Here is a 54,127-nt window from a genome sequence, read left to right on the forward strand (position 1 = left end):
CGGCGTCGTCGAACAGACCCGCCGCCACGCCGCCGTCGCCGCCCTCCTGCGCGTCCCCCACGTCGTCCTCGCCGTCAACAAGATGGACCTCGTCGACTGGTCGGAGAAGGGATTCCTGCGGATCACCGAGGACTTCGGCCGGTACGCCGCCGAACTCGACCACTCCCCGGGCGGGTTCACCGCCATCCCGGTATCCGCGCTGACCGGCGACAACGTCGTGGACCGCTCCGCGCACATGGACTGGTACACCGGCCCCACGCTCCTCGACCACCTGGAGACCGTCCGTACCGACGACGGGGAGGCGGACCTCCCGGCCCGGCTCCCCGTGCAGTACGTCATCCGGCACGGCGACGACCGCCACTACGCGGGCCAGTTGGCCACCGGCGAGCTGCGCACCGGTGACGCGGTGGTGGTGCTCCCCTCCGGCGTCACCTCCACCGTCGCCGGCGTCGACCGGCTCGGCGAGCCCGTCGACGCCGCGTACGCCCTGGACTCGGTCTCCGTGCGCCTCGCCGACGACCTCGACATCGGCCGGGGCGACCTCATCGCCCCGGTGGCCGGGGCGCCCGCGCTCACCCGGAGCGTCGACGCCGACGTCTGCCATCTGCACGACCGCACCCTGCGCGTCGGCGACCGGGTGCTGCTCCGGCACACCACCCGTACGGTCAAGGCGATCGTCCAGGACCTGCCCGGCCGGCCCGACGGCAGCCTCACCACCAACGAGCTGGGGCGGATACGGCTCCGTACGGCCGAGCCGCTCGCCGCCGACGCCTACGCCGCCTCCCGCCGCACCGGCTCCTTCCTCCTCATCGACCCCGCTGACGGCGCCACGCTGACCGCGGGCATGGTCCGGTGATCGCGTGCCGACCCCGGGCCGCGCCCCTGCCCTCGCCCTGAAACAGGTCACGCACACCTACCGGCCCGGCGAACCACCGGTGCTCGACCGGCTCGATCTCACCGTCGAGCAGGGCGAGTTCCTCTGCGTGCTGGGCGCGTCCGGCTCCGGGAAATCCACCCTGCTGAGCCTCTTCGGCGGGCTGGAGCACCCCACTTCGGGCACGGTGTCGCTGTCCTCGCCGCGCCCCGCGCTGATGTTCCAGGAGCATGCGCTCTTCCCCTGGCTCACCGCCGGCGGGAACGTCGAACTCGCTCTGCGCTTCGGCGGATCGCCGAAGAACGACCGCGAGGCCGAGGCCCGGCGCCTGCTCGCCCTGGTGCGGCTCCCGGACGCGTACGACCGGCCGGTGCACGAGCTCTCCGGCGGCATGCGGCAACGCGTCGCCCTGGCCCGCGCGCTCGCGCAGGGCAGCCGGGTCCTCCTGATGGACGAGCCCTTCGCCGCGCTCGACGCGATCACCCGCGAGGTGCTCCACGAGGTCCTGCTCGACGTCCGGGAGGCGCGCGGGCTCACCGTCGTGTTCGTCACCCACCAGGTGTCCGAGGCCGTCCGGCTCGCCACCCGCATCGTGCTGCTCTCCTCGCGCCCCGGCCGCATCGCCCACAGGTGGCGGGCCGGTGAGCCCGGGGCCGACAGCGCGACCATCACCGCCCGGCTGCGGGAGGAGGTCCGCCGCCATGCCGCCACCCACTGACCACAGAGAGCGGACGGACCGGAGAGAGCAGGCGGACCGGAAGGAGCGGACGACCGGAACCGCCGCGCTCGCCGAGGGCCTGGACCGGCTGGAGACCGCCGCCCCGGCGGACCCCCCGGCGCCCGGTGGCCCCGTCCGGCGGTACGCCGCCCGCCTCCGCACCACGGTGACCGCCCCGGCCCTCTCCGTCCTCGTACTGCTGCTGCTCTGGCAGGCCGCGTACGCACTCGGCCTCTCCGCCACCCTCCCCTCACCCGCCGCCGTCGCCTCGTCCCTGGACGACGCGCGGCGGGACGGCACGCTGTGGCCGGCGCTCGGCCACAGCCTGCTCCGTACGGTGGCGGGGTTCGTGGTCTCCGTGGTGCTCGGCACCCTCCTCGGGCTGTTGATCCACCGGGTGCGCGCGGCACGCGGCGCGCTCGCCCCGGTCCTCTCGGCGCTCCAGTCGCTCCCGGCCGCCGGTCTCGTCCCGCTCGGGGTCATCGTCTTCGGCGAGTCCGAGGCGGCGGTGTACGCGGTGGTACTGCTCGGGGCCGTACCGTCCGTGGCGGTCGGTGTGGCCGGGGCGCTCGGCCAGATCCCGCCGCCGCTGCTGCGGGCCGGGCGGTCGCTGGGCGCCACCGGGCCCTCCCTCGTCCGGCACATCCTGCTGCCGGCCGCACTGCCGGGCCTGGTGGCCGCGCTGCGGCAGGGCTGGACCTTCGGCTGGCGGGCGCTGATGACGGCGGAGCTGATCACCGCGACCCCGCTGCCCGGCGTCGGCCGACTCCTCAACTCCGGCAAGGAGAACGACGACACCGCGCTCGTGCTCGCCGCCGTTCTCCTCGTCCTCACCGTCGGCATCGTCATGGAGTCCGCCCTCTTCACCCCGGTGGAACGGCGGGTGCTGCGCGCCCGCGGCCTGCTCCCCGCCCGGCCCTGAACCCGAACTTCCCCTCCGCGTACCTCCGCACGCCCCGAAAGGCACTCCCATGAGCACGGCCTCCTCCCCACCGCCGAAGGTCAGCGTCGTCGTCCCCGTGTACAACCCGGGCCCGCACATGGACGAGCTGATCGACTCGCTGCTGCACCAGACGATGTCCCCGCGCGAGTTCGAGGTGATCTTCGTGGACGACGGTTCGACCGACGGCACCGGAGCGCGGCTCGACCGGCTCGCGGCGGAGCACCCGCACTTCGAGGTGGTGCACATACCCAACTCCGGCTGGCCCTCGCGCCCCCGCAACCTGGGGATCGAACGCGCCCGGGGGACGTACGTCCAATTCGCCGACAACGACGACTGGTTCGGCACCGAGGCGCTGCAACGGCTGTACGCCTACGCCGAGGAGAACGGTTCCGACGTCGTGGTGGGCCGGATGGCCGGCCGGGGGCGAGGCGTCCCCCGGGAGCTGTTCCGCAAGAACCTCCCCGACGCCCGCCCCGAGAAGAGCGCGCTCGTCGACAGCCTCACCCCGCACAAGATGTTCCGCCGGTCCTTCCTGCTGGACCACGGGCTGCGCTTCCCCGAGGGCAGACGCCGGCTGGAGGACCACGTCTTCGTGATGGCCGCCTACTTCGCGGCCCGGCGGATCTCGGTCCTCTCCGACTACGTCTGCTACTACCACGTGGCCCGCCCCGACCACTCCAACGCCGGGTTCCGCGCCTTCGACCCCACCGGGTACTTCGGCAACCTCCGCGAGGCGCTCGACATCGTCGACGCGAACACCGGACCCGGCGCCGTACGCGACCGGCTCCACCGGCGGTGGCTCCGGGTCGAGACGGTGGAGCGGCTCAGCGGAAAGCGGTTCCTGGACGCCCCCGAGGAGTGGCGCGCGGACTTCTTCCGCGAGGCCCGCGCCCTCGTCGCCGAGCGGTTCGGTCCCGGGGTCGCCGCCGGGCTGCCCGCCCGCCAGCGCGCGGCGGCCGAGCTCCTCGTCCAGGACCGGATCGACGCCGTACGCGAACTCGCCGCCTGGGAGCGGGCGGTCCGCGCCGGGGCCACCGTCTCCGCCCCGTCCGCCGAGGAGATCACCGCCACCGGCGAGCTGCTCTGCGGCGGCTCCCCGCTCACCTTCACTCACCGCGCGGACGGGACCGACGCACTGACCGTGCCCGTCCCCGGCATCCCGGCCGAGGCGCTGGACGTCACCAAGGCACTGCGGAACGCCAGGATGGACGTGCTGGCCCGGCGCAGGGGCGGCGCCGAGGAGTTCTTCGTCCCCTCGGAGACCAGCCTCACCCGGGTCCCGGCCCCGGGCACCCCCGGCGGCTTCCGGACCGTCCACACCACCGTCGCCCGCCTCGCTCCCGACACCCTCAACTCGGGCCGCAACGCCGGCACCTGGGACCTCAAGGTGCGCATCAGCAGCTGCGGCTGGCAGCGCGACGCCCCGCTGCCGCTCAGCCTCCTCATCGCCACGGACGGTGCCCCGCCCGTGCTCACCACCCCTCCCGCACGCCCCGTCACCGTGCTCCGCCTGAAGCGGGCGGCCCGGCGCCGGGCCGCCGCCCTGCTGGCCCGGCTGCGCGCGCTGGTCTGAGAGAAGCCCGGGAGAACGCGAGAACGGCCCCAGGAGATGTCCTCCTGGGGCCGTTCGTCGTACGTACCGACCCGGGCGCGTGGTACCGGGCCGGTGGTCAGCGGTGCTTACGCGCGGCGGCGGGCCACCTCGTACAGCACGATGCCGGCCGCGACACCGGCGTTCAGCGACTCGGCGCCACCCGGCATCGAGATGCGGACACGGTAGTCACAGGTCTCGCCCACGAGGCGGCCGAGGCCCTTGCCCTCGCTGCCGATCACGATGACGACCGGACCGGACAGCTGCTCCAGGTCCTCCACCGTGTGCTCACCGTCGGCGGCCAGACCGACGACCGTGAGGCCCGCCTTCTGGTAGCCCTCCAGCGCGCGGGTCAGGTTGGTGACCCGGGAGACCGGGGTGCGCGCGGCCGTACCGGCCGAGGACTTCCAGGCACCCGCCGTCATACCGGCCGCACGCCGCTCGGGGACGACCACGCCGTGGCCGCCGAACGCCGACACGGACCGGACGATTGCACCCAGGTTGCGCGGGTCGGTGACCCCGTCGAGCGCCACGATCAGCGGGTCCTCGCCGTTGTCGTACGCGGCGGCGGTCAGGTCCTCCGGGTGCGCGTACTCGTACGGCGGGACCTGGAGGACGAGGCCCTGGTGGTTCAGGCCGTTCGTCATCCGGTCCAGCTCGGGGCGCGGGGCCTCCATGAGGTTGATGTTGCCCCGGTCGGCGGCGAGCTTGAGCGCGTCACGGACCCGCTCGTCGTTGTCGATGAACTGCTGGACGTAGAGCGTCACCGCGGGGACGCCGTCGCGCAGCGCCTCGAAGACCGGGTTACGGCCGACGACCATCTCCGAGGTGCCCTTGACGCCGCCGCGCCGCGGGGCGGGGCGACGGGCCGCGGCCTGCTTGGCCGCGGCGTTCGCGATGCGGTTCTTCTTGTGTCCCTTGCGGGCGGAGGCGGGCGGCGTCGGGCCCTTGCCTTCGAGGCCACGGCGTCGCTGCCCACCGCTGCCGACCTGCGCGCCCTTCTTGTTGGACGTGCGGCGGTTCCTGCGCTGGCTGTTCCCGGCCATGACCTACCTGTTTCGTTGCTTCAGAAATGCTTCTACAAGTGAAAGTGTGCCGCCCGGACGGCCGGGCGGCACATTCGCGCCTCTGGACGCGGTGCGAGGAGCGGTGCTCAGCGCGGTCCCAGCGACCACCGGGGACCGCTCGCGCTGTCCTCGATGACCAGCCCGGACTGGTTCAGCTGGTCGCGGATCGCGTCCGCCGCCGCCCAGTCCTTGCGCTCGCGGGCGCCCTGCCGCTGGTCCAGCACGAGCCGTACGAGCGTGTCGACGACGCCGTGCAGGTCCTCGCCCCGGTCGCTCTCGCCCGCCCAGTGCGGGTCGAGCGGGTCCAGGCCGAGGACGCCGAGCATGGCCCGGACCTCGGCGAGGCGGGCGATCGCGGCTTCCTTGTCGTCGGCGGCGAGCGCGGAGTTGCCCTGCCGGACGGTGGTGTGGACGATCGCGAGCGCCTGCGGGACGCCCAGGTCGTCGTCCATCGCCTCGGCGAAGGCCGGCGGCACCTCGGGGGCGGGCTCGACCGTCTTGCCCGTCTTCTCGGTGACCCGCTGCGCGAAGCCCTCGATCCGCGCGAACGCGGACTCCGCCTCGCGCAGGGACGCCTCGCTGTACTCGATCATCGAGCGGTAGTGCGCGCTGCCGAGGTAGTAGCGGAGCACGATCGGGCGCCACGCCTTGACCATCTCGCTGACCAGCACGGAGTTGCCCAGCGACTTCGACATCTTCTCGCCGGCCATGGTGACCCAGCCGTTGTGCACCCAGTACTTGGCGAAGGTGTCGCCGTACGCCTTGGACTGGGCGATCTCGTTCTCGTGGTGCGGGAAGATCAGATCGATGCCCCCGCCGTGGATGTCGAACTCGGTGCCGAGGTACTTGTGCGCCATCGCGGAGCACTCCAGGTGCCAGCCCGGCCGGCCGCGGCCCCAGGGGGTCTCCCAGCTCGGCTCGCCCGGCTTCGCGGACTTCCACATGGCGAAGTCGCGCTGGTCGCGCTTGCCGGTCTCGCCCTCGCCGGACGGCTGGCGCAGATCGTCCAGGTTCTGGTTGGAGAGTTCCAGGTAGCCGGGGAACGAGCGCACGTCGAAGTAGACGTTGCCGTCCGACGCGTACGCGTGGCCCCGCTCGATGAGGCCGCGCATCATCTCGATCATCTCGGTGATGTGGCCGGTGGCGCGGGGCTCGTAGGTGGGCGGCAGGCAGCCGAGCGCGTCGTAACCGTCGTTGAACGCGCGCTCGTTCTCGTACCCGATCGACCACCAGGGGCGGCCCTGCTCCTCGGACTTCCGGATGATCTTGTCGTCGATGTCCGTGACGTTCCGGACGAACGTCACGTCGTAGCCGCGGTACGCGAACCAGCGGCGCATGATGTCGAAGTTCAGGCCGGAACGGATGTGCCCGATGTGCGGTGCGGCCTGGACGGTAGCGCCACAGAGGTAGATCGAGACACAGCCCGCGGTGAGCGGGACGAAGTCACGGATCTGCCGGGCGCTGGTGTCGTACAGGCGAATAGTCACGCCTCAAGGGTAGTAGGCCGACACCAGTGCCCCGCGACCTCTGCGCAGTCGCGGGGTAACTTTTCTGCTATACGGCCCCCGGGAGGGCACTTTCACGGCCCCGTTACGGGGCACAGGGTGCAGGTGGGGCGTGTGGGACGGGTGTGGCGGGTGGTACTGAGCCGCCCGCCCGCGCGGAAAAAGACCTTCCGGCACGGGCGGAGGCGACACCCCCGGACCGCCCTCGCGGCCCGCCCCCTCAGATGCGGCCGACCACCTTGCGCGGGGTGATCCGCACGACCACCCGCTCGGCGTCGTTCACCGAGTCAGGGTTGAAGTCGGCGTACCCCTTGCCGGTGTACTTCCGCGACAGCTGGTCGATCAGCTCCTGGCCTCCCTCGGTGGACAGGGTCGCCTCGCCGCGGATCTCGGCGTACGAGTACGGCGCGTCGAACGGCTGGAGCAGAACGGTCACCCGGGGGTCGCGGCGCAGGTTCTTCTCCTTGCGGCGGCCGACCGTGGTGGAGATCAGCACGTCGTCCCCGTCCCGCGCCACCCATACGGGCGACACCTGCGGGCTGCCGTCCGGCTGGATGGTCGCGACGTTGACGAAGACGGGCTTGTCCAGCAGGTTCTTGAGCTCATCGGAAAGTGCGGCGGTCATGACCTACATCCTCCTGCGCGTGGCGGTTACGGGCTGTGACGGTGAGTGACCCGCGTCTCCTACCCCCCAACCACGCGGCCGACCCGTTCCTTCCCGTACGGCCCCGCCGAACGGATGAAAGCGCGCGCAGCCGTCGCGCGGACCGCCCGGGCCCGCGGCCGTACGGCGGCGGGCCCGGGCGCGGCCTCAGGGGGCGCGGTACACCAGCGCGGTCGCGATCCCCGCGATGCCCTCGCCCCGGCCGGTGAAGCCGAGGCCGTCCGAGGTGGCGGCGGAGAGCGAGACGGGGGCGCCGACCACGTCCGAGAGGACCTGCTGGGCCTCCTCGCGCCGCTTGCCGATCTTGGGCCGTATCCCGACGACCTGGACGGCGACGTTGCCGATCCCGAATCCGGCCGCCCGCACGATCCGGGCCGCCTCGGCCAGCAGCGTCACGCCGGAGGCGCCGGACCACTCGGGGCGGCCGGTGCCGAAGTGCTGCCCCAGGTCACCGAGGCCGGCGGCGGAGAAGAGGGCGTTGCAGGCGGCGTGCGCGACGACGTCCGCGTCGGAGTGCCCGGCCAGGCCGGGGCCCTCGCCCTCCCACTTGAGGCCCGCGCACCAGAGCTCGCGACCCTCCTCGAAGGCGTGGATGTCGGTCCCGATCCCGACGAGCGGGATCACGGGGCGGGTTTCAGAAGCCATCGTTCGCCCTCCGGCGTGCCAGTACCGCTTCGGCCAGCACGAGATCGAGCGGCCGGGTCACCTTGAACGCCTCTTCGTGGCCGGGCACCACGACGACGGGCTCGCCGAGACGTTCCACCATGCCCGCGTCGTCGGTGGCGCCCTCGCCGCCGAACACCGCGGTCGCGTGCGCCCGCACCAGGGTGTCCCGGTCGAAGCCCTGCGGGGTCTGCACCGCGCGCAGCCTGGCCCGTACGGGGGTCGAGAGCACCGGCTCCGGTCCGCCCGGGACCGCCGAGGGCTCGACCTCCTTGACGGTGTCGGCGAGCGGTACGGCGGGCACCACGGCCGGGGCTCCGCCGCGTACCGCCTCGATGACCGCGTCCACGGTGTCGACCGGCACCAGCGGGCGGGCCGCGTCGTGCACCAGGACCGTGGCCACGTCCTCGGGCAGCGCCTGAAGGCCGAGGCGGACGGACTCCTGGCGGGTCTCGCCGCCGGGCACCACCACGTAGTCGGTGCGCTCGGGCAGGGCGTGCGTGTCGAGGAGGTTCTTCACCTCGGGCGCGCCGTCCGGCGGGGCGACCACCACGACGAGCGAGACGGCCCGCGAGGCGGCCATCGCCCGCACGGCGTGGACCAGCATGGGCGTGCCGCTCAGGGTGCGCAGCGCCTTGGGCGCGCCGGGGCCGAGCCGGACCCCCCGGCCGGCCGCCGGGATGACGGCGGCGGTGCGGGGCGTCCTGGCGGAACCGCCGGTCGCGGGGGGTACGGCGGGCGCCTGCGCGCCCGACGGACCCGGCAGCCCGTCGGGCGGCGACATGTCGGGCGGTGACATGGGTGACATCGGTTGCACTCCGAAGCTTCGGCAGGTTTGTTGCCACGGCCGACGTGGGTAGGGCCCCAAGCGAGCCGCCGTACAACGGCCCGCCTCGGTCCGGACCCCTTCCGTGACCCGGTCGAGCGAGTCGTGGCGGCGGCGCGGGGCGGCCGGTGCGTTGACCGGCCGAGGGGGACGCTAGCCGCACAAGGGCCGGCGCGACCACCACCTGGTATCCGGCCGAATTCAGCCGCATCCGGGTGGCCGAAAAAGAATCTTGAAAAAGCGCCGGGTGCCCAGGTGTCCGGCTCCCCGCATGCGGTGAATCCGGTGCGGTGGGTTCCGCCGCATCGGAAACCCGCCGCACCGGGACCGGTGAGGCGGCGGGGCCGAGGCACGAAGGGCCGACCGTGCTCACGGACGTGTCCTGAACACGGACATGCCCAGAACGCGAACGTGCCGCGGTGCCCGGAGACGTACCGTTGGAAAACGGCAGGTCAGCGGGGACCACGGCATATTCGTACGACCGGTGTGATCCGGTTCAGGACGCGAGAACCTCGTCGAGCAGGGCTTCGGCCTTGTCCTCGTTCGTGTTTTCCGCGAGAGCGAGCTCACTCACCAGGATCTGGCGGGCCTTGGCGAGCATGCGCTTTTCTCCGGCGGAGAGTCCGCGCTCGCGCTCACGACGCCACAGGTCGCGCACCACTTCGGCGACCTTGATGACATCGCCAGAGGCGAGCTTCTCCAGATTTGCCTTGTAGCGACGGGACCAGTTCGTCGGCTCTTCGGCATACGGTGCGCGCAGCACCTCGAAGACCCGGTCCAGCCCGTCCTGCCCGACCACGTCGCGCACGCCCACGAACTCCGCATTGTCCGCCGGCACACGAACCGTCAAGTCGCCCTGAGCGACCTTGAGCACCAAGTAGGTCTTGTCCACGCCTTTGATCTGGCGAGTTTCGATAGCCTCGATCAGCGCGGCCCCGTGATGGGGATAGACCACGGTGTCGCCAACCTTGAACGTCATGTGACAGGTACCCCTTCCGTGGCTATCCAGGGTAACACGAGAACGGCTACTCCTGAATGGCGTTTTCGCAGGTCAGGGCATATCTCGGGGCTTGACAACAGCATCCGGAACGTGCTGCGCGGGGCTTCGCGGAGAGGGTATTCGCAGGTCGGAGCCGTTGTGCGACCGGCCGGAAACGCGTCGCCCCCGCGCCCGGGAACCCTGTCCGAACGGGTTAAAGATCCCGTTTTGCCGGATTCGCGAAGCGGCAGTTTCTTCCATGCGTTCGGAGATCGATCACATGATCGACGTAAGTTTCGTAGCCCATTGAAATTGATCAAGCGCCCCCTGACAACCGCTCCCCGCGCTTTTCCGCCGACGAATGCGCCACCGGCGGGAAAATTGATCATTCGCGTTTTGTGAACGGGGGATGTCGGGCGGTGACCGGAGCGCAGGTGCCGCCCCCCGGGCGGGACGATCCGGGCGCGGTGCCGGGCCGGGAGCCGGGCGGGCCGCCCCGGTCCCGGCGAAGAGCCGTGGGGCAAAGGGGCGGGTCGGGTGCGAGGCGTGAGCGGCGGCTCGGTAGCCTAAGGCCGCTGACACACCCTTAGGGCGGCTTTACGTCACTCGGTCTCGCCGCCCTGCGCGGTCGTGCAGTGCACCTGCGCACCACGTCCGTAGTCCGCAGTCCGAACGTTCAAGGAGTTGCCGCCGCCGTGAGCCGCAGCCTTCGACACGGCGCTCTCGCCGCCACTGCCCTCGTGATCTCCATCGCCTCGCTGTCCGCGTGCGCCGCGGGCAACGACGCAGCAACGCTCCAGGTCAGGCCGGACAACGCGGCCACCTCGGTCGGCGACATCAAGATCCAGAACGTGAACGTCGTCACGCAGCCCGAACACGACGCCGAGGGCCCCGCCGTGGTCACCGGCGCCCTCTTCAACCAGGGCACCGAGGACGAGACGCTGGAGGCCATCACACTGCCCCGGTCCGGCAGCGAGGTGAAGCTGCACGCCGCCAAGGGCGACGGGCCGCTCGTGGTCCCCGCCGGCGGCAAGGTCGTCCTCGGTGGCGAGGGCAATGCCTCCGCCGTCATCGAGAACGGCCGCCAGGCCACCCGGAACGGCAACGTCGAGCAGGTCGTCTTCCGCCTCAGCGACAGCGGCGACATCGCGCTGGGCGCCACCGTCGTGCCCTCCGTCTCCTTCTTCAAGGGCTTCGGGCCGAGCGCGCTGCCGACCTCCGCCGCGAGCCCCGACGCCTCGGCCTCCCCGGACGCCTCCGCCTCGCCGGACGCCTCCGCGGGCGCCGACGCCTCCGCGACCCCGACGGACAGCGAGTCCCCGGCCGCCGGGTGAGCCCGGTCCGGCCTCGTACCCGGGGGCCGGCCGCGTACACGAGTGAAGGGCGCCTTCCCCTCGGGGGAGGCGCCCTTCACTCATCCGCGTGCCCGGTGGCCGGCCACCGGTTTACGGCTCGAACTTGTAGCCCAGGCCGCGGACCGTCACCAGGTAGCGCGGCGCGCCCGGGTCGGGCTCGATCTTGGCGCGCAGCCTCTTCACGTGCACGTCGAGGGTCTTGGTGTCGCCCACGTAGTCGGCGCCCCACACCCGGTCGATGAGCTGCATGCGGGTCAGTACGCGGCCCGCGTTGCGCAGCAGCATCTCCAGCAGGTCGAACTCCTTCAGCGGGAGGTCCACCTTGCCGCCGGAGACGGTGACCACGTGGCGGTCGACGTCCATCCGGACCGGACCGGCCTCCAGGGCCGCCGGCGTGATCTCCTCCGGCTCGCCGCGGCGGCGCAGCACCGCGCGGATGCGCGCCACCAGCTCGCGCGAGGAGAACGGCTTGGTGACGTAGTCGTCGGCTCCTATCTCCAGACCGACCACCTTGTCGATCTCGCTGTCCTTGGCGGTCACCATGATCACCGGGACGTTGGAGCGGTTGCGCAGCTGACGGCAGACCTCGGTGCCGGGCAGGCCCGGCAGCATGAGGTCGAGCAGGACGAGGTCGGCGCCGTTGCGGTCGAACTCGTCGAGGCCGTCGGGACCCGTCGCCGCCACGGCGACCTCGAAACCCTCCTTGCGCAGCATGTAGGACAGGACGTCGCTGAAGGATTCCTCATCCTCGACGACAAGCACTCGGGTCACGGAAGGGCCTCCGGGGCAGGAAAGGGTTCAAAAGCAGCGGTGTCGAACGGTCCCTCGTCGTCACCGTTGACGAAGAGCGGTCCGCCGGTGGTGCGTTCCCGTACGGTGCCCGTCTCGGGCAGCCGCAGGGTGAAGGTGGAGCCCTGTCCCTCGGAGCTCCAGACGGTGACCTCCCCGCCGTGCGAGGCGGCCACGTGCTTGACGATGGCGAGCCCGAGGCCGGTGCCACCGGTGGCTCGTGAGCGGGCGGGGTCGACGCGGTAGAACCGCTCGAAGACCCGGTCCCGGTCCTTCTCGGAGATGCCGATGCCCTGGTCGGTCACGGAGAGCTCGATCAGGGGCCGGCCCTGTCCGGGCACCCGCCGGACGGCGATGCCGACACGGGTACGGGCGGGGCTGTAGTTGACGGCGTTCTCGACCAGATTGCCGAGGGCTGCCGCGAGCTGTCCGCGGTTGCCCCAGACGGAGAGGTCGCTGGTCCCGCCGGAGGCCATGGTGATCTCCTTCGACATGGCCGGCTGGCGGCAGCGGTCGATGGCCTCGGCGACGAGTTCGTCCACCCGGACGGCCTCGGCGTCCTCCAGCGGGTCGTCGTTCTGGACCCGGGAGAGGTCGATCAGCTCCTGGACGAGGTTGGTCAGCCGGGTGGCCTCGATCTGCATGCGGCCGGCGAAGCGCTCGACGGCCTCCCGGTCGTCGGACGCCTCCAGGACCGCCTCCGACAGCAGGGAGAGGGCGCCGGTCGGCGTCTTCAGCTCGTGGCTGACGTTGGCGACGAAGTCGCGCCGTACCGCCTCGATCCGCCGCGACTCGGTCAGGTCCTCGACCAGCAGCAGCACCAGCCGGGAGCCCAGCGGGGCGACCCGGGCGGAGACGGCGAGCGCGTCGCCCCGGCCCGTACCGCGGCGGGGCAGCTCCAGCTCGACCTGCCGTATCTCGCCGTCCCGGCGGGTGTCCCGGGTCATCTGGAGCATCTGGTCGACGGCCAGCCGGCCGCCGCGGACCAGGCCCAGCGCGTACGCGGCGGAGCTGGCCTTCACCACTCCGTCGCTCTCGTCGAGCACGACGGCGGACGAACTGAGGACGGAGAGGACGGTGTCCACCCCGGGAGGCAGCGTGGCGGCGGTCTCCGGCCGCACGGAAGCGCGCGTCGGTTTCTTGAGATCGCGCTCGCTCCAGCGAAACGCCAGCATCGCGATCACACCGGTGCACAACCCGGCGGTCCCGGCTGCTGCGGCGACCGCCGCGTTCACGTCCATGTCGTCCAGGTTATGCGTCGATGCGCACGGCCTCACAGCCATACGAGTGCCATCTCGAACACTCGTCGCCCAGAGTTCACCGAGGGTATGGTCCCGGTTCACTTCTGCGGTCGGATTCCGACGCGTTCCGGGCGCACCGTGGGAGCGTGGGGTTCGACCCAGAGACCCCGGCCCACAGGACTGGAGAGGGACTTCCATGCGCGACGCCTACCACGAGGAACTCGACTCGATCGGCGAGGACCTGGTCGAGATGGCCCGGCTCGTCGGGTCGGCGATCGGGCGGGCCACCACGGCCATGCTCGACGCCGACCTCACTCTCGCGGAGACCGTCATCGCCGCGGACCAGAGGGTCGACGACCTCCAGCACGAACTGGAGGCACGTGCCATCGCCCTCCTCGCCCGGCAGCAGCCGGTCGCGACCGATCTGCGGATCGTGGTCACCTCGCTCCGTATGAGCGCCGACCTGGAGCGCTCGGGCGACCTCGCCCAGCACGTCGCCAAGCTGGCCCGGCTCCGCTTCCCGGACAAGGCCGTCCCGCACGACCTGCACGCCACGATCCTGGAGATGGGGCAGCTGGCCCAGCGGCTGATGGCGAAGGCCGCCGAGGTGATCATCACCAAGGACGTCGACCTCGCCCTCCAGCTGGAGCAGGACGACGACGAGATGGACCTGCTGCACCGCGCGCTCTTCCAGCACCTGATGGACGACCGCTGGAAGCACGGCATCGAGACGGCGGTCGACGTGACCCTGCTCGGCCGCTACTACGAGCGCTTCGCCGACCACGCGGTCTCGGTCGCCAAGCGGGTCGTCTACCTGGTGACGGGCGAGCACGCCGACGAGCTCCAGTCCCCGACCTCGGTCGAGGGCGCGTAACCTGCGCGGGCCGGGGCGGGCGGGGGCCGGGCACACGCTCCCGTACCGCCGCGCAGCGCGATCCGGCGCGCGACGGTGCCGGCGGGCCGTGGGGAGGGGCACGGAATCTCTGCGCGTGTGCGCCGTTGATGCGCCCGCCCGGCTGGGCATGCAATGGACGGGGGCCGGGACCGATCCCGTACGCCCCTGTCGTGCGCACCGGGCGTACGACACCGGCGCGGCGGCTCGCCCGCCCCGGCCGGTGGTACGCGTTGAGGAGGACCTCATGGCACATGCGGCCGATTCCCCCCTGCCCGACCCCGAGCAGGAGACCCCGACCGAAGTGGTGCGCCTGACCGTGCTCGGCGCCTGTGGCTGCGGCTCCGGCTGCGGCTGCGGCTGCCAGTCCGGTTCGCCCTGTCAGTGCGGCGGCTGACCGGCCCCGTTCCGGGGACGGACACCGGCTGCGCGACGGCCGTCGGTACGACGGCGCGACGGCTGTGTGACGGCGCGACGGCGTCCGTGCGGGGAGCCGCCGGGCTCCGGCGCGCGGACGCCGTCGCGCGGTCGGGCAGTGGAGTCGGGGGCGGGGTCGAGCGGCGCGGTCGAGCGGTGGCCGGTACGGCGACGCCGCTCAGGCGGTGCCCGGCCCGCCCACTGTCGGGAGCACGTCCCGGTGCGTTCCGGTGCGCGTGTCCCGGTAGGTCACCCGCCAGGCCGGGCCCAGCTCCGAGGCCACCTGCCGGGCCAGCTCCTCACCGGTCCGGCAGAACGCCGCTTCCGCCTCGGGCGAGGGGAAGGCCGACGACGCCGGATCATCCAGGCGCAGAATCGCCTCGAACTCCTCGGCCCAGGCGTCCAGCCCTCGCGCCAGACCGGCCGTCAGACCGAGGGCCGGATCGTGCGGTGAGGGGTTGCCGGACACGTCCGGTATCCAGAGCGGGTGGCAGAAGTAGTCGGCCATCACCCGGAGCTGCCGGGGCGAAGGAGGCCGCGGTTCCGCGGGGACCTCCGGCCCGCTGCCCGTCACGCCTGTGCCTGAAGAGGCTTCTCCGCGATGTCGAGGCGCACGGCCGGCTCGACAGCGGTCACCGGCACGGCAGGCTCGACGACGGGGGCCGGTACGGCCGGCTCGGCGGTCTCCAGGACGCGGCCTTCCGTCTCCCGGCCTTCCGCCTCCCGGCCTTCCGGTTCCTCGTCGATCGACAGGTTCCGCATCAGCAGCCAGTAGCCGAGGGCGGTCACCGTACCGAGCAGGGCGCAGGTCATCCAGAGCCAGGGCGCGCCCCAGTTGTCTATCACCACGCCGGACATCAGCGGAGCGACCAGCGCCGCCACCGACCAGGACATCGTGTACATCCCCTGATAGCGGCCCCGGCCCTGGGCGGGCGACAGCTTCACGACCAGGCTGGACTGGGTCGGGGCGTTGACGATCTCACCCAGGGTCCAGACGCACACCGTCAGCGCGTACGCGGCGACCGAGCCGGCGAAGGCCGTCAGCCCGAACCCGTATCCGGCGAAGAGCGTCGAGAAGACGAGGAGCTGACGCGGGTCCCGGTTGTCGATGAACCGTGAGAGGGGCATCTGGAGTACGACGATCAGCAGGCCGTTGACGGCGATCGCGCTACCGAAGTCGGAGCTGGTGAGCCCGTCCGCACCCATGGCCACCGGCAGTCCCACGTACCCCTGCTGGGTGATCAGCGCGACCAGGAACGACAGGCCGACCACCCCCATGAACCGCCCGTCCCGCAGCACGTCCGTGAGCCGGACCGCGCCGGGCTCGGCGGTCCGCCCGCCGGACGCGGAGGTCACCGGGGCAAGGTCCGGCCGGGATTCGGGCACCTTCAGGAACACGACGACGGCACAGCACAGGGTCAGCAGCGCCTCGACGAAGAAGCCGATCCGGTAGCTGTACTCGGCGATGAACCCGGCGCCGGTCGAGGAGACGGCGAAGCCGAGGTTGATGGCCCAGTAGTTCAGGGAGAAGGCCCGTACCCGGTCCTTCGGCGGCACGATGTCCGCCATCATCGCCTGGACGGCGGGGCGCGAGGCGTTGCTCGCCATGCCGACGACGAACGCGACGCCCGCGATGGCGACCGGGTTCTCCATGAACCCGAGCACCGCCACCGACACGGCCGTCGAGACCTGTGCGATCAGCATGGTCGGCCGCCGCCCGAGCCGGTCGGTCATCACCCCGGCGCCGAGCGAGGAGATGACCCCGCCGAGGCCGTGCAGCGAGGCGACCAGACCCGCGTACGAGGCGGAGTAGCCCCGGTCCAGCGTCAGGTAGAGCGCCATGAAAGTGGCGACGAACGCCCCGAGCCGGTTGACCAGTGTGCTGGTCCACAGCCACCAGAACTCCCGGGGCATCCCGGACACCGAGCCGCGCACGGCTCTCCGTAGACCGTCGACAGACATGCGGGTACCCCCAGGTGGCGCGAACGGGAACAGGTGCGGGACGAGTGCCGCACGGACACGCCCGGTAAGCAACAGGGCAGCTGATCGAACATTACGAAGGACGGCTTCCAGATCGCCACTCGATTGACGGCAGCTGTCAATCGTCAGCCCGGCGGAGTACGGCCCGAGCCCCGGTGGGGTGCGGGGCGGGGCCCGGTCGGAGGCCTTCGGACCGCCCTCCCGGCACCCCTCATGTGGGCCCCGCACCGCTCGCCTGTGTACCTGTTTGTCCGTCCAGTGGCCGGACGCGCGAAGGGGGTACAGGTTCGATTACGCTCGGGCTCATGGCCGACGCGACGTACAAGCTGATCCTCCTCCGCCACGGCGAGAGCGAATGGAACGCGAAGAACCTGTTCACCGGTTGGGTGGACGTGAACCTCACCGAAAAGGGCGAGAAGGAAGCGGTGCGCGGCGGTGAGCTGCTCAAGGACGCCGGGCTGCTCCCGGACGTCCTGCACACCTCCCTCCAGAAGCGCGCCATCCGCACGGCGCAGCTCGCGCTGGAGGCCGCCGACCGCCACTGGATCCCCGTCCACCGCTCCTGGCGGCTGAACGAGCGCCACTACGGCGCGCTCCAGGGCAAGGACAAGGCGCAGACCCTCGCAGAGTTCGGCGAGGAGCAGTTCATGCTGTGGCGCCGCTCCTACGACACCCCGCCGCCGGTCCTCGATGACGGCACGGAGTTCTCGCAGAGCGACGACCCGCGCTATGCGACGATCCCGACCGAGCTGCGCCCGCGCACCGAGTGCCTCAAGGACGTCGTCGTCCGCATGCTGCCGTACTGGTACGACGGCATCGTCCCGGACCTGCTGGACGGCAAGACCGTCCTCGTCGCCGCCCACGGCAACAGCCTCCGCGGCCTGGTCAAGCACTTGGACGGCATCTCCGACGAGGAGATCTCGGGCCTCAACATCCCGACCGGCATCCCGCTCGTCTACGAGCTCGACGCCGACTTCAAGCCGCTCAAGCCGGGCGGCACGTACCTCGACCCGGACGCGGCCAAGGCCGCCATCGAGGCCGTGAAGAACCAGGGCAAGAAGAAGTAAATTCCGCGATCGTGCCCCCGGTCCGCGCGTACAGCGCGGGGCGGGGGCATTTTCGTGGCAGAACCTGCCCCGCCGCAGGCCACGGACGTGTGTCCGAGTCCCCGGGAGGCTGCGACCGTCCCGCCGGCTTCCGCCGCCCCACGAATGGGGCCGGTCAGGTGCCTCATGAGTGGCTGCGCCGTACACGCGAACTGCCCTACTCTCAGCCGCCATGAAGATGGATCAAGCCGGGCCGGCCGAGTCCGCGGCATCGGACACCGCCCTGTTCGACTACCTCCCGACCGTCGCTGACTACGACAAGGCCCTGAAGAGGTTCTCCCTCAGGACCCGGCACGGCCTCACCGGTGGTCTGTGGCTTCCCGCGTTGTTCGGGGCCGCGGTGATCACCACACGGACACTGTCCTGGCACTTCGGCACAGCCCAGACGATCGGCGTCAGCGTGATCGGCGCCATCACCCTCTTCTGCACACGGCAGCGGGTCCGCAGGACCCGGACACGGACCCAGCACGAGGAGCACGCGGCTCTCGGGCACTGCCGCACGACGCTCACCGCCGACGGGCTGACCACCACCGGCTCGTCCGGGGAGAGCAGCGGCACCACCAGCTGGAACATCTACCCGTGGTGGTTCGAGACGCCCGACCTGTTCGTCCTCACGGGTAGCGCGGAGTACTTCTTCGTCGTACCCAAGCGCGGCGCGCGTTCCCCCGAGGACCTGGTCCGGGCCCGCGCGCTCTTCACGCGGCACCTTCGGCGCGTCTGAGCGCCGCCCGACGCACGCCTTCCGGGCAGGACTCGGCTGGGCGACCGCCGCCCCGGGCACGCCCCGCACGAGGGGCCACTCGGCGGCATCCGCCCCTCACGAAGGAGTAACGGCCGCAACTACCGGCCCTCCGGCGCTGTCTTGCCGTTCATGAAGATTTCCTTCCTCATCCACAACGCGTACGGGATCGGGGGGACGATCTCCACCACGTTCAACCTGGCCCACGCACTGGCAGAGCGGCACGAGGTGGAGATCGTCTCGGTCAACCGGCACCGGGACACGCCCGCGTTCACGCTCGACCCGCGCATCCGGCTGCGCCCGCTGATCGACCTGCGGAGGGAGAAGGACCACCCGCTGTTCGGGCAGCCGTCGAAGGCGTTCCCGCGTGCGGAGAACCGGTACGGGCAGTACAACGCGCTGACGGACCGCCGGATCGCGGAGTTCCTGGCGGGGACGGACGCGGACGTCGCCATCGGTACGCGCGCCGGGCTCAACGTGCACCTCGCGCTCCAGGCCCCCGACCGCACCGTGCGAGTCGGGCAGGAGCACCTCACGGTGGAGAGCCACCCGCCCGCGCTGCGCCGGGTTCTGCGCCGGGCGTACCGGCGGCTGGACGCGCTGACCACCGTCACGGACGCGGACGCGGACGCCTACCGGCGGACGATGCGGCTGCCGGGCGTACGCGTCGAGGCGCTGCCCAACAGCGTGCCGGACCCCGTACTCCCGCCCGCCGACGGGAACGCGCGCATCGTGGTCGCGGCCGGGCGGCTGGTGCGGGTGAAGCGGTACGACTTGCTCATCGAGGCGTTCGCGAAGGTGGCCGCCGAGCGCCCCGACTGGCAGCTGCGGATCTACGGACGCGGCGAGGAGCACGACCGGCTGCGGCGCCTGGTGGACGAACTCGCCCTGCACAACAACGTGTTCCTGATGGGCGCCGCGGCCCCGATGGAGGCCGAGTGGGTCAAGGGCTCGATCGCCGCCGCGACTTCGAGCTTCGAGCCGTTCGGCATGACGATCGTGGAAGCGATGCGCTGCGGGCTCCCCGTGGTGAGTACCGACTGCCCGCACGGGCCCGCCGAGATCATCCGGCCCGGCGAGGACGGCCGGCTGGTCCCGGTCGGGGACCGGGACGCGCTGGCCGCCGCGCTGCTCGACCTCGTCCGCGACGACGAGCTCCGCCGCCGGATGGGCCGAGCCGCGCTGGACAACTCCCGCCGGTACGCGCCGGGTCCGGTCGTCGCACGGGCGGAGGCCCTGTTCGAGGAGCTGACCACCGCCCGGGCCGCCGGGCGCCCCGCCGCACCGGACACCGGCACGGCTCTCGCGCTCGGACCACGCGGGTACGCGGCCCGGGACACCCTGGAAACGGCGGCACGCACCCTGGTGAGGACCGTACGGAAGGTGAAACGGCGATGACGGAGACCAAGGCGATGGAGGGCACCGAGGACACCGGGCCGGCGCGGGGCGGCGGCACTGCCCCCGTATCGGGTCAACTCCCGCGCGCGACCTGCTCGGTGGACGGGGAAGGGCGCATGGTGGTGCGGTTCGGGTTCGGGCCCCGTACGACCGGATGCCCCCAGCTGCTGCTGCGGTTGCGGCCACCGAAGGGGAAGCCGGAGTCGATCACCCGGCTGGTCGCCCTGGAGCCGGACGGACCGGCCGGCGCACAGGCGGGTGGGCCGGAGCACTCCTGGCGGGCCGTGCTCGAACCGGTGCCGGCGCTGGCGGAGGGGCGGTGGGACCTCTTCGTACTGCCCGAGCCGGACGCGGAGCGTACCCCGCTGCTCGCGGGCGCCCGCGACCTGAGGGCACTGCTGACCGAGCGGGACCCCGCCCGGACGCCGTTGCCGCTCGCGGTACGGGTGCCGTTCGCCACGCCGGACGGGACCCTCGCCGTACGGACCTGGCTGCGGTCGGCGCACGTCGAAGTCGACCGCATCGAGGTGGGCACGGAATCGACCACCGTGCGCGCGAAGCTCTTCGGGCCCCGGCCCGGCACCGGCGCGGCGGCCCTGCTGCGGCTGCGGGGAGCGGCCGGGGAGGTGCGCGAGACCGAGCTGCACACGGACGGCGGCGACGGCGTGTGGTTCGCCTTATCCCAGCGGCAGTTGGTGGACACGCCCGGGGGCGGCGCGGGGGTGTGGGACGTGCTCGTACGGACAAGGACGGGCGCGCGGCCGATCCGGGTGGGGAGGCTGCTGGACGACATGGCGGACCGCAAGAAGGTGTACGTGTATCCGGAGGTGGGCTTCAACGGCCTTACGGGGCGCACCTATTACACGCTGGACAACGAGCTGTCGGTGGAGGTCACGGCCGGCTGATCCTTCCCGGCCGGCGTTCCGCGCTGTCCGTACACCCACCGGGTACCGCCGAAGGAGAGGACGCGCCCGTGTACTTGGGTTCTCCACCCACTACCGTGGGGGGCGCCCGTCCCGGCGCCCCTCGCGCGGACGCGCGCCCGGACACCACCTAGGAGATCGGGGAGAGCACAGTGGGCGAGTCTCTGAAGACTTTCGTCGGTGGTACCGAGGTGGAGGTGCCCAACAGCATCCCGGCCATCCGCGCCGCACTCCCCGACGAGAGACGCGACGAGTTCGACCGCGCCGTCAACGAGGCGGGGGTGCACCAGATCCACGCCGTGATGCGGCACTGGATGCTGGAGGCTGTCCCCGATCCCGAGGCCGAACGCATCCTGGACCGGCTGGCGCGGGACGAGGCCGAGAGGCGGAGCGTGGCTTGAGTTTCCGTATCTCCTACGCCCCGCCGGCCGACGACACCCTGACCAAGATGCGGGACGTCGAACCGTTCCGCGACGAGATGGCCCGCACCCTGGGGCGGGCGCCGTACGGCCATGGCTCCACGGCCGTGAAGGGCGAACGCGACCGCCGCGAGGCGACGGTCGCGGGCGCGATCGTTCTGTATTACGTTTCCGGTTCGGTGCTCACCGTCACCGTGGTCCGTCTCGTACCGCTGCCCTGATGTTCCCCGAGTACGCAGGTCCGGGGGCCCGGACCTGGAGGCAGGACCGCTGCCGGCAGGAGGTTGCCCCGTACGCCGGGGGAGCATGGGAGTCAGGTGCCCAGGGCGCCGCAGGGCCTGGGCCGGTTGGCGGTCAGGGCCGGGGCCGGACGGCCCGGACGCGACGCCTCGCGCGTCGCCACCGGGCCACCCGGCCGACAGGCCGACAGGCCGACAGGCCGACAGGCCGACAGGCCGACAGGCCGAAAGGCCACTGGACGTCAGCCCTCCGCCGTCCGCCGCGACGTCAGGAGAGCTTCTTCGCCTGCGCGTCGATGACCGCCGTCGGCTGCTCCAGCTTGATCTCCTTGCCCATGAACGAGGCCAGGTTGAAGGTGGAGAAGGTGGCCACCGTGCCGCCCTGGCGGATCAGTGCGAGATCGAACGGGACCTTTGTGCCCTCCTGATCCACGAGCAGGCTCCACGCGGCCGACTCCTCGCCGCCGGACACCTTGTCCTCCGTGATCGCGGAGACCTTCTGCGCCTCACCCTGCACCGAGGCGGTGAAGCCCGAGGCGCACGCGGTGGCGGCCGTGCGGACGGCGGCGACCACGTCGGCCGCGCCCTTGTCCTCGTACGACGCCAGGCCGACCATCGTCAGGTCGCCGCCCAGGTCGGCGGCGTTCTCGTCCGCGCTCAGCTCCTCCTTGGCGGAGCGGGCGCTCGTGGCGACCGGCTTGCCCTGCGGCGCCACGAACAGCGCCTGCGCGAAGGGGAGGCACTCTGCCTTGTCGGCGGTGACGTCCGACGCCTTGACGATGTCCCCGGCACCGGCCTTCTCGACCTTGAGGTCCGCGACATCGCCCTCGACCAGCGAGACCTTCTCCAGCTCCGCCGCGGTCAGGGCCTTGACGGCGCTCTGCTCGGGCTCGGCCGAAGCGGAGGCGGACTTCGACGTGTCCACCGCGGTGCTCTTGGTGTCCGAGCCGTCCGACGAACCGCCGCACGCGGTGGCCAGCAGGACCAGGGAGGCCACGGACGTGGCGAGGGCGGATCGGCGGACGAGGGAAGCGCGCATGGTTCATTTCTCCTGTTTAGGGAGCAACAACCCTTTTCTCGGCCACCAGTTCGGACCGGCCACAGCAGGATCGTCGCAGAGAAGCCCACTTTATGATCGAACTTTTGCTCGAACATGGTTTCGCTTCCCCCTCGCGCATGATCGTGATTCCACTGTGATCATTCTGTGAATTCATCGGCCGTTTCCGGAGTATTCACGCCTCAGAACCCCTTGGAACAGCGGGTTTTCCCACTGAAGAGCCTGCGGAGGCCGAGTCCGAGTCCGACCGCGCCGAGGCCGGGGACCGCATCACCGCCGGCCTCGCCGCCGCAGGAGTCACCGCGCAGGACGTCCTCGGGCGGGCGGGCGGAGACCGGCCCCCGGCCCGTGGCGGCGCTCGCGGAGGCGGAGGAGGCGGCCCGGGGACGGCCCGGAGGAGGCCCGGGGGCTGTGACGGCGCCGGGGCAGGGCAGCCCGCTCCGCGTCACCACTCCGGTCAGGGTCGGCACAGCGATGACCGGACGTCCGGCGAGGCGCCGACGCAGGCAGCCGCGAGGCGCGCCACGTCCCATTCCGGCCGGTCCGGGCTGCCCGGCCGGCCGGCCACACGCCACGCTGCCAGGATCAGGCCGTCGCTGACGGCTTCTTGGCCGGTGGCGTCGCGCGGAGGGCGTCGACGACCGCGCGTTCCAGTACGGCGGTCTGGCCGGTCAGGGTGCCCTTCTTGCCCATGGAGGTGTCTCTGATGAGGTAACTCCGTTCACCCAGGTACCGCAGGGTGGCCGAGTCGAAGATCCAGGTGGTGCGGTCCCCGTCGCGAGTGTCGTCGCGGGCCACGCCGATCCCGTGCCGCCCGGCCGCGTCCACCGCGTCGGAGTCCACGGTCACGCCGGGGATGCGCGCGGCGGCCTTGTAGAGGGCGGCCGCGGTCCTGGGCGGCATCAGCGTCTCCCGCAGCAGTTCGCCGATGGCGTCGAAGGCGTCCTGGGCCTGGTCCCGCTCGTCGGCCGGGGTGTCGCGCGCGTCCTGGTCGCGGGTGATCTCGGCGGCGAGCCGCCGGAGCAGGGCGCCGGGGTCGGTGGGCAGCGAGGCCAGCCACGTGTACGTCGGCCGGCTGAGGCCGGCGGGTTCACCGACGGCGGGCTCGCCGTCCGGGACGCCGACGGTGATCGGGAAGTACGAGCCGTCCTCGTGGATCAGGCCGACATCGATCACCGGCCCCGCCTTCTGTGACATCCAGACCTCACGCTCACGGATCGCGGACAGCCTCACCGGTCCGCCGAATGTGCCCTCGTTCTCGGTCTGCACTGTCCTGACGTACACGAACTGGTCGCCGGTGACCGCCTGCTCGTCGCTCTTCTCGGCCACGGTCGCGATCCGGTCGAGCAGTACGGTCGCGCCACGCGCGGGCGTCTCCCGGGAGCCCGCACCCGTGCCCGCCGTGGACGGCGCCGAAGAGTGGTCCTGGCCGGTCGCACCGCCGAGCGTGGTCAGCAGCACCGCACCCACGGCGAGTCCGGTGGCGGGCAGCAGCAGGGCGGGGCGCAGGAGGCGGAGACGACTGCTGAAGCCGGTGCCGGTGCCGGGGCGTGGGGTGGCGGGGCGTGCGGTGGCGCGATCGCCGTCCTGGTCGATCAGACGCATCAGGGTGTCCTTGTGGTGGAGATGACGGCCGGGGGGCAGGTCCTGTTCGGCCGGAGCCGGCAACAGCCGGTCCAGTTCCTCGCGTTCGGCCCGCTCGGAGCCGGAGGTACGGGCGTCGTTCATCGGGCTTCCTCCTGGATGGGCAGGGCCACGAACGCGGCCCTGCTCCCTACCTCTCCGCAGCGGGGGCCGGGTTCCCTTCCGGTCCCGTCAGGTGCCCGGCGGAGCTGCTCCTCGCTGAGCCGTCGCAGCCGGTCGCGCGCGCGGGAAAGCCGCGAACGTACGGTGCCCACCGGAATGCCCAGCGCCTCGGCGGCCTCGGCGTAGTCCATGCCGGACCAGACACAGAGGGCCAGCACCTCGCGTTCCTGGCGTCGGAGCCCGACCAGCGCGCGCCGGACCGCGGCGAGCCGCCGGCTGTCGTCGACACGGCCGGCCGTGGCGTCCGCGATGTCCGCCACCGGTTCCGGGGCGGGACGGCGGGCCAGAAAGGCGAGACGCCGCCTGGTGCCGCGGGTGGCGTTGCGGGCCTTGTTCGTAGCGATCCCGAACAGCCACGGCCGCAGCGAGCCGCCCTCGGGCTCGACGGCATGACGGGTGCGCCAGGCAGCCAGGAAGGTCTCGGACAGAACCTCCTCGGCTGTCGGCCAGTCCCCCGTCAGCCGGTAGGCGTGGTTGTAGACCGCCCGCGCGTACTCCTCGTAGAGCGCGGCGAACGCATCACGGTCGCCCGCTCTGATCCGTGCGCGCATGCGCTCCTGCTGCTCCCGGTCTCCCTGTTCATCACATCTCACACCCCTACCTCTCCGGCGCGGTGAGGGGGTTCCCGTGACCCTCGCCACAGGGCCGGCACCGGGGAACGGCGGGACAGCAGGACAGCAGGACAGCAGGACAGCAGGACAGCAGGACGACGAAACAGCGCGACGACGAAACAGCGCGACGACGGGACAGCCGGACAGCGAGACAGCCGGACAGCCTTCAGCCGTCGTCGTCCTCGCCGCGGGGCGTGACGTTGAGAAAGGGTTCGAACCAGGCGGCCGGGCGGAGGTCGCCTATGCCGAGCCGCTGGTTGACCTCGTCGTCCGGGTCCTCCATGCCGTCCAGACCGGCGTCGTAGAGCATCAGCACATCGGTGTCCTGGAAGAACATCTCGGCGCACGCGTCGAAGTCGTGGTCGTCCCGGTGGGCCGGCAGGGCTCCGCCGCCGCGGGGCCCGGTCCCGGCGGCGGCCCCGGCCTCCACGGCGGCGCGCGCGTCCTCGATGGCGAGGTGCAGGGCCACCTCCTCGGCCGTGCAGGTGGGCTCCGGCCACCAGCCGTTGTGCAGGTCGTCCCCGATGCTCCCGACCGCCCGCGCGAAGCGCAGCCTCCAGGCAGCGCCGACACCGAACGTCACCCTGGGCAGCCGGGTGAAGACCCCGGACTTCTCGCCGATCCCGCCCGGAGCGAGAGGGCGGTCGCCGAGCGCCGCGGCGTCCTCGCGGGCGCGGCGGGCCAGCAGCCGCAGCGCCTCGTGGAGGGCCGCGGCGGTACGGGGCGTGAGCTGCCACCGGCAGCGCTCCTCCCCGCACTCCGGGTCCGCGCAGTGCGGGTCCTCCACCTCGAACAGCGCGGCGAAGTCCGGCCGTTCGGGCTCCCCGAGGACGCCGGCCGACTCCGCGAACGCTCCGGGCCCGGCGAACGCCTCGGGCTCCGCGATCCCTCCGGGCTCCGCGGCCCGGTGGGCCTCCTCGCCACGGAGCCAGCCGGATCCGAAGTCCGCCACCACCGCTTCCCGGCTCCAGCCCGCGAGCTCGTCGCCCTCGTCGACGGTGAGCCGGTAGGCCTGGCTGCGGTCGGCGAGGGTGTCCGCTCCCGCGATGTCTCCCCCGTGCTCGGCGAGCCACTGGGTGGCGCCGATGAGGTCCTGCCGGTCGTGCGCGCCCAGTCGTCCGGCCGGCAGAGGTTCCCAGCCCTCGTCGGCTGCGGCCTTGAGCAGCGCCTGCCGGTCGTGGACGTGGAACTCCCGCAGCAGCGCGATCTGGAAGACCGGGCCGGGGAGCTCGGCGAGCCGGGCGTCCGGGGCGGCCCGCCCGTGGCCGCGTTCCCCGTGGCCCGGTGCGCCGTCCACAGGTTCGCCGTCCACCGGCCAGGCGCCCGCGAGGGCTCGGCCGACGGCGGTGCGCAGGCTGCCCGCCGTACCGTGCGGAAGCCGCGCGCACAGCTCCTCCAGTGGGCCGGAGTCCCACGCGTCGGCCGGGACGCGGAGGGCCAGCTGGAGCACGCGGGCGGCCTCGTCGGCGAGTCCGGGGGTGCGGCAGGTCAGGACGGCGTGCAGGGTGGCGGGACCCGGGCGGTGGTCCACGAGTGCGAGGACCCGGCTCTCGGCGGGGGTGTGCTCGCAGTGGAAGCCGAGCGGCGCGGCAGGACGTGACTGACTGGGCACGCGGTGGCTCCGGGCAGGTGGGGGCGGACGCACGGACATCTGCCCCGTGGAGGGGAGATGACACACCGTCCGGACACCGGAGGCGCCCCGGGCGGTCAGTCTGCGGCGGTGCCCGCGGTGCCCGCGTCCGTTTCCGTCCCCGCGTCCGTACGCCGGGTCAGGTGGGCGAACGCGTCGAGGTTCCGGGTGGACTCGCCCCGCGAGACCCGCCAGGCGTACTCCTTGCGGATGGCGCTCGCGAAGCCCAGCTCCAGCAGGGTGTTGAACGACCCGTCGGCCGCTTCGAGCACCGTGCCGAGCAGCCGGTCCAGCTCGTCCGGGGTGACCACGCTCAGCGGCAGCTTGCCGACGAGGTAGATGTCGCCGAGCCGGTCCACCGCCCAACTCACGCCGAAGAGGCGGAGGTTGCGCTCCAGCAGCCAGCGGTGGACCGCCGCGTCGTTCTCGTCCGGGTGCCGGATGACGAAGGCGTTGAGGGAGAGGGAGTGCTTGCCGACGAGGAGCGAGCAGGTGGTGGAGAGCTTGTGGGTGCCGGGCAGCTTGACGACGTAGTTGCCGGGCTCCGGGCTCTCCCATTCCAGGCCGGCGCCGTCGAGGGCCGCCTCGATGATCCGCGCCACTGCCGCCTCGTCCACTGCCTCAGCCATGGTGCGAGCGTACGACAGCGCGCCGCCGCGCACCTACCGGCCGGTACGGTCCGGCTCCCGGGCCTCAGCCCTGGCGGGAGCGGACCCGGCGGCGGTGGTCCTGCATCGCACCGGTGTAGACGTCGGCGGTCGCGGCGGCGGCGGTGCCCCAGCCGAAGGACTGCGCGTGCTCGGCGGCGGCGGTGCCCATCCGGTCGACGAGCTCCGGCGCGCGGGCGAACCGTTCGAGCGCCAGCGCGTACGACTCGGGGTCGTGCCCCGGGATCAGGAAGCCGCTGACGCCGTCCCGCACCGCGACCGGCAGTCCGCCCACGGCGGCGGCGACGACCGGCGTACCGACCGCCTGGGCCTCTATGGCGACCAGCCCGAAGGACTCGCTGTACGACGGCATGACCAGCACGGACGCGGCCCGGAACCAGTCGGCGAGCTGGTCCTGCCCGACCGGCGGCTGGAACCGTACGACATCGGCGACGCCGAGCCTGGCCGCCAGCTTGTGGAGGACCTCCGGCTTGGCGAGCCCCGTACCGCTGGGGCCGCCCACCACCGGGACGACCATCCGCGACCGGAGCGACGGATCGCGCTCCAGGAGCACCGCCACGGCGCGCAGCAGCACGTCCGGCGCCTTCAGGGGCTGGATGCGCCCCGCGAAGAGCGGAATCAGCGCGTCCTGCGGCAGCCCGAGGCGGGCGCGCGCGGCGGCCCTCCCGTCGCCGGGGCAGAAACGCTCCAGGTTGACGCCGGGGTGTACGACGGCGACGGAGGCCGGGTCGGCGTCGTAGAAGCGGACGAGCTCGTCGGCCTCCTCCGCCGTGTTGGCGATGAGCCGGTCGGCCGCGTCGACGATCTGGGTCTCCCCGATGACCCGGGCGGCCGGTTCGGGGGTGTCGCCCTCCGCCAGCGCGGCGTTCTTGACCTTCGCCATCGTGTGCATGGCGTGGACCAGCGGGACGCCCCACCGCTGCGCGGCCAGCCAGCCGACCTGGCCGGAGAGCCAGTAGTGGGAGTGCACGAGGTCGTAGTAGCCGGGCCGGTGACCGGCCCAGGCCTGCATCACGCCGTGGGTGAAGGCGCAGAGCTGGGCGGGCAGGTCCTCCTTGCAGAGCCCTTCGTACGGTCCCGCGTCTACGTGCCGGACCAGCACCCCGGGCGCCATCTCGACCACCGGGGGCAGGGAGCCGGTGGTGGCCCGGGTGAAGATCTCCACCTCGATGTTGATCTCGGCGAGGCGCCTGGCCAGCTCCACGATGTATACGTTCATGCCGCCGGCGTCGCCCGTGCCGGGCTGGTGGAGCGGCGAGGTGTGCACCGAGAGCATCGCGATCCTGCGCGGCCTGCGGTGCCCGCCGGTGAACCCGGCCGCCAGACCGCTGCCACGCCCGCCCGGGAACCGCAGACGCGGCGCCACGCGGCTGCCGCCGAATCGGGAGACGTCACGACTCACGTCGTCCGGACCTCCTCGCTCAGGGCATGCCATGGAAGGGACGGACGTCCCTTCGTCCGCGAAACAGCGAAACGCGCCCGATTCATTTCCGCCTTTGCCAAATCATTGCCATGCCGTGTCAACCTTCGTCGTTCTCCGCCCGGTGGATGTCGTTCTCCGCCCCGCGCGGGCCGTTCTCCGCCCCGTCCACGGGTACGGACCGGCGCGCGCCCGTCGTGCGGGCTTCCCCGTCGCGTACCCGCGATCGCGCGCGGGCGCGCACGTTCCGTACGCGCGCCCGCGCATCTCTTGTATACGAGCGCCCGGCACACTCCAGCACCCCGCCGCGTACGCTCGACCGCATGCACCAGCGCCCCATCGGCACCGTGACCCGCGGGACCACCAACCCGAACCGGCTCCGCCGCATGGACCGCTGGATCGCCGCCACTCACGGCCCCGCGCTGCGGCGCGCGGACTCCCCCGTCGCGGTGGACCTCGGCTACGGGGCGGCCCCCTGGACCGCCGTCGAGCTCCTCGCCCGGCTGCGCAGCGCCGCCCCGCACACCAGCGTGGTCGGTGTCGAGATCGACCCGGAACGGGTCGCGGCGGCGCAGCCGTACGCCCGCGAGGGGCTCACCTTCCGGCACGGCGGCTTCGAGGTGCCGCTGGCCGAGCCGCCCGCCCTGATCAGGGCGGCGAACGTGCTGCGCCAGTACGACGAGGACCAGGTCGCCGCCGTCTGGGAGCGGCTGTGCGCGCGGCTCGCCCCGGACGGGCTGCTGGTGGAGGGCACCTGCGACGAGATCGGGCGCCGGCACGTGTGGGTGGCACTGGGGCCCGAGGGCCCGCGCACGGTGACCTTCGCCGCGCGGCTCGGTTCGCTGGACCGCCCCTCCGACCTGGCCGAACGTCTCCCCAAGGCGCTGATCCACCGGAACGTTCCCGGCGAGCCGGTGCACGCCTTCCTCCGCGACTTCGACCTGGCCTGGGCGACCGCGGCCCCGTACGCCTCGCTCGGCGCACGCCAGCGCTGGATCGCCGCCGCACGCTCGCTCGCCACCGACTGGCCGCTCCGCGACGGCGTACGCCGCTGGCGCCAGGGCGAACTCACCGTGGCGTGGGAGGCCCTGCGCCCGGGCGGCGGCACCGGGCGCGGCCGGGCCCTGGGCTGAGAGCGGCGGGCGTACCGCCTGGTGCGCACTCCCGCGCACAGCCCGGCGAACAGGTCGGCGAACAGTCCGGCGTGCTCCGGAGATGTGCGCAGGGCGCACGGAAGGGGGCGGGCGCGGAGCCGAGAGGGAAAGGAGGAGGAAAGGCACGCCGTGTTGCGTACGTGTGACGCGTCCTTCTCCCGGTCCCCCTGTTGCTTTTCGGGACGGCATGGCACGATCTCGACGTTGCCGAAAAGTTACTGACAGTAAGTCACATGAGCGCTATCGGGCCTTTGCTCCAGGGTGCCGGAGGGGGAGTTCGTTCGTGAAGCGACGTCACTGTGCCGCAGCCGCCATCACCGTGGTCTGCGCACTCGCCGTGCTCTCCGCACCGGTCCAGGCATGGGCCGCACCCGAACCGCCCCCCTCGGTCCAGCAGGTCCCCGCCACGAAGTCCCTCGCCGAGGTGCGCGAGGAGATCGACCAGCTCTACGAGAAGGCCGGGGCCGCGACCGACGCGTACAACCTGGCCGAGGAGCAGGTGAAGAAGCAGACCGCCGAACTGGGCGAACTCGGCCGCGCCATCGACGCGGGCCGCGAGAAGATCGCCCGGCTGAAGGACCAGATCGGCGCCCAGGCCCGGGAGCAGTACCGCAACGCCGGCCTGCCGCCGGGCACGCAGCTCGCCCTCAGCAGCGACCCCCGGCTCTTCCTGTACGGCCTCAACCAGATACGCCAGAGCCAGCAGGCCTCCGACGCCGCGCTCTCCGAACTGACCCGGGCCCAGGCGGACCTGGAGCTGTACACCGACGACGCGCAGGACAACTGGGACGAGCTGGAGGCCGGCCGCCTCCAGCAGGCCCGGGCGAAGAAGGAGATCAACGCCCGGATCGACGAGGCGAAGAAGCTCGAAGCGCAGCTGGAGAAGAAGGAGCGCGCCCGCCTCCTCGAACTGGAGAAGCAGGCGCAGGCCGCCGCCCAGTCCTCCTGGCTCAGCTCCGGCGCCCTGAAGGACATCAACCGCGAGGCGAGCCCGAGCGGCAAGGCCGCCGTGGAGTTCGCGCTGGCCCAGATCGGCAAACCGTACGTCTGGGGGGCCGAAGGCCCCGGCTCGTACGACTGCTCCGGCCTGACCTCCCAGGCGTGGGCGGCGGCGAAGCGGCCGATACCCCGCACCTCGCAGGAGCAGTGGGCGCAGCTCAAGCACATCGCGATCGGGGACATGCGCCCGGGCGACCTGATCATCTACCACAGCGACGCCACCCACGTCGGGATGTACGTCGGCGACGGCATGGTGGTGCACGCCCCGCGCCCCGGGCGAAACGTCACTCTGACCGGGGCGGGCTCGATGGAGATCCTCGGCGTGGTGCGCCCGGACGCGTAGGCCCGCTCACCGGTTCGGTAGTGGTGGGTGCGCACCGGCTCGGTACTGGTGGGCGCGCGCGCCGGTTCGACGGTGGTGAGCGCGCGCCGGGGTGTGTACGACCACCGCGCTCCGGGCGTGCGATCCGGCCTGTGCGCGGGCGTGTGACCCACTCCCCACGCGCGTACGCGCCCGCGTGATGTTTGTCATGACGTCCGGGCCCGCGGCGGAGGGGCGCATCGCGCCGGATCCGTGCCAGGACGCGGCTTATGACTGCGCATATGACTCCGGCGCGTCCCCGGGCGCCATTCCGCTCCCGGCCCGCCGAACGCTATGGTCCCGGTCTGGCAGGTCGTCGACCGTCGTCCCGCCCGCGCCCTCGGGGGGAGGGAAGGAACCCGGAAACCGATGCCCGCACCCGTACCTCAGCAGCGTGCCGTGCCCGCTGCGGAGAGCACCGCTGGAGCCGACCTCACCCTGTTGGTGATCCAGGACGACCCCACGGGCACCTTCTCCCTCCCGGATCTCCCCGCGGCTGCGGGCACCCGGGTCCGGGTCCGCACCGCGCGCAACCTCACCGAGGCCGGGCGGCTGCTCACCGACGACGTCGACTGCATCCTGCTCGACCTCTCGCTGCCCGGCGGCTCCGGCGCACGCGCCACGGCGGACGACGGGGGAGGCTCCGAGCGCACCGACGAGCTCGCCGCGCTCCTGCACGTCCTGCGGATCGCGCCCCGGCACGCCGTGCTCGCGCTCACCGCCGAGGACGACGCGGAGCTGGCGGCGGAGGCGGTACGCGTCGGCGCCCAGGACTACCTCTTCCGCGACGAGCTCGACGCCCGGCTGCTGAGCCGTGCCATCCGGTACGCCGTCCAGCGCAAGCGCGCCGACATGACCCAGCACCAGCTGACCGAGTCCCGGCTGCGCGCCCAGGAGAACGCCCGCCTGGAGCGCGGCCTGCTGCCCACCCCGCTGCTGGACGGCTCCAGCCTCGGCTTCGCCGCGCGCTACCGCCCCGGCCGCAGCCGCGCACTGCTGGGCGGCGACTTCTACGACACCGTCCGTACGCCGGACGGCACCGTCCACGCGATGATCGGCGACGTCTGCGGCCACGGTCCCGACGAGGCGGCCCTCGGAGTGGAGCTGCGCATAGCGTGGCGGGCCCTCACGCTGGCCGGGCTCTGCGGGGACGAGCTGCTCTCCACGCTCCAGCAGGTCCTGGAGCACGAGCGGCAGAGCGAGGAGATCTTCGCGACGCTCTGCACCGTCGACATCGCCCCGGACGGCCGCCGCGCCGGGCTCTGCCTCGCCGGGCACCCGGCGCCGCTGATCTCCCGGGCCGGACGCGCCGCACGCCTGCTGCCCTTCGAGGACGGCGGTCCGGCGCTCGGCCTGCTGCCGCGCGCCCGGTGGCCCCGGCGCCAGGTCGAGCTGGGCGGCGCCTGGCACCTGATGATGTACACGGACGGGCTCATCGAAGGCCGTATCGGCGACGGCAACCAGCGCCTCGGCCAGGACGGCATGGTCGCCATGGTCGACGAACAGCTCGGCCGGGGCCTGCGCGGCGAGGAGCTGCTGGACGCCGCCGTCTCCCGGGTGCGGGAGCTGAACGGCGGCGAGCTCACCGACGACGTGGCCGTCCTGCTCCTCTCCCGCGACCGCGACAAGGACCGGGACCGGAGCAAGGACCGCGACCGTGAGCGGGACCGGACACGCAAACGGGGCAGGCTCGCCGTGCGAACCCACCCCGTGCCGTCGGCCGTCGCGACCGCCGTACCGGTCGTACCGGCTCAGCGCCCGCCGTTGTAGGGGCCGTACGGGCCGTCGCTGCTGGACCCGCCGCGACGGTTCCCGCCCCCGGACACCGCCTTGAGCGCGGGCCGTACGTCCACCAGGAACACGATGGACGCGACCGTCCCGGCGAGGATCAGGAACATCATCGGTACGAAGAGGTTCACGGCCACCGCGACGGCCAGGATGATCACCCAGAACTTCTTCGTCTTCTTGTCGGCCGCCCGGTAGGCGTCCTCGCGCGCGATGGACGCGAAGACCAGCGCCAGCACGGCCAGAACGAGCATGAGCAGGTACAGCAGCTGGACGAATGTGCTGAATCCGCTGAGCAACATGATGTGCACCGCCTCGTCGTGGGTGAGCGCCTTCCGGCCCCTGTGGCAACCGTACCGGGACGGCGAACGGGCCGGGGGTCACGATGCCCGCTCCACGCCGGAACACGCCTGCGCCGCCGGTACCGCCCTCTGTACCGCGCCCTCTGTACCGTCCATGCAGTCGACGTCCATCGCCCGTGCTGTCCGGTCGCCGACCGGTCGCCGACCGGCGCCGGGGCGGACCGCGCCTTCGCGGCGACAGCCCGCCCCGGCCCGCTCCGCTACTTCGCGGGCGGGGTGGACTTCTTCGCTGCCGCCTTGCGGGGCGCGGGCGGCTGCTTCGCCGGGGCGGCCTTCGCCTCGGCGGGCTTGGCGGTGGGAACGGGCTTGGCGGTGGGAGCGGGCTTGGCGACGGCCGGCTTCGCGACGGCCGGGGCCGGCTTGGCCGCCGCCGGCTTCGGCCCGGTGGCCCTGGGCGCGGCCTTGGGATCGGCGGCCTTGGGGTCCGCCTCCACCACGGCGGCGATCTCGACGATCTCGTCGGCCGCGTCCCCGCGCCACGCCTTCACGCTCTGCTCGCCGCGCTCGGCGACCTTCTCGTACGCCTCCCGGGCCCGCACCGCGTACTCGGCGGCCACGCCCAGGCCGCGCAGCGCGAAGTCCTGCGCCGTCTCGCCGAGCTTGCGCAGGTCGGTGTCGAACGAGCCGATCACCTCGGTGACCTTCGCCTGGACACTGGCCTGCGCCTCGCGGGCCTGCGTGGAGACCTTCTCCTGCACGGCCTTCGGGTCGGTGCTGCGTACCGCCTCGAACCGCTCGGGCGCCTCGGCCCGCAGCTGCTCGATCAGTCCCGGCACCTTGCGCGCCTGCTCCACGGCGAGCTCGGCCGTACCGGCGGCGAAGTAGAGGGGGGTCGGGTCGGTGAGGGTCTTGCGCAGGTCATCGGTGATGGCCATGACTGTGGTCCTCCCGGATCAGAGTTCGTTGTGAGGGTCTGCGGAGTCTGCGGCGTCGCTGCCGCCGGACGTACGGGGTGCGCGGGTGCTCCTGGCGGAGCCGTCGGGCGTACCCGCATCGCCGGGTCCTTCGCCGTCTGCCGTATCGGTATCAGCAGAAACGCCAGGATCGGGGACGTAGCCGTTCTCCCGGCGGAACGAGTCGTAGATCTGCAGCAGCACGTTCTTCTGCCGCTCGTTGATCGACGGGTCGGCCACGATGACCGCCCGCGTCTCCAGCTCGCCCCGCTCCCGCTCGTCCAGGATCCCGGCGCGCACGTACAGCGTCTCGGCCGAGATCCGCAGCGCCTTGGCGACCTGCTGGAGCACCTCCGCACTGGGCTTGCGCAGGCCGCGTTCGATCTGGCTGAGATACGGATTGGACACCCCGGCGGCATCCGCGAGCTGCCGCAGCGAGAGCTGCGCGCTGCGCCGCTGCTCTCGGAGGTACTCGCCCAGGTTGCCGACGTTGAGTGATGCCATGGTTCGATGATGCGACGGTGGTGCTAACAATTGCAAGCGGTTGCTTGCAAAAGTGTGGTGCGTGTCGCGTGACGGCCGGTGCGACTCGCAGCGGCAGCTGTCACTTCGCAGCGGTATCCGTCTCTGGTCGTCAGCGGTAGCCGACTGATGAGAAGTGGCCGGCCTGCTGTCCTGTCACCGCGATGTGCAGGCAGTCCCGCTCCTCCGTAGGCACGTGCGACCGTGTCCCGGTGACGTGCGGATCAGTCCAGCAGGGCGGCCGTGAACGTCTCGCGACGCTCCGCCTGCGGCACAGGCCGCGCGCGTACGGTACGGGTACGGCGACCTCGGGGCGTGGGACTGGGGCGCCACCTGACAGGGGGGCGGAACATGAGGGCCGGGCAGGCGCGTTCCGCCGCGATCGACTGGGTCCACCGGTACGCCCGCCCCCAACCGGGCTACCGGGGCGCCTACTTCAGCGGCTCCGTCGTGGGCCTGCCGGACGGGACCGAGCTGCCGCCCACCTCCGACGTCGACGTCCACGTCGCCACCACCGCGGACAGCCACCTCGCCAAGGCCGGCAAGCTCCGCCACCGGGGTGCCCTGCTGGAGATCAGTTACGTCCCCTGGGCCGAACTGGCCTCCGCCGAAGCGGTGCTCGGCTCCTACCACCTGGCCGGCTGCTTCCGCACCGACACCCTCATCGACGACCCCACCGGCCGGCTGCGCACACTCCGCGCGGAGGTCGCGCCGCTCTACGCCACCACGCCCTGGGTACGCCGCCGGTGCGAGGACGCCCGCCGCCGGGTGGAGACCCGGCTCGCCGCGATCGACGTTTCGGCACCGTTCCACGAGCAGGTGCCGGCGTGGCTGTTCCCCACCGGCGTGACCTGCCACGTGCTGCTCGCCGCCGCGCTGCGCAACCCCACCATCCGGCTGCGCTACCCGGCCGCCCGCGCGGTTCTCGCCGACTACGGGCACCTCGACGTCTACCCCGGGCTCCTCGGGCTCCTCGGCTGCGCGGACCTGTCCGCCGGGCGCGTCCAGCACCATCTGGACGCGCTCGCCGGGACCTTCGACGCCACCGCACGGGTGGCCAGGACCCCGTTCTTCTTCAGCAGCGACCTCACACCCGAGGCCCGGCCGATCGCCATCGACGGCAGCCAGGCCCTCATCGACGCGGGCGACCACCGCGAGGCGGTGTTCTGGATCGTCGCGACCCTCGCCCGCTGCCACACCGTCCTGGCCGCCGACGCGCCCCACCTGGCTGAAGCCCGGCTCCCGGCGTTCCGGGCGGCCGTCGCCGACCTCCTCGGCATCGAGTCCAGCGGCGACCTCGTCCGGCGGGCCGCCGAGACCGTCCGTTCCCTGCCCCGCCTCTGGCGCACCGCCGAGGCCGTCATGGCCGCGAACCCGGAGATCAGCGGCTGAGGCGGTGGCGGCCCGTTGCTCCGGCCGCCGCCCTCACCCGGTGGAGGTGGCGGCAACGGCGGCCGCCCCGAACCACCGGCCCAGCCGGTCGTCCAGTTCCCGCTGGTCGTCGCCGGCCCAGACCACGTGGCCGTCCGGGCGCACCAGGACCGCGGGGGCGTCGAGTTCGTCGCTGCCGTCGACGACGTGGTCGACGCGGTCCGCCCAGCCGTCCGCGGAGAGCCTGCCGGTGCGGTCGAGCAGGAGACCGCGCCCGGCGTGCATCAGGCCGTACAGGCGGCCCTGCCTCAGGCCCATGTCACGGAGCCGCTTGCCGAGGAGGGGGTGGCCCTCGCCGACGTCGTAACGGACCCCGATCGCGGTGATCTTCTCGATCAGGCGGTGGTTCACCTCTTCGAAGTCCATCAGCTCCGAGAGCAGCCTGCGCACCGCCACGGGCCCGGGTTCGGTGGACAGCAGCACCATCTGCGCCCGGGTGTTGTCGAGCACCTCGGCGGCGACCGGGTGCCGCTCGGAGTGGTAACTGTCCAACAGCCCCTCCGGCGCCCAGCCGTTGACCTCTGCGGCGAGTTTCCAGCCGAGATTGAACGCGTCCTGGATGCCGAGGTTGAGCCCCTGCCCGCCGGTCGGGGGGTGGATGTGCGCCGCGTCGCCCGCCAGCAGCACCCGGCCGGTCCGGTACCGCTCGGCGAGGCGGGTCGCGTCGCCGAAGCGGGAGAGCCAACGCGCGGAGTGCGCACCGAAGTCGGTTCCCGCGTAGTGCCGGAGCCGCTCCTTGAACTCCTCCAGGGTGGGCCCGGACGCACGGTCCTCGGCCACGCCCTCGGCGGGCACGATGACGCGGAACGCCCCGTCACCCAGCGGCATCAGCCCGAACCGGAGCTGGGTCTTGCGGACTTCGGCGACCACTCGGCCCACCTCCTCCGCCGGAGCCGTCAACTCCAGCTCTCCCAGGAGGGTTTCGACGCGGGCCGGTTCGCCGGGGAAACCGGTTCCGAGCAGCTTGCGCACGGCGCTTCGGCCGCCGTCGCAGCCGACGAGGTACCGCGCGCGCAGCCGGGTGCCGTCGGCGAGTTGGGCGGTCACCCCCTGGTCGTCCTGGACCAGTCCGACCAGCTCGTGGCCCCGCCGGATCTCGGCTCCCAGCTCGACGGCGCGCTCGGCCAGCAGGCGCTCCGTGGTGGCCTGCGGAATGGCGAGTACATACGAGTGCGCGGTGTCCAGGTGCTCGGGCCAGACCTTGCCGAGCCCGGCGAAGAACCCGCCGGACGTGACCTGCTTGCCGAGCCGGAGAAACCGCTCCAGCAGGCCGCGCTGGTCCATCACCTCGACGCTGCGCGCGTGCAGACCCTGCGAGCGGGACTGCCTGGTCGGCACCGTCTCCTTCTCCAGCACCACCACCCCCACACCGTGCAGCCGCAACTCGGCGGCCAGCATCAGGCCGGTCGGTCCGCCGCCGACCACGATCACGTCCGTCATGAACACCCCAGTGAGCGAGAAAGTGCGATGCCGGTCTCCCGGCCGGGCCACCGACGACCGGGCATGCGGGCACGCAGGGGCACGGACCGGAGCGGTGGGAGAGGCGATTGTGCGGGATGCCGGGGGCCTTGCCGCAAGCCCCCCGGTGCGCTATATCTTGAGAGTGGCAGGAAGAGTCCCATCTTCCTGCCTTCGCTGTTTCCGCAGGCAGGAAGCCACTTCCGGCACCTCCGGCGGCACGTGCTCAGGCGCCGGTTGCGTCGCCGAGCGCCCGCACCCATTCGACCAGTGCCGCGAAGTCCGCTTCCGTCAGGCCGAGTCGGGGATCGACGCGGTGGAGGAGCCACTGCCCCCGGCAGTGGTCCGCCACCCAGCGCCGGTCGATGCCGGTGATCTCGTCGTCCACCCAGACGAAGGGGCGCCCGGCCGCCAGCTCCACGAGCGTGCGGGTCTTCCAGTGGAGGCCGCCCCGCTCGTCCGCGCCGTCCGCGTCCTCCGGCCAGTCCACGACGGGCAGGCGAGGCAGCCCGAGCCAGGGCGCCAGAACGAGGTTCGCGTCCGCCATCCAGGTCGTCGCCCACACCAACTCGCAGCCCAGCGCGAGGAGTCGGGGCCCGTACGCGGGGTTGATCCGGGCCAGCAACGGGTTGTCGAGGTCCTCCGGCCGCCCGGAGCCCGAGCGGTACACCGGATACCCGCCGGGGCGCTCCCGCGCCGACGCCCCGAAGGGGATGAGAGGGCCGTCGACGTCGAGGAAGAGCAGGGGGCGGGGCTCCGGACCGTTCACGCCCGCACGATAACCGCCCGGACCCGCGCCGTGCGCGAAGCCCTGGGTGGTGTCCGGCGGGTCGGGGCGCGACCCCGGCCTCGATCCGCCGGGCACCACCCAGGGTCTTTCGCCCGATCCGAACGAGAGGCCCTAAGCCGCCTGGCGGGCGCGCCGGGCGGGGCGGGGGCTCTCGACCGGTTCGGCCAGGTGGCCCTGGGCCAGTCGCTCCAGGGCCCGTACGAAGAGCGCGCGATCACTTTCGGCAAGGTCGCCCAGCGCCTCGGCGTGCACCCCGTCGACGATCCGCCGGCTCCGGGCGGCGAGCTCGGCGCCCTTCTCGGTCACGGAGATGATCCGCGCCCGCCGGTCCAGCCGCGAGGGCCGCCGCTCCGCGAGACCGGCGCTCTCCAGGGCGTCGACGGTCACCACCATCGTGGTCTTGTCCATGTCGCCGATCTCCGCGAGCTGCGCCTGGGTCCGCTCCTCCTCCAGCGCGTGCACCAGGACGCAGTGCATACGGGGGGTGAGACCCACCTCGTCGAGGGCCGCCGCCATCCGGGTGCGCAGGACGTGACTGGTGTGGTTGAGGAGGTACGAGAGGTCGAAGCCGGCCGGGCCGGCAGGGGCGGGCAGCGAGGAGGTCATGCCACCAGGCTAGCAATTCGATCCGTGGCGGATGGTTCAGAAGCAGACGTTCCCAGGGCCGAGGACACGCCCCGCCGCGCGGGCCGCCGCGCGGCCCGCCCGCGAGAGGTCCCGATATGGATAGTCCGCAACAAAACCTTCTGCTACGGTCGATCCAGTCGGGCAGCCACACCGCGCCGCGTCCGACCCTCCGCACATGCCGAGCCAGCCACTGCCCACCGCAGGAGCACGCCCATGTCCACCGCAGCCCGCCCCGGCCCCGCCGACACCGACTCCGGCACGCACGCCGCGTCCACCCCGGCCGCGCCCCCGTCCCCGCCCTCCCTCACTCCCCGGCAGAAGCGGCTCGCGCTCGGCGTGATCGCCTCCGGCCTGCTGATGATCATTCTCGACGGGTCGATCGTCACCGTGGCGATGCCCGTGATCCAGCGCGACCTGGACTTCACCCCGGCCGGCCTCAGCTGGGTCGTAAACGCCTACCTGATCGCGTTCGGCAGCCTGCTGCTGCTCGCCGGACGGCTCGGGGACCTCGTCGGACGGAAGCGGATGTTCGTCATCGGCACCGCCGTCTTCACCGCCGCATCGCTCCTCGCGGGAGTGGCGGCCTCGCCCGGGGTGCTCATCACCGCACGGGCCCTCCAGGGGGCCGGCAGCGCGATGGCGTCGGCGGTCGGGCTCGGCATCCTGGTCACCCTCTTCGCCGAGCCGCGCGAACGGGCCCGCGCCATCGCGGTGTTCTCGTTCACCTCGGCGGTCGGCGCCTCGCTCGGCCAGGTGCTCGGCGGGGTGCTCACCGACGTGCTCGACTGGCACTGGATCTTCTTCATCAATCTGCCGATCGGCCTCGCCTCCCTCGCCCTCGCCGTCCGGGTCCTGCCCGGCGACCGGGGCCCCGGGCTCGCCTCCGGCGCGGACGTGACCGGCGCCGTGCTCGTCACCGCCGCCCTGGTGGCGGGGATCTACTCCGTCGTCCAGGCCGAGCGGTACGGCTGGCTGTCCGGGCACACCCTGGGCCTGAGTGCCCTCGCCCTCGTACTGCTCGCCGGCTTCGTCGTACGCCAGGCCACCTCGCGCACCCCACTGATCCCGCCCCGCCTGCTGCGCCCGCGCACCACGGTCGGCGCCAATGTGGTCCAAGTCCTCATCATGGGGGTGATGTTCAGCTTCCAGATCCTCATCGCCCTGTACCTCCAGAAGGTGCTCGGCTACGAGGCGCTGGGGACGGGCCTCGCGCTGCTGCCGGCCGCCGTGGCCATCGGAGGGGTGTCGCTGCTGGTCTCGGCGCGGCTCAACGCACGGTTCGGCGAGCGTGCGGTGCTGCTGGCCGGGATCGCCCTGCTGACGGTCCAGATGATGCTGCTCGGCCGGCTGCCCGACCACGCCGACTACGCCACGGACCTGCTGCCGGTGATGCTGCTGGCGGGCAGCTTCGGCCTGGTGCTCCCGGCCCTCACCGCCCTGGGGATGTCCGGGACCGCCGAGGAGGACGCGGGCCTCGCCTCCGGTCTCTTCAACACCACCCAGCAGGTCGGCATGGCCCTGGGCGTGGCCGTCCTCAGCACCCTGGCCGCAGGACACACCGACGGACTGCTCGCCGCCGGGCAGGGCGCGGCCCACGCACTGACGGACGGATACCGGCTCGCCTTCACGGTCGGGGCGGGCCTGCTCGCCGTCGCCTTCGTCGCCACCCTGCTCCTGCTCCCCGGCCGGCCGGCGGCTACCGTCGCACCGCCCGCCCCCGCCCGGGACTGACTCGTGGGCCGGTTCGGGACGGCCGGTTCAGAACGGCCGGTTCAGAACATGTCCGGGCACCACGGCCGGCGGGCCGTACGGAAGGCACCGCCGGCCAGCGCCGCAGCGCCCGGCCGGTTCTCCTCGATCCGGCCCAGGGCCACCAGCCGCTCCACCGACTCGTCGCCGAGGAACACGGACGCCAAGTCCCTCACGTCCAGGGTCAGATCGGGGCTCCGGGTATCCGCTACGCACGCCGCGCCCTGCGGCGAGGCGTCCAGGCGGAAGACCCCACCGGCGAGCCCGGCGGGGTCGCGGACGTCGAGGACGAGCGTGGCCTCCCGCGCGTACGTACGGGAGGCGAGCAGCCGCGCGGTGTCGAGCACCCGCAGCCAGAGCCAGTCGGCGTGGGTGACCACCCGGGCGGCGCGCGGGTCGGGCAGCAGCTGGGGAAGCAGGTCGTCGGGGGCGCGGCAGCCGGTGCGGACCGTGGTGACCCAGTCGATCGCGCAGACGTACCGCCACAGGACGCGCTCGGCCGCCGGGCCGGCTGCGATCAGCTGGCTCACGGTCGCGGTGTCCCGGGGCTGCTTGCGATCGTCCCAGTTGTCGTCGGTGCGGTACACGACCAGGCCCTCGGGCTCGCCGGAGGCGGAGCGGTACAGGGCGTAGAAGGGCTCGGTCCACTTGTCCAGCGGCGGTACGCCGATCCCCGTGTGCCGGTCCCACCAGCCCTCCGGGCGGCTGACGACGCCGTGTTGCCGGGCGGCCAGCCGGGCATGGATCTCCGGGCCCAGCTTCCGTACGTCCTCCGGGTCCACGAGGTCGATCCGGCCGCCGTCCAGTCCGGCGTCGAGCGGGCCGTGCGGGTCCAGCCCCGAGCGGGTGAGGTCCACCTCCCACTCGGTGTGCGAGGTGGCGGGGCCGAAACCGAAGCGCCCGTAGATCGGGTACTCGGCCGCGATCAGGGTGGCGGCGACCTCGCCGCGCTCCCTCGCCGCCGCGAGGTCCGCCGCCACCATCCGGCTCAGCAGGCCCCGCCTGCGGTGGGTCGGCGCGACCGTCACCGCGCTGATCGCGTCCACCGCGACCCGGGCGCCGCCGGGCACCGTCAGCTCCTGGGCGTACGACCGGTAGGTCGCCACGCACCGCCCTCCGTCGAACGCACCCCGCACCCGGGAGACGTCGATCTGCGGCAGCCTCGCCGCCGCCTCCCGCTCCAGGCCCTCCGTCGAGGACTGCAGGAACCCCCGGCGGACGGCCATCAGCCATGCGGGGAACTCGGTCGCGGTGATCACACGTACGTCCAGGCCCATACGCCCACGCTAAGCCGCCGCCCCCGCCGTGTCGCTCGCATTTCCACGCGCCCGAAGGGGCATCGGAACGCCGCCCCGGGGACGCCGGCACCGGAACGCCGCCCGGCCCCGCAGGGCGCCGGAGCGCCGCCCCGGCCCGCAGGGCATCGGAACGCCGCTCAGGCCCCGCGGGGCGTCAGAACGCCGCCCGGACCTCGCCGACCTCCACCGCCCCGCCCATCAGCGGCGCCCGGCCGACCCGGGCGACGACCGGGGCGTCCACGCCGAGGAGCTCCAGGGCACGGGCCAGCACCGGGCCGAGCGCCCGGGTGGAGCCGTCCTCGATCTTGAAGGCCAGCGCGCGGCCGTCCGGCAGCGCCAGCGCCTGCACGGCCTCGGCACCCATCTTCGAGAGTGTGCCCGGCAGTTCGCGCATCAGCCAGGTGTCCGGCCGCCGGGTGCCCGCCACGTACTCCGGGTGGGCGCGCATCGCGTCCGCGACCCGCCGCTCCGCCGTACCGGGCTCCGCCAGGACGAAGGAGCGGAACGCCCGCGCCAGCCCGGTCAGCCCGATCGCCATCAGCGGCGCCCCGCAGCCGTCCGTACCGACCGAAGCGACCGGTTCGCCCGCCGCCTCCTCGATCACCTGGTGCACCAGCCGCTGGAGCGGGTGCGCCGGGTCGAGGTAGCTCGCGGTGTCCCAGCCGTTGAGCGCGCAGACGGCGAGCATCGCCGCGTGCTTCCCCGAGCAGTTCATGGTGATCGGCTCACGGACCCGTCCGGACGCGAGATACGCCTCCGCCTCCACCGGGTCCAGCGGCAGGTCGGGCGGGGTCTGGAGGTCGGCGGGGCTCAGCCCGTGCTCGGCCAGCATCGTCGCGACGAGCGCGAGGTGGAAGTCCTCCCCGGAGTGGCTCGCGGCGGCGAGCGCCAGCCGCTCGCCGGACAGGTCGAGACCGGCCCGCAGGATCGCGGCGGCCTGCATCGGCTTGTTCGACGAGCGGGGGAAGACGGGCGCCGACGGATCGCCGAGCGCGTACTCCACGCTGCCGTCCGCAGCCAGCAGCACCAGCGAGCCCCGGTGGCGGCCCTCCAGGAACCCGGACCGCACGACCTCCGCGAGTACCGGACGGACGTCCGGCGTACCGGGGCCGGAGGGGGAGGCGAGGGCGTCGTTGCTGGTCATGAGGGCCTTCCGGGGGCTGGACCCGCTCCCGGAAGGATCACCTCAGGCGAGCAGATCGTCTACTTGTGCTTCTCCGTCACGGTACCTGCGGGCGATCTCCGCCCCGCATTCGTCCGCCGTGCGCTGGAGCTGGTGACGGCGGCGCGAGACCTGCTTCTCGTACCCGACGAGCCTGCCCATCGCGGTGTGCAGCTCCTCGTCCGTACGGGCTTCGAGGTCGGACAGCTCCACCTCGGCGAGCGTCTCCGCCGCCAGCCTGGCGTACTCGTCGCCGCGCGGGGTGCGGAGCGTGACGTGGCGGGCGGAGGTGCGGTGCCGCGACGGGGTGTCCGCGAGGATCTCCGAGAGCCGGTCCACGACCGGGGACTCCGGGTCCTGCCGGCGCGCCAGTTCGGCCCGCAGGATGTCGATGCGCCCCTGGACCAGCCGGCGTACGTAGCTGAGGTCGGCCTCGTCCCGCTGGGCGTCCCGGCGCAGCGTCCGCAGTGCGGGGAGCCGGAGCCCGCCGAACCCGGTCTGCGGGCGGACCGCCCCCAGCCCCTCGGTGCCCGGGTGCGCGGCGCCCTGCTCGGGCACGGAACCGGCCGGAGCGGCGGACGGCACCCGCACCGGAGCGACCGCGGCCCCTGCCCCGGGCCCGCCCTCCGGTCCCGGTACGCTCCGCTGCACGGGCGGCCTCATGGTGGTGGGCGTCGTCGGTACGGCACCGGGAGATTGTCCCGTTCCATAGGTACTCATGCTGTTCCGTCCCCTCGACCGGTGCGTCGGCACACCGACATCGTGCATCGTGCCACCCCGTCCCGGGCCGACGCAGGGGTTCTGTACCCGTTCAGCCCAAGATAGGTTGGTCTGTATGCGTGCAGTGGTACAGAGAGTGGATGGCGCGAGCGTCTCCGTGTCCGAGGGCACCGAGGCCGCGCCGGAGACCGGAGTCGTCGGCGAGATCATGGGCGAGGGCCTGTGCGTGCTGGTCGGAGTCACTCACGGGGACACCCCTGAGAAGGCGGCGCAGCTCGCCCGGAAGCTCTGGTCGGTGCGCATCCTGGAGGGCGAGAAGTCCTGTTCCGACGTGAACGCACCGCTTCTGGTCATTTCGCAGTTCACCCTCTACGGGGACGCCCGCAAGGGCCGCCGCCCCACCTGGAACGCCGCCGCGCCCGGTGAGATCGCCGAGCCGCTGGTCGACGAGGTCGTGGCGCAGCTGCGGGCGCTCGGGGCGCGGGTGGAGACGGGCCGGTTCGGGGCGGACATGCGCGTCACGCTCACCAACCACGGCCCGTTCACCGTCCTCATCGAGGTCTGACCGGCGCCAGGAAGAGCCGCCGGACACCGCCTACGGCTCGACGATCGTCTCCTGCGCGGCGGCCGTGTCCCCGGCGAGCAGCTCGGCGTCGACCGCGACGTTCCGCTTGACCAGCGCGAGGGCGATCGGGCCGAGCTCGTGGTGCCGGGCCGAGGTGGTGATGAACCCGAGCTGCCGGCCCTCCGCACCGTCCGAGGCGAGCCGGACGGGTGTGCCGTGTCCGGGCAGGTGCACCTCGCTGCCGTCCAGGTGGAGGAAGACGAGCCTGCGCGGCGGCTTCCCCAGGTTGTGGACGCGCGCGACGGTCTCCTGGCCCCGGTAGCAGCCCTTCTGGAGGTGGACCGCGGTGCCGATCCAGCCCAGCTCGTGCGGGATGGTCCGGTGGTCGGTCTCGAAGCCCAGACGCGGGCGGTGCGCCTCCACGCGCAGCGCCTCGTACGCCAGGATGCCCGCGGCCGGACCGGCCTGGGCGGTGTACGCCTCCAGGTCGGCGCGCGGCAGGAACACGTCGCGGCCGTGCGGCTCCTCGCGTACGGCGACGCCCTCGGGCACCTCGGTGATGGAACCGGCCGGGAGGTGCACGACGGCGAAGTCCTCGGTGCGGTCGGCGACTTCCACCCGGTAGAAGAACTTCATCGACTCCAGGTACGCCACCAGGTCCGCGCGGGTCTCCGGCTCGACGTGCATCCACACCGTGGAGCCGTCGTCCACGAGGTAGAGGGCGTGTTCGATGTGGCCGTTGGCGGAGAGGATCAGCGCCTCGGTGGCCCGGTTCGGCGCGAGGTCGGTGACGTGCTGGGTGAGCAGCAGGTGCAGCCAGCTCAGCCGGTCGTCGCCGGTGACGGTGACGACACCCCGGTGCGACAGGTCGACGAACCCGTCTCCGGCGGCGAGTGCGCGTTGCTCACGGAACAGGTCGCCGTAGTGCGCGGCGACACCTTCGTCGCGGCCTTCGGCGGGGACGGCGCCGGGCAGGGACAGCAAGGGGCTCTTCATGCGACCAGCGTACGGCGCGCGCCCACGGGCCGTGGGGCCGGGCGCCCGCGGCCGCTCAGGCCTGCGCGGCGTCCGTACGTTCCGACCCGGCGGCGCAGTCGCGGCACCGGCCGAAGATCGCGAAGTGCTTGAGGTCCGTCTCGAAGCCGAAGGCCTCCCGCAGCTTGGCGGTGAACTCGGCCGCCACCTCGGTGTCCGCCTCTATGACGTCGGAGCAGTCCCGGCAGACCAGGTGGATGTGGTGGTGCCGGTCGGCCAGGTGGTAGGTGGGGGCGCCGTGGCCGAGGTGGGCGTGGCTGACCAGCCCGAGCTCCTCCAGGAGCTCCAGGGTCCGGTAGACGGTGGAGATGTTGACCCCGGACGCGGTCCGGCGCACCTCGCAGAGGATGTCGTCGGGCGTCGCGTGCTCCAGCGCGTCGACCGCCTCCAGCACGAGCTGGCGCTGCGGCGTGAGCCGGTAACCGCGCTGCCGGAGGTCGGTCTTCCAGTCGGTGCTCACCACGGGGCCAGTGTACGGCTGCCCCCGCACGGCATCCCCCGGTACGAAGGAGGATGCCGGTGGTCCCGTACGGCCGGTCGGGCGTGGGCGCCGCCTACTTGAAGAAGGCGATGCCGTCGTCCGGGAGGTCGCCGAGGCTCTTCGCCATCTCCTGGACCTCTTCCGGCGTGACGACCTTCTTCAGGTGCGCCGACATGTAGGGGCGCAGCTCGACGTCGGGGGTCGCCTTCTCGCCGACCCACATGAGGTCGCTGTTCACGTAGCCGTAGAGGCGCTTGCCGCCGCTGTACGGGCCGGAGGCCGCGGTGCGGGCGACCGCGTCGGTGACGACGTCGATCTGCGGCTTCTGGTCGGCGAGCTCGCCGTACCAGACCTCGACCACGCCCTGGTCACGGACCATGACGATCTCGACCTTGCGGTCCTTGTCGATGCGCCAGAAGCCGGACTCGGACTCCAGCGGCCGGACCTTGTTGCCCTCGGCGTCGAGCACCCAGGAGTGCGACACGTATGCGAGGAAGTCGCGGCCGTCGTGGCTGAAGGAGACTTCCTGGCCGAAGTTGCACTTCTCGTCGCCGGGGAAGTCGGCGACGCCCGCGCCGGCCCAGTTGCCCAGGAGGAATGCCAGCGGGACGAGGTCCCGGTGAAGGTCGGACGGAATCGAGATCATGAGCGGCTCAGGCGATCTGTGAGGGAGGGGCGGAGGTCGACGAGGGTCAGCGCTGGCCCTGGTACAGCTTCTTCACGGTCACGCCGGCGAAAGCGAGGACGCCGACGCAGACCAGGACCAGCAGGGTGGAGAAGAATGCCTCAAGCACGGGAGCTCCTCGTCATGAGCGAATCGCGGCAATGGCGCCAATACAGGGCCGGGCCCCAGCCTAGTGGGTGGGGGCCCGGCTCTCTCGTTCAGGTCCTCGCGCTGCCCGGCGGTACGGAACCGGTACGGGCCCGGAACGAGCACCCGGCCGAGCACCTGCCCGGTGCCCGTCCAGGCGCCCGGCCCGTCGCTCAGCCCAGCAGCTGGTCCTGGAGGATCACGGTCTGCTGGAACGGCACCTTCGCCGTCTCGCCGCCGCCCTCGCGGGAGTGCACGATCACCGCGAGGGTGTCCCCGGCCTGGGCGTACGCGATCCGGACGTGCTCCTTCTCGTACGGCTTCTTCTCGGCGTAGGCGTCCACCCGGATCGTCCGCGGGAAGGAGTCCTCCGGCCAGGAGTCGTCCAGCTCCAGTCCGGTGACGCCGACGGGGAGCGCCTGCTCGTCGCCCTCCGAGGTCAGCTCGTCGCTCAGCCCGGTGGCGAAGGCCACCGAGTCGAACTGGAGCAGGTAGATCCGGGACGAGGTGCCGTCCGGCATGGTCCAGCCGCGGGCCGCGACATGGCGCAGCGCGGAGTCGGTGAGCACCTGCCCGAGGTGGGCGCGGCCGTCCTCGGCGAACTCCGTGAGGAACTGCGAGGCGGGGACCCAGCCACCGGACAGCTTCTTGTCCGCCACCGCTCCGGCGGGCGCGGGCAGCAGCAGGTCCCGTACGTCGGCGTAGTGGATCTCCGCGTCGTTGGAGAAGTCGAACGGGTGGGACGTGCGCGGAGGCAGCGCCGGCAGCGACAGCTCGGGGTAGTCCCAGCGGCCGTCGTCGACCGTGGAGAGGCCGGGCACGTCGGTCCGCTCCATCGAGGCGATCCCGTACGCGGTCCCCGTGGAGGCGGCCCCGAACACCAGCACGGCGGCGGTCCAGCGCGCGACGGCACGCAGGACCCGCCGGGGCCTGCGGGGCCGCGCGGGGGGCTCCTGGCCGTCGACGGCGGTCGCGGGAGCGGCGAGCGGCGCGGCGGCCGGCAGCTCCGCGGGCATCGGCGGGATCTCCGCGACCGGCGGTACGGGCGCGGGCGCCACGGCCTGCGGGGCTTCGGCCACCGGCGCCACGGCCTGCGGGCCTTCGGCCCGCGGGGCTTCGGGGGCCTCGGCCGGCGGGGCGGGTGGCGTGGTCTGCTCGGTCATATGTACTTCCCCGGGGACTTGATGTGGTCGAGCTGGTCCTTCACCAGATCCGCGATGTCGGACATGCTCAGCGGGCCCGGTCCCTCGGCGGTGACCTCGACGTAGTGCTCCCCGTCGTAGGCCATGCAGGTGACGCCGTCGAGCTCGACGTCGTCGTTCTTGGGGTAACGGAAGCAACGGGCGTTCTTGTAGTCCTTGATCTTCGGACCCTCGCGGAAGACCCGCATCGCCTCCGTGAGTCCGGTCATGGAGGACCAGGTGTCGTGGACCGCCTGCTTGTCCTTCATCTTCATGATCTCGACGGTGGCCACCACGTCGTTGGCCTTCCCGAAGTAGGAGCGCTGGGCCACCCCTTCGACCCGCATCCGGTCGACGTGCTTCTCGAACTCGCGACGCAGCTTGCCCGAGAGGCCGTGCGCCGACTTCTTGATCGTCGCCGCCGCTTCCCTGGCGTCGATCACGTTGTCGTTGCCCCGCTTGTCGATGTCCATGCCGAGGCGCCAGTCGGAGTCCGCGGGCAGAAGCAGCTTGCTGAGCTCCGTGTCGGACCGGCCGGCCGCCGCACCCGCGGCAGGGTCCTTGGTGTTCCCCGGGGACGAACCCTGAAGGCTCTCCTGGGTCCACAGCGTGGTGGGCGCGGTGCGGTCCGCCGAATCGACGGTGTTCTTCGTGTACACGGCGGCGCCGCCGATCACGGCGAGGACGACGACGGGCGGCACCACGTACCGCGCCACCTTCCACACCCGGCCGGCGGTCCGCGCCGGAGCCACCGGAGCCGGCTCCGGGGCCGCGTCCGGAGCCGGTTCCAGGTTCGGTGCCGAGGCCGGGTCCGGAGTCACGGCTTCGCTCTTCTCGTCGGTCACAGCCGCTCCAACTGGCGCTCCGCCAGGCTCCGGATGGTCTTCTTGCTGATCGGCTCGGGGCTGAACATGTAGATGTCCATCACGATGTCGCCGCGCACGGCGATGGCCCTGGCCTCGTACATCGGCTCGTATCCCGCCTCGCGGCGGACCGGGAGGATGAAGGCGCGGCCGTCGAGGCTGCCCTTGACGGGGTCGCCCTCGCTGTCGTCCAGCAGGTAGCTCATCTGGCCGTCGAAGTGGTCCCGGGCCCCGACGGAGCTCCCGGGCCGGTACTGCAGAAGATCGATCTTCGTCTCGCGGTCCCCGCTCGCCAGCCAGGACTGCCGCGCGATCCGCCGGATGTCCGAACCCGCCAGCTCGCCGAACATGTAGTCCGGGCTGTCGTACTCGGCGGCGTATTCGGAGAGGCCGATCCAGCCGCTGCCGGCATACGGATCCGCCTTGGCGCCCTTGGGGCGGTCCAGCAGCAGCTTCGTCAGGTCGCCGTCCGTCTTCACCTGATGGTCCTCGGAGGCCGGCAGCGGGTCCGGGGCCTTGCCGGCCGGCTTCGCCGGGTAGGCGAGGTGTTCCTGCGCCAGCACCCCCAGGGGGGTCGGGTCGCGGTCGGCCTGGACGCCGTACCCCACGGCCCCGCCGATGGCCACGCCGAGCACCGCGGCGGCCAGCACGATCAGCGAGGTACGGCCACGCGGACGGCGGCGGACGGCATCCGGTGCGGGCTCCGGCGTCTCGGCGGACTCGGCGGCCTCGGGCTCCGTGGCCGGCTCGGCCACGGAGTCCGGCGCCACGGCCGGCGCAGGAGCATCGGCCGGGGTCAGGTTCTCACCGGCATCCGCGACGGGCGGCGCATCCGGCGACTCGACCGCGTCGCCGGAAATGGTGTCTTTCGGTTCCAAAAGGGTCCCCCCATAAGAGACCTGAAGCGCCGGTTCCAATTACCTGCGCACACACCTGACCCACAGGTCACAGAAGAGGTTGCACGGCCGCCGGTTACAGTTCGGCATATGCCGAAGAAGCTCGTGATCAAGGTGACCGCAGGGGCCGACTCCGCCGAGCGGTGCTCGCAGGCGTTCACGGTGGCGGCGGTCGCCGTCGCCAGCGGGGTGGAGGTCTCCCTCTGGCTCACCGGGGAGTCCGCCTGGTTCGCCCTGCCCGGCCGCGCCGCCGACTTCGAACTCCCGCACGCCGCACCGCTGCCGGACCTCATCGAGTCGATCATGGCGGGCGGGCGGATCACCCTCTGCACCCAGTGCGCGGCGCGGCGGGACATCACGGAGCGGGACGTCATCGAGGGCGTACGGATCGCGGGGGCTCAGGTCTTCGTCCAGGAAGCCATGGCGGACGGCACGCAGGCACTGGTCTACTGACGGGCCGTCACCCGCGCTGCGGCCTCAACGGTCGTACTTGCGCCGCTTCCTGCCGTCCAGCTCGTCCCACCACTCGTCGGACTTCGGGTCTCCGGAGGGGTGCTCGTCCCACCAGCGGTCTTCGGGGCCGCGGCGGTTGGCGACCATCGCCGCGATCGGCGGGATGACCATGGCGACCACGCACATGCCCACGGCGACCGGCACGGACCAGAGGCGCACGAAGGCCCAGGCGGACACGAAGAGAGCGACGCATCCGCCCATCAGCAGGAAATAGCCGCGCCGGCGCCGGGCGTACATACCCCCAAGGGTAGGCCCGGAGTCGCTGGGCGTCACCGATCGCCGCCCGGACGGCACGAAGGGCCGCACCCCATTTCCGTCACGGGCGTCCAACCCCCGGGGTGCGGCCCTCCGGCCCTGCCTCATCGGTGCGCCGCCGGCTCGCGCCGGGGGCCGCACCGATCAGCGGCTCACGTCGTTCAGACGGCGATGGCCACCTCGGAGAGGCCGCCGGTCTGCGCGACGACGGTGCGGTCGGCGCTGCCGCCCGGAACCAGCGCGCGGACCGTCCAGGTCCCCTCGGCCGCGTAGAAACGGAACTGCCCGGTCGCCGAGGTCGGGACCTCGGCGGTGAACTCGCCGGTCGAGTCCAGCAGGCGGACGTAGCCCGTGACGGGCTCGCCGTCGCGGGTCACGCTGCCCTGGATCGTCGTCTCGCCGGGCTTGATGGTCGAAGCGTCGGGGCCGCCGGCCTTTGCTCCACACATGGTGTTCAGTCCTTCTGGGTCGGGGGTCCTGCGAATTACTTGTTGGCGCCGAGCTCGATCGGCACGCCCACGAGGGAGCCGTACTCGGTCCACGAGCCGTCGTAGTTCTTGACGTTCTCCTGGCCGAGCAGCTCGTGCAGGACGAACCAGGTCAGCGCGGAGCGCTCGCCGATGCGGCAGTACGCGATGGTGTCCTTCGACAGGTCGACCTGCTCGTCCTCGTAGAGGGCCTTGAGCTCGTCGTCCGACTTGAAGGTGCCGTCGTCGTTGGCGTTCTTCGACCACGGGATGTTGCGGGCGCCGGGCACGTGGCCGGGGCGCTGCGACTGCTCCTGCGGAAGGTGCGCCGGCGCGAGCAGCTTGCCGCTGAACTCGTCGGGGGAGCGCACGTCGACCAGGTTCAGCGTGCCGATGGCCGCCACGACGTCGTCGCGGTAGGCGCGGATCGACTCGTCCTGGGCCTTGGCCTTGTACTCGGTGGCCGGGCGCGACGGGACGGCGTCGGTCAGGTCGCGGGAGTCGAGCTCCCACTTCTTGCGGCCACCGTCGAGGAGCTTGACGTTCTCGTGGCCGTAGAGCTTGAAGTACCAGTAGGCGTAGGACGCGAACCAGTTGTTGTTGCCACCGTAGAGGACCACCAGCGTGTCGTTGGCGATGCCCTTCTCCGACAGGAGCTTCTCGAAGCCGGCCTGGTCGACGAAGTCACGGCGGACCGGGTCCTGGAGGTCCTTCGTCCAGTCGATCCGGATCGCGTTCTTGATGTGGTTCTTCTCGTACGCCGAGGTGTCCTCGTCGACCTCGACGATGGCGACCTGCGGGTCGTCGATGTGGGCCTCGACCCAGTCTGCATCGACCAGTACGTCGGTGCGGCTCATGCTGTTCTCCTCCGGGGCAGTCTGCGGCGGTGTCGTGCGGAGTGAAGAGTGCTGCGGATGCACGCGGACGCCGGGCGTGGGCGTGCACCGGGGGCACGGGCCGGCCCCGACGGTTCAACGGTCGAGGGGCCGGACGGAAGCGGGACGGGACGGAACGTCCTGCTCAGAAGGTGCGACAGAGCATGGCGGCGACGCGGCACAGGTCTACTGCCCGCCGCTTCGTGAGGTCCGCCTGTCGCTTCATGTGTCCGATCGTAGGGAGCCGGAGGCGGGGATGTCACCGGCATGTCGGATGATGAGACAGGATCGTCCGCGATACGAGACGCAGAAGCGGAATCCAACCATCCGATCCCCTTCGGGGAGACCGGGGGTGCCACCGCATCTGCGGTACGGACACCGGCGTCTCACCATCCGGTCACATGCCTTGTACTTCCACCTCGCACACCCGCCCCGCACACCCTCCCCGCGCACACGCCTCGTACTCCCGCCCCGTGGAGGGGGGCGTCAGCCGGCGAGGGCCATGTCGGTGGCCTCCACGGAGATCTCCAGGCCCTCGGGCAGCGCCTCGACCTTCTTCAGCACCACGCCGTCGGGCAGTCCGCCGACGTTCCGCTCGAAGTCGGTACGGGAGCGCACCAGCCCCTCCAGGCCGGGGATGCCCTCACCCGGCACCGAGTCCGCGCGGACCCGGACCGTCCGCCCGTCGACCAGCGTGACCGAGGAGACGACGCTGCGGGTGAGGTCCTTGCCGAGCACCTGCACGGTGCCGGTGACCTTCACCTTGCCGTTGTCGGCGTACCGCACGGTGACGCCGTCCTCGGCGGCGTCGGTCAGGTCCGCGTAACTGACCAGCGCGGTGCCCTTGACCAGACCTGCACGGGCGCTGGTGTACCCCTCGCCGATGGCGACCCGGTCGAGCTCGGCCCGCAGCTCGCTGATCCGGATGGTGCCGCCGTTGCCGCTGGCCTGGATGCCCTTGAGCGTGACGTCGACCCGTTCGAGGTCCCGGCCCGCGATCTGGGTGAGGAAGGGGAAGCCGTGGATCGAGACGTCGGTGGAGGTCGCCGTGGCACCGGTGAACTCGACCCGGTCCGCCGCCTCGCTCTCGGCGAAGTGGACGGCGAGCCGGTCGACGGCCACGAAGAGGCCCCCCAGCACCACCACGACGATCAGCAGTATTCGCAGCGCGCGCATGCCTGTTCTTCTCCCACTCTCGCCCGACGGAATCCGGGCTTCCCGCAGGCCTGGTACGGCCGCGGAAAGCCCGGAGTGAGCGACGAAGCGGGGGACCCGGTCGGTTCCCGGAGGATTCAGCCGATCACGCGGCCGACGAGGTAGACGGCCGGAGCCGCGGCGGTCAGCGGCAGCGCCACACCGGCCGTCATGTGGACGAACCGGGACGGGTAGTCGTAGCTGGCCGCCCGGAGGCCGACGAGCGCGCACACGCCCGCCGCGAGCCCGGACACCGTCGCGCCCGCGAGGCCGAGTCCGACCAGACCGCCGGCCACCGCACCCACCACCGTGGCGGCGACCAGAGACGCGACCACGGACGCCACCCCGGGCAGCGGCACCGCGCGCACGAGCGCGGCGACGGCGACGGCGATCGCGCCCGCCACCACCACGTCCGGGTCCGCCGCGAGGTACCCGCCCGCCAGCACGGCCAGGGCCGCCGACACGACGGTGGCCATCAGCCCCTGCATCCGCTCGTCGGCCCCCGCGTGGCTCCGCAACTGGAGGACGAGGGTGAGCAGCACCCACACGCCGAGCGTGCCGAGCAGGGCCGCCGGGCCGTGCTCGCGGCCGGCGACGAGCAGCGCGACGTCCGCGACGAACCCGCCGAGGAAGGCGAGCGCGATGCCCTGCCGGGCCGGCCACATGCCGTTGAGCCGGAACCACCCGGCCGCCGTCACGGCCTGGAGCAGCACCAGCGGCACGGCCAGGGCGTACGAGCCGATCCCGGCCCCGAGCGCCACCAGCAGGCCGAGTACGGCGGTCAGCGCGGCGGGCTGCATGCCCGGCGCGATGATCGGCGACCGGCCCTCGGCGCGGGCGCGCTGGGCGTCGGTGATCCGGGCGTTGCCGACCGTGGTGGGAGCGCTGTAGCCGTCCGCACCGGGCTGCGCCGGGGCGGGAGCGGCCGTGGCCGCCGCCGCTACGGGCGCCGGGGCCACCGGGGCGGTCACCGGGGCAGCCGCCGGGACCTCGGGCGGCAACGGATAGGAACCCGCCGCTCCCGCCGCCCCGACGACCGGCGGCAGGAAGGCGGTCTCCGCCGCATCCGGCACGGCCTGCTGGGGCTGAACCTGCTGGGGCTGCTGCCCGTACGCCTGCTGGGGCTGTGCGAACTGCTGGGGCTGCTGCCCGTACGCCTG

The 54,127-nt window shown here is 72.4% G+C and carries 58 protein-coding genes; 20 read left to right on the top strand and 38 right to left on the bottom strand.

What is annotated here, in order from left to right:
- The 4 genes from ACWCSV_RS25955 to ACWCSV_RS25970 all read left to right on the top strand — a co-directional run.
- Positions 1-856, top strand: an 856-nt coding sequence (locus ACWCSV_RS25955) for an elongation factor 1-alpha C-terminal domain-related protein (protein WP_451146094.1), incomplete at its 5' end; no start/stop codon positions are given.
- Positions 857-860: 4 nt separating this feature from the next.
- Positions 861-1,592, top strand: a complete 732-nt coding sequence (locus ACWCSV_RS25960) for an ABC transporter ATP-binding protein (protein WP_451146096.1) — start codon at positions 861-863, stop codon at positions 1,590-1,592.
- Entirely contained in the window at positions 1,576-2,514 is a 939-nt protein-coding gene (locus ACWCSV_RS25965; protein WP_451146098.1) for an ABC transporter permease, read from the top strand. The genes ACWCSV_RS25960 and ACWCSV_RS25965 overlap by 17 nt, the downstream gene beginning before the upstream one ends.
- A 49-nt stretch (positions 2,515-2,563) precedes the next feature.
- Positions 2,564-4,108, top strand: coding sequence for a glycosyltransferase family 2 protein (locus tag ACWCSV_RS25970; RefSeq protein WP_451146100.1), 1,545 nt, complete (start codon positions 2,564-2,566; stop codon positions 4,106-4,108).
- A 107-nt stretch (positions 4,109-4,215) separates the two neighbouring features.
- On the opposite strand, the gene rlmB is transcribed toward ACWCSV_RS25970, so the two are convergent.
- From rlmB to ACWCSV_RS26000, 6 genes are all read right to left on the bottom strand, one after another.
- Entirely contained in the window at positions 4,216-5,172 is a 957-nt protein-coding gene (rlmB, locus tag ACWCSV_RS25975; protein WP_390959443.1) for a 23S rRNA (guanosine(2251)-2'-O)-methyltransferase RlmB, read from the bottom strand.
- Between the two features lie 107 nt (positions 5,173-5,279).
- The gene (gene cysS, locus ACWCSV_RS25980; RefSeq protein ID WP_451146102.1) at positions 5,280-6,680 is read right to left on the bottom strand and encodes a cysteine--tRNA ligase; all 1,401 of its coding nucleotides are present in this window, start codon (positions 6,678-6,680) and stop codon (positions 5,280-5,282) included.
- Positions 6,681-6,918: 238 nt separating this feature from the next.
- The gene (locus ACWCSV_RS25985; protein WP_451146104.1) at positions 6,919-7,323 is read right to left on the bottom strand and encodes a PPOX class F420-dependent oxidoreductase; all 405 of its coding nucleotides are present in this window, start codon (positions 7,321-7,323) and stop codon (positions 6,919-6,921) included.
- Between the two features lie 186 nt (positions 7,324-7,509).
- Complete coding sequence (gene ispF, locus ACWCSV_RS25990) at positions 7,510-8,007, bottom strand: 2-C-methyl-D-erythritol 2,4-cyclodiphosphate synthase (RefSeq protein ID WP_451146106.1); 498 nt, start codon at positions 8,005-8,007, stop codon at positions 7,510-7,512.
- Positions 7,997-8,809, bottom strand: a complete 813-nt coding sequence (gene ispD, locus ACWCSV_RS25995) for a 2-C-methyl-D-erythritol 4-phosphate cytidylyltransferase (protein ID WP_451146288.1) — start codon at positions 8,807-8,809, stop codon at positions 7,997-7,999. The genes ispF and ispD overlap by 11 nt, the downstream gene beginning before the upstream one ends.
- A 538-nt stretch (positions 8,810-9,347) precedes the next feature.
- On the bottom strand, positions 9,348-9,830 hold the full coding sequence (locus tag ACWCSV_RS26000) for a CarD family transcriptional regulator (protein WP_003953493.1): 483 nt from the start codon (positions 9,828-9,830) through the stop codon (positions 9,348-9,350).
- Positions 9,831-10,525: 695 nt separating this feature from the next.
- Between ACWCSV_RS26000 and ACWCSV_RS26005 the strand changes: the two genes are divergently transcribed.
- The gene (locus ACWCSV_RS26005; protein ID WP_451146108.1) at positions 10,526-11,164 is read left to right on the top strand and encodes a DUF461 domain-containing protein; all 639 of its coding nucleotides are present in this window, start codon (positions 10,526-10,528) and stop codon (positions 11,162-11,164) included.
- 111 nt (positions 11,165-11,275) lie between these two features.
- Here ACWCSV_RS26005 and ACWCSV_RS26010 read toward each other — a convergent pair whose 3' ends face one another.
- Positions 11,276-11,956, bottom strand: coding sequence for a response regulator transcription factor (locus tag ACWCSV_RS26010; protein WP_275493488.1), 681 nt, complete (start codon positions 11,954-11,956; stop codon positions 11,276-11,278).
- On the bottom strand, positions 11,953-13,215 hold the full coding sequence (locus tag ACWCSV_RS26015) for a sensor histidine kinase (protein ID WP_451146110.1): 1,263 nt from the start codon (positions 13,213-13,215) through the stop codon (positions 11,953-11,955). Before ACWCSV_RS26015 ends, ACWCSV_RS26010 begins: the two co-directional genes overlap by 4 nt.
- 196 nt (positions 13,216-13,411) lie before the next feature.
- Between ACWCSV_RS26015 and phoU the strand changes: the two genes are divergently transcribed.
- The gene (gene phoU / locus ACWCSV_RS26020; protein ID WP_327176532.1) at positions 13,412-14,089 is read left to right on the top strand and encodes a phosphate signaling complex protein PhoU; all 678 of its coding nucleotides are present in this window, start codon (positions 13,412-13,414) and stop codon (positions 14,087-14,089) included.
- A gap of 265 nt (positions 14,090-14,354) precedes the next feature.
- A complete protein-coding gene (locus ACWCSV_RS26025) occupies positions 14,355-14,504 on the top strand; it encodes a hypothetical protein (protein WP_266705998.1) in 150 nt (49 codons plus the stop codon).
- A gap of 198 nt (positions 14,505-14,702) precedes the next feature.
- Here the strand turns inward: ACWCSV_RS26025 and ACWCSV_RS26030 are convergent, their stop codons facing one another.
- The gene (locus ACWCSV_RS26030; protein WP_451146112.1) at positions 14,703-15,032 is read right to left on the bottom strand and encodes a hypothetical protein; all 330 of its coding nucleotides are present in this window, start codon (positions 15,030-15,032) and stop codon (positions 14,703-14,705) included.
- A gap of 62 nt (positions 15,033-15,094) precedes the next feature.
- Positions 15,095-16,486 (bottom strand): MDR family MFS transporter, encoded by a 1,392-nt coding sequence (locus tag ACWCSV_RS26035; RefSeq protein WP_451146114.1) that lies wholly within the window; start codon positions 16,484-16,486, stop codon positions 15,095-15,097.
- A 323-nt stretch (positions 16,487-16,809) separates the two neighbouring features.
- Here ACWCSV_RS26035 and ACWCSV_RS26040 point away from each other — a divergent pair, with 323 nt between their 5' ends.
- From ACWCSV_RS26040 to ACWCSV_RS26065, 6 genes are all read left to right on the top strand, one after another.
- Positions 16,810-17,571, top strand: a complete 762-nt coding sequence (locus ACWCSV_RS26040; RefSeq protein ID WP_451146116.1) for a phosphoglyceromutase — start codon at positions 16,810-16,812, stop codon at positions 17,569-17,571.
- A 211-nt stretch (positions 17,572-17,782) separates the two neighbouring features.
- The gene (locus ACWCSV_RS26045; protein ID WP_451146118.1) at positions 17,783-18,331 is read left to right on the top strand and encodes a hypothetical protein; all 549 of its coding nucleotides are present in this window, start codon (positions 17,783-17,785) and stop codon (positions 18,329-18,331) included.
- Between the two features lie 150 nt (positions 18,332-18,481).
- Positions 18,482-19,747, top strand: a complete 1,266-nt coding sequence (locus tag ACWCSV_RS26050) for a glycosyltransferase family 4 protein (RefSeq protein WP_451146120.1) — start codon at positions 18,482-18,484, stop codon at positions 19,745-19,747.
- Entirely contained in the window at positions 19,744-20,652 is a 909-nt protein-coding gene (locus tag ACWCSV_RS26055) for a hypothetical protein (protein ID WP_451146122.1), read from the top strand. The genes ACWCSV_RS26050 and ACWCSV_RS26055 overlap by 4 nt, the downstream gene beginning before the upstream one ends.
- A 170-nt stretch (positions 20,653-20,822) precedes the next feature.
- Positions 20,823-21,071 (top strand): hypothetical protein, encoded by a 249-nt coding sequence (locus ACWCSV_RS26060; protein WP_266706012.1) that lies wholly within the window; start codon positions 20,823-20,825, stop codon positions 21,069-21,071.
- On the top strand, positions 21,068-21,310 hold the full coding sequence (locus ACWCSV_RS26065) for a hypothetical protein (RefSeq protein ID WP_451146124.1): 243 nt from the start codon (positions 21,068-21,070) through the stop codon (positions 21,308-21,310). The genes ACWCSV_RS26060 and ACWCSV_RS26065 overlap by 4 nt, the downstream gene beginning before the upstream one ends.
- A 286-nt stretch (positions 21,311-21,596) precedes the next feature.
- Here ACWCSV_RS26065 and ACWCSV_RS26070 read toward each other — a convergent pair whose 3' ends face one another.
- The 7 genes from ACWCSV_RS26070 to mshA form a co-directional block, all read right to left on the bottom strand.
- Positions 21,597-22,367, bottom strand: a complete 771-nt coding sequence (locus ACWCSV_RS26070) for a hypothetical protein (protein WP_451146126.1) — start codon at positions 22,365-22,367, stop codon at positions 21,597-21,599.
- Between the two features lie 200 nt (positions 22,368-22,567).
- On the bottom strand, positions 22,568-22,855 hold the full coding sequence (locus ACWCSV_RS26075) for a hypothetical protein (RefSeq protein ID WP_451146128.1): 288 nt from the start codon (positions 22,853-22,855) through the stop codon (positions 22,568-22,570).
- Positions 22,856-22,970: 115 nt separating this feature from the next.
- Positions 22,971-24,113, bottom strand: a complete 1,143-nt coding sequence (locus tag ACWCSV_RS26080; RefSeq protein WP_451146130.1) for a CU044_5270 family protein — start codon at positions 24,111-24,113, stop codon at positions 22,971-22,973.
- Positions 24,110-24,742, bottom strand: coding sequence for an RNA polymerase sigma factor (locus ACWCSV_RS26085; RefSeq protein WP_451146132.1), 633 nt, complete (start codon positions 24,740-24,742; stop codon positions 24,110-24,112). Before ACWCSV_RS26085 ends, ACWCSV_RS26080 begins: the two co-directional genes overlap by 4 nt.
- A gap of 226 nt (positions 24,743-24,968) precedes the next feature.
- The gene (locus ACWCSV_RS26090; RefSeq protein ID WP_451146134.1) at positions 24,969-26,414 is read right to left on the bottom strand and encodes a hypothetical protein; all 1,446 of its coding nucleotides are present in this window, start codon (positions 26,412-26,414) and stop codon (positions 24,969-24,971) included.
- Positions 26,415-26,509: 95 nt separating this feature from the next.
- Positions 26,510-27,061: a YbjN domain-containing protein gene (locus tag ACWCSV_RS26095; protein WP_451146136.1), complete on the bottom strand. Its 552-nt coding sequence runs from the start codon at positions 27,059-27,061 to the stop codon at positions 26,510-26,512.
- 64 nt (positions 27,062-27,125) lie between these two features.
- Positions 27,126-28,502, bottom strand: coding sequence for a D-inositol-3-phosphate glycosyltransferase (gene mshA, locus ACWCSV_RS26100; RefSeq protein WP_451146138.1), 1,377 nt, complete (start codon positions 28,500-28,502; stop codon positions 27,126-27,128).
- A gap of 341 nt (positions 28,503-28,843) precedes the next feature.
- Here mshA and ACWCSV_RS26105 point away from each other — a divergent pair, with 341 nt between their 5' ends.
- From ACWCSV_RS26105 to ACWCSV_RS26115, 3 genes are all read left to right on the top strand, one after another.
- Positions 28,844-29,653, top strand: coding sequence for a class I SAM-dependent methyltransferase (locus tag ACWCSV_RS26105; protein WP_451146140.1), 810 nt, complete (start codon positions 28,844-28,846; stop codon positions 29,651-29,653).
- Positions 29,654-29,957: 304 nt separating this feature from the next.
- On the top strand, positions 29,958-31,016 hold the full coding sequence (locus ACWCSV_RS26110) for an NlpC/P60 family protein (protein WP_451146142.1): 1,059 nt from the start codon (positions 29,958-29,960) through the stop codon (positions 31,014-31,016).
- A 387-nt stretch (positions 31,017-31,403) separates the two neighbouring features.
- Entirely contained in the window at positions 31,404-32,804 is a 1,401-nt protein-coding gene (locus tag ACWCSV_RS26115) for a PP2C family protein-serine/threonine phosphatase (protein WP_451146144.1), read from the top strand.
- On the opposite strand, the gene ACWCSV_RS26120 is transcribed toward ACWCSV_RS26115, so the two are convergent.
- From ACWCSV_RS26120 to ACWCSV_RS26130, 3 genes are all read right to left on the bottom strand, one after another.
- Entirely contained in the window at positions 32,786-33,121 is a 336-nt protein-coding gene (locus tag ACWCSV_RS26120) for a DUF2516 family protein (RefSeq protein WP_451146146.1), read from the bottom strand. The genes ACWCSV_RS26115 and ACWCSV_RS26120 overlap by 19 nt on opposite strands.
- A 260-nt stretch (positions 33,122-33,381) precedes the next feature.
- Positions 33,382-34,056, bottom strand: coding sequence for a hypothetical protein (locus tag ACWCSV_RS26125; protein ID WP_451146148.1), 675 nt, complete (start codon positions 34,054-34,056; stop codon positions 33,382-33,384).
- A gap of 18 nt (positions 34,057-34,074) precedes the next feature.
- Positions 34,075-34,578 carry a helix-turn-helix domain-containing protein gene (locus ACWCSV_RS26130; RefSeq protein ID WP_451146150.1) on the bottom strand — a complete coding sequence of 168 codons (504 nt, stop codon included), beginning with the start codon at positions 34,576-34,578 and terminating at the stop codon, positions 34,075-34,077.
- Positions 34,579-34,947: 369 nt separating this feature from the next.
- On the opposite strand from ACWCSV_RS26130, the gene ACWCSV_RS26135 reads away from it, so the two are divergent.
- Complete coding sequence (locus tag ACWCSV_RS26135; protein ID WP_451146152.1) at positions 34,948-35,988, top strand: hypothetical protein; 1,041 nt, start codon at positions 34,948-34,950, stop codon at positions 35,986-35,988.
- A 33-nt stretch (positions 35,989-36,021) separates the two neighbouring features.
- Here ACWCSV_RS26135 and rox read toward each other — a convergent pair whose 3' ends face one another.
- The 3 genes from rox to ACWCSV_RS26150 form a co-directional block, all read right to left on the bottom strand.
- Positions 36,022-37,467, bottom strand: coding sequence for a rifampin monooxygenase (rox, locus tag ACWCSV_RS26140; protein WP_451146154.1), 1,446 nt, complete (start codon positions 37,465-37,467; stop codon positions 36,022-36,024).
- A 244-nt stretch (positions 37,468-37,711) separates the two neighbouring features.
- Positions 37,712-38,254: an HAD domain-containing protein gene (locus ACWCSV_RS26145; RefSeq protein WP_451146156.1), complete on the bottom strand. Its 543-nt coding sequence runs from the start codon at positions 38,252-38,254 to the stop codon at positions 37,712-37,714.
- A 132-nt stretch (positions 38,255-38,386) separates the two neighbouring features.
- Entirely contained in the window at positions 38,387-38,881 is a 495-nt protein-coding gene (locus ACWCSV_RS26150) for a MarR family winged helix-turn-helix transcriptional regulator (protein ID WP_451146158.1), read from the bottom strand.
- 234 nt (positions 38,882-39,115) lie between these two features.
- On the opposite strand from ACWCSV_RS26150, the gene ACWCSV_RS26155 reads away from it, so the two are divergent.
- On the top strand, positions 39,116-40,633 hold the full coding sequence (locus ACWCSV_RS26155; protein WP_451146160.1) for an MFS transporter: 1,518 nt from the start codon (positions 39,116-39,118) through the stop codon (positions 40,631-40,633).
- A gap of 41 nt (positions 40,634-40,674) precedes the next feature.
- On the opposite strand, the gene ACWCSV_RS26160 is transcribed toward ACWCSV_RS26155, so the two are convergent.
- The 3 genes from ACWCSV_RS26160 to ACWCSV_RS26170 form a co-directional block, all read right to left on the bottom strand.
- A complete protein-coding gene (locus tag ACWCSV_RS26160) occupies positions 40,675-41,928 on the bottom strand; it encodes a GNAT family N-acetyltransferase (protein ID WP_451146162.1) in 1,254 nt (417 codons plus the stop codon).
- 175 nt (positions 41,929-42,103) lie between these two features.
- Positions 42,104-43,093 (bottom strand): asparaginase, encoded by a 990-nt coding sequence (locus tag ACWCSV_RS26165; RefSeq protein ID WP_451146164.1) that lies wholly within the window; start codon positions 43,091-43,093, stop codon positions 42,104-42,106.
- 42 nt (positions 43,094-43,135) lie between these two features.
- Complete coding sequence (locus ACWCSV_RS26170) at positions 43,136-43,831, bottom strand: RsiG family protein (protein ID WP_451146166.1); 696 nt, start codon at positions 43,829-43,831, stop codon at positions 43,136-43,138.
- A 115-nt stretch (positions 43,832-43,946) separates the two neighbouring features.
- Between ACWCSV_RS26170 and dtd the strand changes: the two genes are divergently transcribed.
- Positions 43,947-44,396, top strand: a complete 450-nt coding sequence (gene dtd / locus ACWCSV_RS26175; RefSeq protein WP_451146168.1) for a D-aminoacyl-tRNA deacylase — start codon at positions 43,947-43,949, stop codon at positions 44,394-44,396.
- A 30-nt stretch (positions 44,397-44,426) separates the two neighbouring features.
- Here the strand turns inward: dtd and ygfZ are convergent, their stop codons facing one another.
- The 6 genes from ygfZ to ACWCSV_RS26205 form a co-directional block, all read right to left on the bottom strand.
- Positions 44,427-45,392 carry a CAF17-like 4Fe-4S cluster assembly/insertion protein YgfZ gene (ygfZ, locus tag ACWCSV_RS26180; protein ID WP_451146170.1) on the bottom strand — a complete coding sequence of 322 codons (966 nt, stop codon included), beginning with the start codon at positions 45,390-45,392 and terminating at the stop codon, positions 44,427-44,429.
- Positions 45,393-45,447: 55 nt separating this feature from the next.
- Positions 45,448-45,894, bottom strand: coding sequence for a Fur family transcriptional regulator (locus ACWCSV_RS26185; protein ID WP_451146172.1), 447 nt, complete (start codon positions 45,892-45,894; stop codon positions 45,448-45,450).
- 91 nt (positions 45,895-45,985) lie between these two features.
- Entirely contained in the window at positions 45,986-46,558 is a 573-nt protein-coding gene (locus ACWCSV_RS26190; RefSeq protein WP_451146174.1) for an FABP family protein, read from the bottom strand.
- A gap of 338 nt (positions 46,559-46,896) precedes the next feature.
- Positions 46,897-47,886 (bottom strand): hypothetical protein, encoded by a 990-nt coding sequence (locus ACWCSV_RS26195; RefSeq protein WP_451146176.1) that lies wholly within the window; start codon positions 47,884-47,886, stop codon positions 46,897-46,899.
- Positions 47,883-48,749, bottom strand: coding sequence for a hypothetical protein (locus tag ACWCSV_RS26200; RefSeq protein ID WP_451146178.1), 867 nt, complete (start codon positions 48,747-48,749; stop codon positions 47,883-47,885). The genes ACWCSV_RS26195 and ACWCSV_RS26200 overlap by 4 nt, the downstream gene beginning before the upstream one ends.
- Complete coding sequence (locus ACWCSV_RS26205) at positions 48,746-49,537, bottom strand: hypothetical protein (RefSeq protein ID WP_451146180.1); 792 nt, start codon at positions 49,535-49,537, stop codon at positions 48,746-48,748. The genes ACWCSV_RS26200 and ACWCSV_RS26205 overlap by 4 nt, the downstream gene beginning before the upstream one ends.
- A gap of 216 nt (positions 49,538-49,753) precedes the next feature.
- On the opposite strand from ACWCSV_RS26205, the gene ACWCSV_RS26210 reads away from it, so the two are divergent.
- The gene (locus ACWCSV_RS26210) at positions 49,754-50,116 is read left to right on the top strand and encodes a DsrE family protein (protein ID WP_450778625.1); all 363 of its coding nucleotides are present in this window, start codon (positions 49,754-49,756) and stop codon (positions 50,114-50,116) included.
- Between the two features lie 24 nt (positions 50,117-50,140).
- Here the strand turns inward: ACWCSV_RS26210 and ACWCSV_RS26215 are convergent, their stop codons facing one another.
- The 6 genes from ACWCSV_RS26215 to ACWCSV_RS26240 all read right to left on the bottom strand — a co-directional run.
- Entirely contained in the window at positions 50,141-50,413 is a 273-nt protein-coding gene (locus ACWCSV_RS26215) for a DUF3099 domain-containing protein (protein ID WP_451146182.1), read from the bottom strand.
- Positions 50,414-50,592: 179 nt separating this feature from the next.
- On the bottom strand, positions 50,593-50,880 hold the full coding sequence (locus ACWCSV_RS26220; RefSeq protein ID WP_030925040.1) for a DUF1416 domain-containing protein: 288 nt from the start codon (positions 50,878-50,880) through the stop codon (positions 50,593-50,595).
- A gap of 35 nt (positions 50,881-50,915) precedes the next feature.
- The gene (locus tag ACWCSV_RS26225; protein ID WP_451146184.1) at positions 50,916-51,755 is read right to left on the bottom strand and encodes a sulfurtransferase; all 840 of its coding nucleotides are present in this window, start codon (positions 51,753-51,755) and stop codon (positions 50,916-50,918) included.
- Between the two features lie 163 nt (positions 51,756-51,918).
- The gene (locus ACWCSV_RS26230; RefSeq protein ID WP_350310325.1) at positions 51,919-51,999 is read right to left on the bottom strand and encodes a putative leader peptide; all 81 of its coding nucleotides are present in this window, start codon (positions 51,997-51,999) and stop codon (positions 51,919-51,921) included.
- Positions 52,000-52,259: 260 nt separating this feature from the next.
- Positions 52,260-52,949, bottom strand: coding sequence for an LmeA family phospholipid-binding protein (locus ACWCSV_RS26235; RefSeq protein WP_451146186.1), 690 nt, complete (start codon positions 52,947-52,949; stop codon positions 52,260-52,262).
- A 116-nt stretch (positions 52,950-53,065) separates the two neighbouring features.
- A partial coding sequence (locus tag ACWCSV_RS26240; protein ID WP_451146188.1) for a hypothetical protein occupies positions 53,066-54,127 on the bottom strand: 1,062 nt, incomplete at its 5' end.

This window comes from Streptomyces sp. NPDC001770 (assembly GCF_053596135.1).

Excerpts from the sequence above, each read along its gene's own strand:
- ACWCSV_RS25965 (WP_451146098.1), top strand. The coding sequence starts at position 1,576 with ATGCCGCCACCCACTGACCACAGAGAGCGGACGGACCGGAGAGAGCAG.
- ACWCSV_RS25970 (WP_451146100.1), top strand. The coding sequence starts at position 2,564 with ATGAGCACGGCCTCCTCCCCACCGCCGAAGGTCAGCGTCGTCGTCCCC.
- rlmB (WP_390959443.1), bottom strand. The coding sequence starts at position 5,172 with ATGGCCGGGAACAGCCAGCGCAGGAACCGCCGCACGTCCAACAAGAAG.
- ACWCSV_RS25985 (WP_451146104.1), bottom strand. The coding sequence starts at position 7,323 with ATGACCGCCGCACTTTCCGATGAGCTCAAGAACCTGCTGGACAAGCCC.
- ispF (WP_451146106.1), bottom strand. The coding sequence starts at position 8,007 with ATGGCTTCTGAAACCCGCCCCGTGATCCCGCTCGTCGGGATCGGGACC.
- ispD (WP_451146288.1), bottom strand. The coding sequence starts at position 8,809 with ATGTCGCCGCCCGACGGGCTGCCGGGTCCGTCGGGCGCGCAGGCGCCC.
- ACWCSV_RS26000 (WP_003953493.1), bottom strand. The coding sequence starts at position 9,830 with ATGACGTTCAAGGTTGGCGACACCGTGGTCTATCCCCATCACGGGGCC.
- ACWCSV_RS26015 (WP_451146110.1), bottom strand. The coding sequence starts at position 13,215 with ATGGACGTGAACGCGGCGGTCGCCGCAGCAGCCGGGACCGCCGGGTTG.
- phoU (WP_327176532.1), top strand. The coding sequence starts at position 13,412 with ATGCGCGACGCCTACCACGAGGAACTCGACTCGATCGGCGAGGACCTG.
- ACWCSV_RS26025 (WP_266705998.1), top strand. The coding sequence starts at position 14,355 with ATGGCACATGCGGCCGATTCCCCCCTGCCCGACCCCGAGCAGGAGACC.
- ACWCSV_RS26030 (WP_451146112.1), bottom strand. The coding sequence starts at position 15,032 with ATGGCCGACTACTTCTGCCACCCGCTCTGGATACCGGACGTGTCCGGC.
- ACWCSV_RS26035 (WP_451146114.1), bottom strand. The coding sequence starts at position 16,486 with ATGTCTGTCGACGGTCTACGGAGAGCCGTGCGCGGCTCGGTGTCCGGG.
- ACWCSV_RS26040 (WP_451146116.1), top strand. The coding sequence starts at position 16,810 with ATGGCCGACGCGACGTACAAGCTGATCCTCCTCCGCCACGGCGAGAGC.
- ACWCSV_RS26045 (WP_451146118.1), top strand. The coding sequence starts at position 17,783 with ATGAAGATGGATCAAGCCGGGCCGGCCGAGTCCGCGGCATCGGACACC.
- ACWCSV_RS26050 (WP_451146120.1), top strand. The coding sequence starts at position 18,482 with ATGAAGATTTCCTTCCTCATCCACAACGCGTACGGGATCGGGGGGACG.
- ACWCSV_RS26055 (WP_451146122.1), top strand. The coding sequence starts at position 19,744 with ATGACGGAGACCAAGGCGATGGAGGGCACCGAGGACACCGGGCCGGCG.
- ACWCSV_RS26070 (WP_451146126.1), bottom strand. The coding sequence starts at position 22,367 with ATGCGCGCTTCCCTCGTCCGCCGATCCGCCCTCGCCACGTCCGTGGCC.
- ACWCSV_RS26080 (WP_451146130.1), bottom strand. The coding sequence starts at position 24,113 with ATGAACGACGCCCGTACCTCCGGCTCCGAGCGGGCCGAACGCGAGGAA.
- ACWCSV_RS26085 (WP_451146132.1), bottom strand. The coding sequence starts at position 24,742 with ATGCGCGCACGGATCAGAGCGGGCGACCGTGATGCGTTCGCCGCGCTC.
- ACWCSV_RS26095 (WP_451146136.1), bottom strand. The coding sequence starts at position 27,061 with ATGGCTGAGGCAGTGGACGAGGCGGCAGTGGCGCGGATCATCGAGGCG.
- ACWCSV_RS26105 (WP_451146140.1), top strand. The coding sequence starts at position 28,844 with ATGCACCAGCGCCCCATCGGCACCGTGACCCGCGGGACCACCAACCCG.
- ACWCSV_RS26115 (WP_451146144.1), top strand. The coding sequence starts at position 31,404 with ATGCCCGCACCCGTACCTCAGCAGCGTGCCGTGCCCGCTGCGGAGAGC.
- ACWCSV_RS26120 (WP_451146146.1), bottom strand. The coding sequence starts at position 33,121 with ATGTTGCTCAGCGGATTCAGCACATTCGTCCAGCTGCTGTACCTGCTC.
- ACWCSV_RS26125 (WP_451146148.1), bottom strand. The coding sequence starts at position 34,056 with ATGGCCATCACCGATGACCTGCGCAAGACCCTCACCGACCCGACCCCC.
- ACWCSV_RS26130 (WP_451146150.1), bottom strand. The coding sequence starts at position 34,578 with ATGGCATCACTCAACGTCGGCAACCTGGGCGAGTACCTCCGAGAGCAG.
- ACWCSV_RS26135 (WP_451146152.1), top strand. The coding sequence starts at position 34,948 with ATGAGGGCCGGGCAGGCGCGTTCCGCCGCGATCGACTGGGTCCACCGG.
- rox (WP_451146154.1), bottom strand. The coding sequence starts at position 37,467 with ATGACGGACGTGATCGTGGTCGGCGGCGGACCGACCGGCCTGATGCTG.
- ACWCSV_RS26150 (WP_451146158.1), bottom strand. The coding sequence starts at position 38,881 with ATGACCTCCTCGCTGCCCGCCCCTGCCGGCCCGGCCGGCTTCGACCTC.
- ACWCSV_RS26155 (WP_451146160.1), top strand. The coding sequence starts at position 39,116 with ATGTCCACCGCAGCCCGCCCCGGCCCCGCCGACACCGACTCCGGCACG.
- ACWCSV_RS26160 (WP_451146162.1), bottom strand. The coding sequence starts at position 41,928 with ATGGGCCTGGACGTACGTGTGATCACCGCGACCGAGTTCCCCGCATGG.
- ACWCSV_RS26165 (WP_451146164.1), bottom strand. The coding sequence starts at position 43,093 with ATGACCAGCAACGACGCCCTCGCCTCCCCCTCCGGCCCCGGTACGCCG.
- ACWCSV_RS26170 (WP_451146166.1), bottom strand. The coding sequence starts at position 43,831 with ATGAGTACCTATGGAACGGGACAATCTCCCGGTGCCGTACCGACGACG.
- dtd (WP_451146168.1), top strand. The coding sequence starts at position 43,947 with ATGCGTGCAGTGGTACAGAGAGTGGATGGCGCGAGCGTCTCCGTGTCC.
- ygfZ (WP_451146170.1), bottom strand. The coding sequence starts at position 45,392 with ATGAAGAGCCCCTTGCTGTCCCTGCCCGGCGCCGTCCCCGCCGAAGGC.
- ACWCSV_RS26190 (WP_451146174.1), bottom strand. The coding sequence starts at position 46,558 with ATGATCTCGATTCCGTCCGACCTTCACCGGGACCTCGTCCCGCTGGCA.
- ACWCSV_RS26195 (WP_451146176.1), bottom strand. The coding sequence starts at position 47,886 with ATGACCGAGCAGACCACGCCACCCGCCCCGCCGGCCGAGGCCCCCGAA.
- ACWCSV_RS26210 (WP_450778625.1), top strand. The coding sequence starts at position 49,754 with ATGCCGAAGAAGCTCGTGATCAAGGTGACCGCAGGGGCCGACTCCGCC.
- ACWCSV_RS26215 (WP_451146182.1), bottom strand. The coding sequence starts at position 50,413 with ATGTACGCCCGGCGCCGGCGCGGCTATTTCCTGCTGATGGGCGGATGC.
- ACWCSV_RS26220 (WP_030925040.1), bottom strand. The coding sequence starts at position 50,880 with ATGTGTGGAGCAAAGGCCGGCGGCCCCGACGCTTCGACCATCAAGCCC.
- ACWCSV_RS26225 (WP_451146184.1), bottom strand. The coding sequence starts at position 51,755 with ATGAGCCGCACCGACGTACTGGTCGATGCAGACTGGGTCGAGGCCCAC.
- ACWCSV_RS26230 (WP_350310325.1), bottom strand. The coding sequence starts at position 51,999 with ATGAAGCGACAGGCGGACCTCACGAAGCGGCGGGCAGTAGACCTGTGC.
- ACWCSV_RS26235 (WP_451146186.1), bottom strand. The coding sequence starts at position 52,949 with ATGCGCGCGCTGCGAATACTGCTGATCGTCGTGGTGGTGCTGGGGGGC.